Origin of the sequence: Halorhabdus utahensis DSM 12940 (assembly GCF_000023945.1) — an archaeon.
Lineage (GTDB): Archaea > Halobacteriota > Halobacteria > Halobacteriales > Haloarculaceae > Halorhabdus > Halorhabdus utahensis.
Window position 1 is genome coordinate 2597907 of record NC_013158.1, and the last position, 55777, is coordinate 2653683.

Sequence of the window (55777 nt, forward strand, 5' to 3'; positions counted from 1 at the left end):
TTGAACTTAATGGGAGGGATTTTTGAATAAAGTCAATATTCGGATCGTCAGCCTTCCCAGCCATACTACGTAATATCATAATAGTTATAAGAAATGCTGGAGAAAGTTGAAATATCCAGAAATATTTCCAGTCTGCTGGATATAGTCCTAATATTAGACTAATAAGAGTAACCACCAAGATTTCTACCGCAATAGCATCCGAACCGACGATCTCGTCATTTCTGTCCGAAGGCATTTACTTTGATTTAGATGTATCCCCATATTAGTGTTTAGCCAAGCATCTACCGCGAGCTTATTGTGAATATAAACAGAAGTATATTACCTTACAGCCGCCGGTGATTGAATATTTGACCCTCACAGTACCCGAGTGAACGCCTGAATTCGGTCCGCCACCGTTCGCATTGTCCCCGTATCGACCTGCGCAACGCGTTTCACGATGTCTTGCTCAGGGAAGACGTGTAGCGACCACGGACTGACGTAACTCGGATAGGTCTTGAGTTCGCCCTCCGTCAGCGAGCGTTCCGCAATCGGGACTGCGTCATCGCGTTCAGTCGACGTGATAACAGCCACAGTGTATCGGTCGCCGAAGAACGGTCGATCGGCGTTCGAGACGACGAGATACGGTCGTTGTCCGCGCTTGAACGTCGCCGGTGCGATGACCACGCTTCCCTGGGCGTAGGCCATTGCTACGCGTTGTCCCCGAGATCGGGGGCGTCCGCTACCCATTCATCGTCACCGTAGGCGTCGTCGCCGTACGTTTCCTGAATACTCTGGAGACTAACGGCGGAGGCAACTTCCGAAGCTGCCACGTCGTCGGCGACCGCCCAGTATGAGTCGATCTTCCGGACGAGTCCACGTTCTCGCATCCGCGAAAGTGTCTTGTGGACGCTTGTGTGTGGGACGTCCGTGAGTTCCGAGAGTTCCTTCGGGGTGAATCCCATGTCCGGGTGATCGAGAAGGGCGGCCAGGAGTGCCTGTGCGTTCGTCCCCGGCTTGACCCGTGGTGTCTCTGTATCGTCGTCCGGATCGAGCTGAATCGGCATGTGATGTCCGTCACTGTCAGCGTATGTCCGCAATCGTCATAAACATACTCCTCACGCGACCGACTGTGGGCTCGGCTACGGGTCTGCGGAGTTGAGTTGGCCCGTCACGTTTTATCCGAGAAGAAAGATATGACTGGTCACCGGCGAAACGCGGTAGAACCGAGGATCAGCTACGCGACGTTGAAGCCCTTATCACGGAGGAAATCCTCGACGCGGCCGGTGTGGTTGCCTTGGAGCTCGATCTGGCCGTCTTCGACGGTCCCCCCACACGCAAACTTCGATTTGAGGTCCGAAGACAGGCTGTCCATGTCGACGTCTTTCGGATCGAACCCTTCGATGATCGTTACCTCTTTCCCGTAACGGCGCTCGTCGATGCGGATGTTGATTTCCTGGGATTCTTTGGCGACGTCTTCACAGACGCAGAGCTCCTCAGGCAACCCGCACGTCGAGCAGACTTCCGACATTACAATCTGCTGTTGGGAATCTTGGTACAAAACACTGTCGGGATTTACCACGCAATCCGGCGTGAAACCGCGACTGACCGGACATTCAATCACGATTCGCCGACGAGCTCGTCGACCAGTTCGATCGCCTCGTCGGCCGCCTCGCGGTCGACGGTGCCGGCGTACCGCGAGCGTTCCCGGATCGTTGCGACGCGCCAGGCGCGCTCGTCGGCGTCTACCGCCTCGAAGTAGTCCCGAACGGTTTCGCCGGGCTGGCGGTTGCGGTGACGCCGTTCGAGGAGCCATTCCAGCCGCTCGAAGGCGCGTTCGATGTCCGTCGCGGGGTCCTCGCGGGGTTGCCATCGGAGCCAGACTGCCCGATAGGTTCGGCGGGTCAGCCCGGTTCGTCGGGCGACGCCGGCGAACCCGAGCATCGCGAGTGCGCCGAGTGTGAACTGTTCGACACTTGGAATCGGCAGCCCCGAGTCGTCTTCGCGATCCTGGCTGTCGTTGGCAGTGCCAAAGCCCGGTGCGTTCCCGGGACGAGCGAACTCGGTGACTGTGCCACTGGAGACGTTGCTTCCGTTGAGTTCTACCTCGTCCGGAGCGTAGTATTCGGGGATCGAGATGTCGCTCTCGTCGAAGGTTTGTTGTTGACTGTCCCCGCTCTGGGTTTCTGTTTCGGTCGGTGTGGGCGTCCACTCGCCGTCCTGGCTTCGGTTGGTGTCGACGTTAGACTCGTTGGCTTCACGAGCTGCGTCGAGATCCTGCTGGGCAGTCGATTCCCGCGGGCCGGCCGGTGTCGGATCGAACCGGATCCACCCGACCTCGGGGAAGTACACTTCGACCCAGGCGTGGGAATTGTGGCCGCGGACGACCCATTCGTCTTCGGCCACGCGCTGGCCCGACGTGTACCCGACCACGAACCGTGCGGGAATGCCCTGCGTTCTGAGCATGGTGGTCATCGTCGTCGCGTAATACGTACAGTACCCCCGTTCCATCTCGAAGAGGAACGAGTCGGCGATCGACCCGGACGGCTTCGAGACGTCGAGTGAGTACTCACGGTTGGTTTCCAGCCACCGTTCGATGACACGGGCCGTATCGTAGGGATTGTCGGCGTTCGATGTCAGGCGTTGTGTTCGCTCACCGATTCGATCCGGCGTACTGTCGGGTAGCTGGAGGTACTGGTTCGCGATGGAATCGGGATACGCTGTCCCCGCTTCCCGGAGGTCCGCCCCCGCAGCAATCGGCATTTCGCTGGTCACTCGATACGTGTCGTTGGCGGCGAGCATCTGACTGGGTCGCAGGCCACCCAGCCGGGTGCCACGGGCGAGATCGGCTGCCGGTCCCGCGATATCGCTCGGCCGCCAGACGGCCGGCATCGTCCCGATCTTGGTGATCGCCCGGTAGGTTTGCTCGACAGTCCGGGACCGTCCCGGCGGCGAGCCGAGCCGTCGGTCGACCGGACCGGTTTCACCACGCCTGACCCAGCCGTCACCGGTGTAGAGGTCGTAGGCACCGACTCGCCAGTACGTTTCCTCGTCGCTTCTGACGGCGTACCTGAGTTTGGACGTCAGGTCCAGGCTCCCCTGGATCGACAGCTCCTCGGACGTACTGATGAGACTTCCTTCGAGGGTGTCGGCGGAACTGCCGCCGCCGGAACCGCCCGCGGCCGAACCGCTCAGACCGCTGTCCGGCGAGAACGCGAAGACGGCACCGGCGGGAACGATGGTGATCGTCGCGGAGACGACGATGGCGACGGCGACGACTGTCGCGACGACGTCCGCTTCGCTGATAGGGGCATCCAGCCGATCAAGTTCGCCCGCGCCAACGAGCGAGACGACGCCCACGACGCCAAGCAGTGTCAGATCTGCCCCCGCGTCGCCCGTGAGGACGAAAAACAACATCGTTGCCCCGCCGACGATGGCGCCCGCGACGTGACAGCGCCGGACGGCGAGATACCACGTCAGAAATATCGGGGCTGGCGTCACGGCCATCACCCACGCTTCCAGATTGACGATCCCGAGGATCGAGTTGCCGGTCATGAGCGCGAGCGTGTACCTGATGTGTGGCCATGGCCACAGCGACGCCCCGGAGAGTCCCATGAGGTACCACCCGAGACCGCCAGACAGCAACACGAATGCGACGATGATCGCGTTCCGAACGGTGAGATATCGTGCGGCGATCGTCGAACCGACGAACGTCAGTACCACCACGAACTGTAGCGCAGTCGGATCGCTGATCACGTCGACGATGTCGTGGACGACGCCGACGAACGAGCCGATCACCAGGAGTGCCCCACCGAGCGCGAGCACCCGGAACAAGCCGATGTCCGGGTTGCGGTCAGTGATATTCATGTGGCTGTCACCGCTGCGGTCTCGGGTCCCTCGTGGTCGGAGGGTGATTGGTCGCTGTCGTCCGCTCCGCGCATGTCTTCGAAGGTCGTCACCCGGCCGTTGACGTCAACGGTGACCGATCCGTCTTCGCCGACCATGCGAACGTCGGCCTCTGCCCAGTCGTGCTCCCCGATCGTGCCTGGCCCCGTTTCGGCCAGCAATAGCAACAGTTCATCCTGGTGGGTCTCTCCCAGTGCTGGGTCGAGTTCCCCGTCAGGCAGGGTCACGCCCACCTCGAGTCCAGCTCTGGCGAAAAACAGGCCGACGCTGCCGACTGCACTGGTCGCCGCTTCGACGGTGTCACGGTCGGTGCTGACGGCGATTTTGATCGTTCCCGTGGTTTCCCGGCCGATGAACTCTTTGACGACGAGGTCGGGGAGACGCTTCGCGGAGGACTTCCAGTCGATGTCGCGTAACGGGTCGCCAGGGACGTACTCGCGCAACTGGTCGATCTCCTGGCGTTCCGGTTGGCGATTGCGTTGCAGTTCGGCCGTGAGGATAGTCGAGCCAGTGACATCGTATATCTCCGGATAGACGATAACCCTCGTCGAATCACCGATCTCGAGTTCCTGGGTGACCAGTCCGAACACGTCCCGGAGGTGAACCGAAAGTGGACCGATCGACTGCACTCCACGCTCGGCCAACGTCACCTCGTAGGTGACCGTCGACGGAATGCTTGCCGAAAACGTGTTTCCAGCACTCGAGAGACCTGAATCCAGTGGATCGCTGGCTTCGACGATGGTTCCCTGGGTACCGGTGACCGACACGGTGACGTCACGAGTGTCCCCCGGGAAGCCAGCCGGTGGGTTCGAGTGCTCTGCGGATGGGCGATCGGCCAGTCGGACCTGGGCGACCGCGGCGATGACAGCGACTAGCGCCGTGACGGCCACGGCGTTCAACGATCGAGCACCGAACAGCCACGCCATGACGATGGCTGCGACGACGATGCCAGCCGCCATTCGACCGCGCGTTGTCAATTTCATCTCACTCGACGGGGACGTTCTCGAGTGCGTCCGCGACCAGATCCGCCGCAGTTCTCTCGGCCGCTCCGCTCCGGATCCGGTGTGGCAATACGACTGTCGCCTCGGTCTGGACGTCATCCGGAACGACGTAGTCCCGGCCGTTCAACACAGCCCGCCCTTGGGCTGCCCGGAGCAACAGTACCGAGGCACGCGGACTCGCCCCGAGTTCGGCGTGATTGCGTGTGAAGCGGGCCAACCGCGTGACGTAGGTCCGAACCGGCTCTTCGACGGTGACGTCCGCAGTCACTGCCCGGATGTCTTCGAGGTCAGCGAGTGACGCAACGGGCTCGACAGCCTCGATCGGGTGGGTGCCGACGACGTTTTCGAGCATCTCGGACTCGTCGCCGGCAGTCGGGTAGCCCAGCTCCAACTTCTTCATGAACCGATCGAGTTCGGCCATCGGCAGGTCGTAGGTCCGGTCGCGTTCGACCGTGTTCTGGGTGGCGATGACGGCGAACGGATCGGGGACGGAATGGGTCTCGCCGTCGATGGTCACCTGGCCCTCCTCCATGGCTTCAAGGAGTGCGCTCTGGGTCTTGGGGGGTGCGCGATTGATCTCGTCACCCAGGACAACGTTGGCAAAGATCGGCCCGGACCGGAACTCGAAGGTCTGGGTCTTCTGGTTGTAGACGTTTGCCCCCGTCACGTCCGATGGGAGCAAGTCCGGGGTGAACTGGACGCGCTTGAACGAGCAGTCGAACGACGCCGCGATCGCACGCGACAGCATCGTCTTGCCGACGCCGGGAACGTCCTCGAGCAAGACGTGTCCGCGTGCAAACAGCGCGGTGAGAATATGCTCGATGGCGTCTGGATGCCCCACGATGACGCGTTCGACGTTTTCGATGACGTCGTCGGCGATCCCGCCGACGTCGTCGACGTCGAGATCCCGCTGTGTCTCAGTCGGTGTCGATTCGATATCAGTCATTGATAGGGTTCGACGGTTCTGGCTGCAGGGCTGTCTCCGGCCCCGTCCGAACTGGGCGTGTATTGATTCCGTCCTGCCATGGTCTCTACACCTTGCAGGGATGACGTCGTGGCGAAACAGCACCCGGGCACTCGCCGGCTGTGAGCACGTCCCATGATTGTACGTGATTGTCTAGGTGGGTTGTCTACTTGTGGGTCACGGTCGGAGCGAACTGTGTGTCGATCCGTCGGGACGGCCGCGTTGACGCCTCTCGATGTCCCGTTCCGGATCGCGTCCCAGAAGCGTCACTGGAGGGTCGGTACGTCTCCAGACTACCGAACGGCTGCCGTCGCCGCACTCATCACGTCGATCGCTTCTTTGAGCTGTTCCATGTCGGTCGCGTAGGAGATGCGCGCGTATCCCTCGCCGCCATCGCCGAAGGCCGCTCCGGGCACGACGACGACGCCGCGGTCGATCACTTCCTCGACCCACCCCTCGGGAACTTCCGGCATCGCGTAGAACGCACCCTTTGGCGTCGGTGTCTGGAGTCCCATGTCTTCGAGGCCATCGAGCAGGACGTTTCGCCGTTCTTCGAAGGCGTCGACCATCTCCCCCACGCGGTCCTGTGGTCCTGAGAGGGCCGCTTCGGCGGCGTACTGAGCCGGGGCGCTCGCACACGCCTGGCCGTACTGATGGACCCGGAGCATGCGCTCGATGCGCTCGTCGCTACCCGTAACCCACCCGAGTCGCCAGCCGGTCATCGAGTAAGCCTTCGAGGCGGCGTTGATCACGACGACGTTGTCGCTCTCGGCGAACTCGGCCGGCGATCGGTGCTCGCCCTCGAAGACGATGTGTTCGTAGACCTCGTCGGAGATACAGAGCACGTCGTGTTCGTCGGCGATCCGGGCGAACTCACGCATGTCTGCAGGCGACTGGACCGCGCCGGTCGGATTGGCGGGGCTGTTGACCACAAAGGCGGCAGTGTCGTCGGTGATTGCTGCCTCGACGTCGGCGGGGTCGAGCGTCAGATCGTCGCGCAGTTCGACTGGTCTGGGCGTTCCCCCGGCGAGGTGGGTCAGTGCCTCGTAGGAGACAAAGCCCGGATCGGGATAGATGACTTCCTCGTCGGCATCTACGTGGGCTTCTAGGGCGATGTGGAGGGCTTCGCTGCCGCCCGAGGTGGCGATGACGTTGCCGGGATCGACGTCGAGGTCGTTGTCACGGGCGTGTTTTGCGGCGATGGCCTCCCGAAGTTCCAGCGTGCCCTTGTTGGATGTATAACCGTCAGCGTCACCGGCGCGGATGGCTTCGACGGCTGCCTCGCGGGCGTGTTCCGGCGCGGGGAAATCCGGTTGGCCAAGCCCGAGGTTGATCGCGTCCTCGCTGGCTGCCTCGAAGACTTCGCGGATACCTGAAATCGAAACCTGCTCGACGCGATGAGAGAAATCGGGCATACACGGTTTCCGGACCGCGGGGGCGATAATCCTTGCTATGATTGGTCCGTCTTCGAAGCCAACTCCGCTGGGGGCAACCGCGAGTCGCCCACAGTTTTACCCCCCGGGCCAGTAGAGGCGGGCAATGAGTGACGAGGAGATACACCGCGGACTGGCGGACGTGACGGTCACCGAAACGCGGCTGAGCGACATCGACGGCGAGGCCGGCCAGCTGTGGATCGCGGGGTACCCAGTCGCAGACCTGGCGGCGAACGCGACCTACCCCGAGACAGTCTATCTGCTGTTGCACGATCGCCTGCCGGACGCCGAGGAACTGCAATCCTTCGAGGATCGGCTGTGTTCGTACCGGACGCTGCCGGAACCCTGCCACGATGCCGTCGTCGCGGCCGCCCAGCGCGGGGCCGGGCCGATGGCCGCCCTCCGGATGGGCGCGGCGACAGCCACGGCGGTCGAGCCGAACGATCCCGAGGCCGACGCCCTCCGGTTGATCGCCCGGCTGCCGACGATCACGGCGACCTACTGGCGCGTGCTCCAGGGCCAGGAACCGCTCGAACCACGGCTCGATCTCGGCCACGCCGCCAACTATCTCTACATGCTGACCGGCGAGGAGCCGACCGATGCCCAGGTCGCGGGCCTGGAGACGTACCTCTCTACCGTCGTCGATCACGGCCTCAACGCTTCGACGTTCACCGCGCGAACGATCGTCTCGACGGAGTCCGAGCTGGTCTCGGCGATCACCGGGGCGATCGGCGCGCTGCGGGGGGACCTCCACGGCGGTGCGCCGGACCTGGTTCTGGAGATGCTCGAATCGCTAGAGGAGAGCGAGGATGTCCGCGGCGAACTCGGGGCGCGGCTCGAAGCCGGGGAACGACTGATGGGCTTTGGCCACCGGGTGTACGGCGCGCGCGACCCGCGAGCGGCAGTCTTAGAGGACGCCGCCGCGTCATTTTACGAGGGTGAGGACGATTTCTTCGCCGCGGCCAAAGCAATCGAGGACGTCGCGACCGACCTCCTGGCCGAGCACCGCCCCGACCTGGACCTGGAGACGAACGTCGAGTTCTACACCGCCGTCCTGCTCCACGGTGTCGGGATTCCGCCGGAACTGTTCACGCCGACGTTCGCGATCTCGCGGGTCGCCGGCTGGAGCGCGCACTGTCTCGAACAACTCGAGGACAACCGGCTGATCCGCCCGCGGAGCGAATTCGTCGGCGAGCACGACCGCGGGTGGGTGCCGCTCGACGAGCGATAACCGCGAGCGGCTCGCTCCACAAACGCTTACTCGGGTGGCCCCGGAAATTCAGGTATGGTCTCCTCAGACTGGGGCGAGTGGCTGCCGGCTGCCATCGAAAGTACGACTCCGGACGGCGTCGCGATCTGGTATCTGGGTTGCAATGGCTTCGTTCTGAAGGGTGCCGGCGGGACGACGATCTTCATCGACCCGTACCTCGGGACGGGCGATCCACCCCGGACGGTGCGGATGATTCCGGTCCCGTTTGATCCCCGGGACGTCCGCGCGGCCGATGCGGTTCTGGCAACCCACGACCACGTCGATCACGTTCACGGCCGGAGTCAAGCCCCGATTCTCGCCGAGACAGGGGCGGAGTTCTTCGCGCCCGATGCGAGTCTCGCTGTGACGGACGCGGAGGGATGGACCGACGAGTGGGACGTGGCCGACGACCAGCTGTCCTCGGTGTCGATCGGGGACGAAATCGAGGTCGGTGAGTTTACCATCCACGTCGCGGACGCGAACGATCCGGACGCCGAGGAACCCGTTTCCTATGTCATCCAACACGAGGCGGGGACGTTCTTCCATGGCGGGGACGCTCGCCCGGGTGCCTTCGAGTCGGTCGGCGGACGGTTCGACATCGACCTGGGCGTGCTGGCGTTTGGCAGCGTCGGGATGGTGCCCGACGCGATCGGCGAGGAGCCCGTGCGCACGCGATGGTATAACGACGAGAACATGATCGTCGAAGCCGCCAACGAACTCCAGCTTGATGCGCTGTTGCCCAGCCACTGGGACATGTGGAAGGGGATGACGGCAGATCCAACGGCGCTGTACGATCACGTCCGGTCGTTTCCCTACCCGAAACGGCTGGATATCGTCGAGATCGGTGATCGGATCGATATGTAATATGAAGGATAGGTCTTCCCGAGCCGGAAGTAACTTTAATACGGTTGGTTAACCCACATATGGGTATGAGCAACACGCAGGCGTACGAGGCGGTGACGGTGTCGGACGAGGGGGTCACCGTGGTCAAACAGTTCGAAGCCGACGAGTTCCCGGTGCCGGCGATCGCGTTTCGGATCCAGTCTCAACGAATCGAGCCCGTCACGGTGCGGCTGCGGGACGACGTGCCGGAAGACGTGGCCGTCGAGGACCTCGGGTTCCACCCCGAGTACGGGAGCGAATACTGGACGATCGATGATGACGAGATCACCTTCGAACGGGAGATCGACACCGACTCGGAGTACACGACCGTGTACGGGATTCGCGCGACAGGGACCGACGACGTCGAGAAGTTCCTCACCGAACCGGAGATCGAATCCGTCGATCCGCCCCTCGAGGACGAGGGTGATCTGGTCGACGACGCCAGTACCGACGTGGTTCGTGACGTCATCGCCGGCGACAGCGAGAGCGTCCCGGGCCTCGAAGAGACCGACGACGAGGAGATCGAGACGCTCAACCTCGCCGATCCGAACGACTCCGGCGAGACGGCCGATGCGGACTCGACTGACGGCGAGGGCGGCGACGATGAGGTCGGCCAGGTCCAGCCCGGATCGGTCGCCAAGACGCTCGCCGCGGAAATCCGCCAGGATGCTGTCGATGACGCGGCGCTCAGGGTTCTCAAACAGGAGCTCGATCTCGGCGGAGGCGGTGGCGATACCGACGGAAGTGCCGTCGATGCCAGAATTCAGCACCTCCAGAGCGAGATGAGCGACCTCGCCGCCTATACGACAGCTCTCGAGGAGTTCTTGGAGGAGAACGGCCAGGGCGAGGAACTCATCGAGGAGTTCCAGGGCCGACTCGAGGAGTTCCAGGGCGAACTCGACGGCGTGCGCAACGAACTCAATTCGATGTCCGGTGACGTCGACTCGGTCGAACAGACGGCTTCCTCGAACGCCGAAACCGTTTCGGAACTCGACGAGGAGGTCGACTCTATCGACGAGACGGTCGATAGCCTCGACGAGGAGGTCGATGGGTTGCGCGAGGAGGTCGAAGCGATGTCAGACCAACTCGGTGAGGACGGCGACCTGGCCGATCGACTCGACAGCGTCGAAAGCGAGATCGAGGAACTCAACGAGTGGCGCGAACAGCTGTCCTCGGTCATCGGGTGATTTCCGAGAAAACAGTCCAACGCCGCGAACCGCTCGATACTTCGTCGAAACCGCCCCGCCTGCGATCATCCCTCCGTCGATCTCCTTTCCGTTCCTTTCGGCCCCTCGGCCGTTTCCTTCGAGTGTCAACCGTACGTTCCCGACGAACAGCAGCGGTTAGACTGGTTCGCCGAGCATCTCGGCGAGGTCCTCTTCGGGATCGCCGATCGCCTGAAGCCCGAACTCGTCGTTGAGAATCTCGACGACATCCGGTGTCAGCCATTCCGGGATCGTCGGGCCGATGCGCACGTTCTGAATGCCCAGGTCGAACAGCCCGAGCAGGACCGCGACGGCTTTCTGCTCGAACCACGAGAGGACGATGCTGACGGGCAGATCGTTGACGCTACAGTCGAAGGCCTCCGCCAGCGCTGCCGCGATCTTGACCGTCGAGATGGAGTTGTTACACTGCCCCAGATCGATGAAGCGGGGGATCTCCGTGCCGGGCACCGTGCCGTATTCCAGATCGTTGAACCGGAACTTGCCACACCCGGTGGTGAGTACGACGCAGTCGTCGGGCACGCTCTTTGCGAGTTCGCGGTAGTACTCCCGGCCGTCGGTCGGCGCGTCACAGCCCGCGATGACGAAGAAGTGCCGGAGCTTGCCTTCCTCGACGGCCTCGACGATCTGGGGGGCCATGTCGAGGACGGTCTCGTGGTAGAAGCCCGTCGAGAGGGTTTCGTCGCTGTTCCACTCCCCAGCGTCCGGTTCGGGGAGTTCCTTGGCGTGTTCGATGACCGGCGAGAAGTCGCCGTCTTCGAGGTGGGTTGCCTCCTCCAGGCCCGCGACTGTCGTCGTGTAGAACCGATCGGCGTAACTGCCGGACGGCGGCATCAGGCAGTTCGAGGTCCCGACGATCGCCCCGGGGAACTCACGGAAGAGGTCCTGCTGGTCGAACCACGCTTCCCCGACGTTGCCCTTGAGGTGGTCGTACTTCGCAAGTTCGGGGTAGCCGTGGCCGGGCAGCATCTCCGAGTGGGTGTAGACGTTGACGCCTTCGCCCTCGGACTGTTCGAGCAGCTCCTTCAGGGCGTAGAGGTCGTGACCGGTGACGACGATCGACTTGCCCGCAACCTGGTTCTCGGGCACTTCGGCGGGTTCGGGGGTGCCGAGCGTTTCGGTGTGGGCGTCGTCGAGCAACTCCATCGCGTCGATGGCGGCCGACCCCAGGTCCAGGGCCTGGCCGATGGTCTCGTCCATGTCGAAGTTGACGTTTGTCAGTGTGTGGAACAACGTCTCATGGACGGTCGCGTCGACGCTCTCGTCGACGTATCCCATCTCGCGGGCGTGGTGGGCGTACGCGGAGACGCCTTTCGCCCCCAGGATCATCGTCTCCTGTAAACTGTCCAGATTCGGGTCCTTGCCGCACACGCCGGCGGTCGTACACCCGCCGTCTAACGTCTGCTCGCACTGCAGGCAGTCCATCATACACGAACAACTGGCAGTCCCTCGTATAAACACGGTCCAGTAACTCCCCGCTGTCCGGGAACGCGGTCGAAGATGTTCGCACCATTCGTTTATATACGGTGTCCTGTTGTCAACGATTCACGGCAGGAAATCAGCATCCGTCCAGAACCATGGACGTTCTTGTAAAATAATGCTGTTTCTGGGTCGTGGGTCGTTCAGACCAGATCAGCGGGCGGCCCGCCGGGAAGTTCGTCCCGGTCGTGGGGTGCCTCAAAGTCGGGAGCGGGTCCTTTGGGCACGATCCGCTTGGGGCTGACGTCCGGGTGGGTCGTGTAGTAGTGCTCTTTGATGTGGTCGATGTCCACTGTCTCGGCGACGCCATCCGTCGTATAAACATCCCGCAGGTACGGCCAGAGGTTGTCGTATTCGGCGATCAGCTTGTGGTTGCACATGAAGTGCGTGTGATAGACCTCGTCGAAGCGCACCAGCGTGGTGAACATCGCGATATCGGCTTCGGTCAGTCGATCGCCGGCGAGGTAGCGCTGGTCTTCGAGCACCGAGTCCCAGTGATCGAGGGCGTCGAACAGCTCCTCGACCGCCTCGTCGTAGGCGGCCTGGGAGTCGGCGAATCCGGCCTTGTAGACGCCGTTGTTGATCGGCTCGTAGATGGCCTCGATGATTTCGTCGATGTCCTCCTGGTAGCCCTCGGGATAGAGATCGACGTCGTGCTCGGCGACATCGTCGAATTCGGTGTCGAGCATCCGCATGATTTCGGCGGATTCGTTGTTGACGATCGTCTCCTCCTGTTTGTCCCAGAGAACTGGGACAGTCACCCGGCCGGTCATGTCGGGGTCGGCCTCGACGTAGACCTCCCGGAGGTAGTCGCTCCCGTTGACCGTGTCCGGCGTACAGCCGTCCTTCTCGGGGGTGAACTGCCAGCCGTCCTCGCCGCGGTAGGGGTCGACGTAGTCGACCGTGATCGCGTCTTCAAGCCCCTTCAGCGCGCGTGTGACCAGCGTCCGGTGGGCCCAGGGACAGGCCCGGCAAACGTAGAGGTGATACCTGCCGGCCTCGGGCTGGAACCGCGCGTCCGGATCGTCCTCGATACGATCCCGAAAGGAAGTCGTCCCGCGTTCGAACGCGCCATCCTCGTTGGTTGTCTGGTAGGCGTCGGTGCGCCACTCCCCGTCGACGAGCATATTCATCGTAGCCACCGATACGGGGGCGGTACAGAAAAACGTCGCAGTGACGTCGATGTTACCGCTTCGTGGTGAGGCTCCGGCGTCTCCCCGCCGGGCTTCGAAGCCCTTATTTGAACGCTTTCCCTCTCTTCGGCCAAGAGAACTCATGTCCGAGAAACCTGCGTCGATGTACCGTGACATCGACAAGCCGTCGTATACCCGGCGCGAATATATCACCGGCATCCCCGGCTCGAAGATCGCACAGCACCAGATGGGCGACACGAACGCCGACCCCGAGGACTATCCTGTCCAGATCTCACTGGTCGTCGAGGAGACTGTCCAGCTTCGGCACGGCTCGATGGAGGCCTCCCGGCTCTCGGCGAACCGACACCTGATCAAGGAGCTCGGCGAGGGCAACTACACGATGACGCTGCGGAAGTTCCCCCACCAGGTCATCCGGGAGAACAAACAGGCGACCGGTGCGGGGGCCGACCGTGTGTCCGACGGGATGCGACAGTCCTTCGGCAAGATCGTCGGCACGGCCGCCCGCGTCCAGGCCGGCGAACGACTGTTCACCGCCTACTGTGACGTCGAGCAGGCCGAGGCCGTCAAGGAAGCCTTCCGACGTGCGTACAACAAGATCACGCCGCCCTGCCGGATCAAGGTCGAGCGCGGCGAAGAGCTCCTGATCGCCTGAGGCCGGACCGAACAGTTTTCCGGATTGCACCCCCCAGAGAGCGTATGCTCCGGCTCGCGGTCGCGACCCAGGCCGAATCCTACGAACGACTCCGGGGATCACTCGACGCACATGGGATCGAAGTCATCGCCCTCCAGACGAGCGAGCGGACGATCCCACTCGGCGAGGATCCGTTCCCCGATGTCGACGTCGGCTACGTCTTCCCGTCGCGACTCATGGAAGGCGGTGTGGCCGCCGCGGCGCTGTCGGTCCCGTGGCTCAACGGTCGGGAAGCGGTCCTTCGATCCCGAAACAAGGCCGGGACGCTGCAACGACTGGCCGACGCCGGGATTCCGGTTCCCGAGACGGTGCTGATCTCGGACCCGGTCGACCGGGCGGAGCTCGTCGCGGCGTTCGAGCGCTTCGATCCACCGGTCGTCGTCAAGCCGAATTCCACGTCTCGCGGTACCGGAGTTACCCTCGCGCATGATCTCGACTCGTTTCTGGGGATCGCCGACTACCTCGATCTGGTGCACGACTACCGCGCGACGGGTGACCAGTCGTTTCTCCTCCAGGAGTACGTCCCGGACGCCCGCGATTATCGCGTGATGGTTCTGGATGGCGAGTACGTCGGCGCGGTCGAACGGCGCATGCCAGAGACGGCGGGGCGGCACCACTGGAAACACAACGTCCATCACGGCGCGACGCCCACGCGGGTCGACCTGTCCGACGAACACAAAGCGGTGGCCGAACGTGTCGCTACCGTCCTGGGCATTCCGCTGCTCGGGGTCGATCTACTGGTGACGGAGGATCGCACCCTGGTAACCGAAACCAACGCGCGGCCGACGATCGATGCCGAGCACTACGCCGAGGGGTTTTGGGAGCACCTTGCGACGGTGATACGACGCACCGCTCGAACCGACGGACAGCAGTAATTCACGAGAGAGACTCCGTCTCAAGTCATGATAGAAATATTATGGTTAGGTCCCGAATGGGTTGCATGTTATTAACAACCACATCAAGAGGGTAGAGTAATACCTCACGGTACAACTCTATTGTATCCAACAGGTAATGTATCCCTACAAAAATACTATTATTAAACAGGTACAATACGTCAGGTACCATGTCAGCCTTACAGCTACATCGGTGCCCGGCGTGTGGGAGCGAAGATCGGACGAAAGTCGATCAGCAGGCGGTGCCCGGCGGCACGGACTGGCGGTACTACGAGTGCAGTTCCTGTGGCTACGAGTGGCGCGAGTGATCGACTCCCCCCTATTTTCGAAGCGAGTAGCGAACGCGGACCGCGACTGCCGTCCGAGAACGAGACGGTTTGACCGGAATCCCTACGAGAGGTCGATGTCGGCCGAGTGGCCGCTGGTCTCGAAGCTGACCTCGAGAATGCCGTTGTTGTAGCTGGCGTCGGCGGTGTGTTCGTCGACGCGCGCGGGCAGGTCGACCCGATCGTGGTACTCACGCTGGGTGCCGGCCGCGTCGATGGTGAGTTGTTCGCCGTCGCACTTGAGATCGATCGCGTCCTTTTCGACGCCGGGGAGGTCCGCGACGACGCGGAGCTGGTCGTCTTCCTCGTAGACGTCGAAGTGAATCCCGGTCGACTGGCCGGGTGCCTCAGGGTCACGCCGTTCGACGTGCATGTCGAACTCGCCGCTCATCATGTCGTTCATCATCCGCTCTAGCTCTGCGAAGAAATCGTCAAACGGGTCGTCACGATCGTCTCGTCGCATACCGATAGATAGGAGAGAGCGTGTCAAAAGCCTTCTGACAGCCGAAATATCGGCCGGGCTCTCTCCCCGTGAGGCCGATTGCACGTTCGTAGATTTGTTCACGAATATAGTGATATATACATCCTTCACGCCACACAATCGTGAGAGTCTCGTCCTTCACAGCCGTATATCGAAAAACATTTACTCAATACTGACCCATCTTTCGATTGGAGTTAGATAACTATGAGTGCAAGCGATCCGGTCCGCATCGGGATCAACGGTTACGGTCGAATCGGCCGTTGTACCCTTCGTGCAGCCCTGGAGAACGACGACGTCCAGATCGTCGGTATCAACGACGTAATGGACTTCGAGAAGATGGAGTATCTCACGAAATACGACAGCGCGTTGGGCACCCTCCCCTACGATGTCTCCCTCGAGGGGGACTCGCTGGTCGTCGACGGCAACGATATCGATCTACTCAACATCCAGAACCCCGAGGAACTCCCCTGGGACGACCTCGATGTTGACGTCGCGATCGAGTCGACGGGTATCTTCCGAACGAAGGACGAGGCCAGTGCCCACCTCGACGCCGGCGCGGAGAAGGCGCTGATCTCCGCCCCGCCGAAGGGCGACAAGCCCGTCCCGCAGTTCGTCTACGGCGTCAACGACGACGAGTACGACGGCGAGGACGTCGTCTCCGCCGCCTCCTGTACGACCAACAGCGTCTCGCCGCCGATGCACGTCCTGCTGGAGGAGTTCGGCGTCGACGCTGCCGAGATGACCACGATCCACGCCTACACGGGCAGCCAGGCCATCGTCGACGGTCCCAAGTCCAAGACCCGGCGTGGTCGCGCAGCCGCCGAGAACATCGTCCCGACGACGACCGGCGCGTCGACCGCGACGCCCGACATCCTGCCCGAGCTCGAAGGCAAGTTCGAGGCGATGGCGATCCGCGTCCCGGTCCCGAGCGGTTCGATCACCGAGATCGTCGTCGACCTGCCCGGCAACCCGGACGTCGATGAGATCAACGCCGCCTTCGAGGAGTACGCGGCCGGCGAACTCGAAGGCTCGATGGGCGTCACCGACGACCCGATCGTCTCGCGTGACATCGTGGGCCAGCAGTTCGGCTCGGTCGTCGACCTGGGCAAGACCTCGACGGTCCAGGGTGGCAAGCTCGCGAAGATCTTCGCCTGGTACGACAACGAGATGGGCTACACGTCCCAGATGATGCGGCTGGCCGAAGACATCGTCTGATCACCGGATCCCACGTCGTGTACAGGGCCGCAATTTCTTCAGCATACAACACGCACCAATCATGGCTGCATTCAACACACTTGATGACCTTGCAGATGGACAGCGCGTCCTGGTCCGCGTCGACCTCAACTCGCCGGTCGAGGACGGCGTCGTCCAGGACAACCACCGATTCGACCGCTACGCCGAAACGGTTCGCGAACTCGCCGATCGGGACAACAAGGTTGTCCTGATGGCCCACCAGGGCCGGCCCGGCCGCGACGACTTCGTTTCCCTCGACCAGCACGCCGAAATTCTCGAAGAGTACGTCGGCAAGCCGATCAACTTCGTTGAGGACATCTACGGCGACGACGCCATCGCGGCCATCGAGGGCCTCGAAGCGGGCGAGATTCTCCTGCTCGAGAACACCCGGATGGCCGACGACGAACTGCCCGAGAAGGCCCCCGAGGAACACGCAAAGAGCGACTTCGTCCAGACGCTGTCGCCGTATTTCGACGCCTTCGTCAACGACGCCTACTCGGCGGCCCACCGCGCCCACGCCTCGACGGTCGGGTTCGCGCTGGAACTGCCGGCCTACGCGGGCCGCGTGATGGAAGCCGAGTACGAGTACAACACCGGCGTCGCCGAGCGCGCCCGCGAGACCGAGGGCCAGGTCACGATGGTCCTGGGCGGCAACAAAAGCGAGGACGTCATCAGCGTCGTCAACAATCTGGGCGACGCCATCGACACGTTCCTCATCGGCGGCCTGCCGGGTGAACTGTTCCTCCGCGCGGAGGGCCACCCGGTCGGCATGGACGTCGGCGACATGGATCTGCTCGACGGCCAGTGGGAGGAAACCAAGGACACCCTCGAGGACCTCGTCGCGAACCGTCGCGACGAGTTCGAACTGCCCACTGACTTCGCCTACGAGGACGATGACGGCGAACGCGCCGAGATCGCCCTTGAGGACATCGACGAGAAAGACACGGGCTACCTCGACATCGGCCACGACACCATCGAGGCGTACGTGCCGATCATCGAGGAGAGCGAGGCCGTCTTCGTGAAGGGCGCAGTCGGCGTCTTCGAGGACGAGCGCTTCGCCGACGGCACGGTCGAACTCATCGAGGCCATCGGCCGCACCGACTGCTTCTCGGTGGTCGGCGGCGGCGACACCGCCCGGACGCTCTCGATGTACGGACTCAGCGAGGACGACTACGATCACATCTCGATCGCCGGCGGCGCGTACTTGAACGCGCTCACCGGCCAGGAACTCGAAGCCGCCGAAGTGCTGATCGAGCAGGCGACGTAACCCACCTGCTCCTGACGGAGCGAGCGTTCGAACGCGATTTCGAGAAGCGGGCTGTCGCCTGCTTTCGTCGTGGGTGCCGATCGTACCGTGTCATAGAAACAGCTACTCCCGATCGACTGCGGTGCCACCAGGCGTGAAAATACCAGTTTAGAAATACTTACAGAAGGCTGTGAGAGATATAGAGGATGTAGTTAGCAGTCGACTATTGTTGATATCACACCGATCTTGATGAACCAGCTGCTCTGTGTGCCTGCGCACTTAGCTCGCTCCTATCACCGAAATTCAGCGAGGATCGCGTTATGGACTCGGTTCTTGAAGTGATCAGGCACCGTCTCCAGATACGTTCGCCGGGGCGCTGCCATCACTGGAATTACTCCTGAGTGCCGATGGCGAATAGTCTCTCGAAACAAACACTAATTGGATACTATCGATGGCTGTTGCTCCCAAAACTTCCTCTTTGATCTGGTCATCAGCGAACTCTGCTGGATTGGTTGTCGCTAGCTCTGTTTCTCCCGGCATGTTTGCGGCGACATCGTGAGCGTCGATTACAATCCAGAAATCTTCCTCGTCTTGAGCCCGGAGCTGAGTCAATTCGTCCTGTACCGATTCGTGCGAACTAATCCTCAGCCAGCCTTGGAACGTTGCGTAGAGCGTCTCCTTTCGCGCCTCGGCTCGCTGTTCCATCTCACGAATCACCTCCCGCAATTCATCAGTGACCTCGTAGACACCTCTTCCGGCTTTATCGTCGTAGAAATCCTCTAAATACCTCCATGCCGAATTTTCATCCCGGTCAATTTCCGACTGAATCTCCTCGATATCACTCTCACTTAGTTCCCCCTGGTAATTGACCTTCACCTGTTGGATGTTCCGGAGAACCTGGCTCCGGTGCTCATCGATAATTGAGTCCTTCGCATTTCGGAAGATATTCTCAACCTGTTCCGTAACGAAATACTCTGTGTCGCCATTAAACAAGTACCTCCTACATTCTCTGTGGTGGGGATCAGTAAAGAAACAGAAACCGAGGATGACTCCCTTGTCAAGGAAGGCGTTGTCCGCCATTCTATAGTTCGTCTAGCTCCTCAGAAATAGTCATATTGTACGAATCAGCGACGCTGTCCAAAGCCGAGGTGGACTGTCTTTCTGAGAGGGCTCTCTTCCGCTTCTGTGTTACCCGGCTTTGGAGATCTCTGCGCACTTTTTCCTTCTCTTCACGCCAGTCTTCGAGCGCCTCTGAATCAATATTCGAGTGTTCCTCGAATCGGAGAATGATTCGTGTGGCCCCTTCGATGAAGGCCTCTGTGAAGTCATGGAGTTCTCTCGGGCTTCGCCCGATATCGACCAACAGGCGTATCGTGTCGTCCCAATCAAGGTAGATTTCGTGGATTTCCGAGTAACGCTCCGCGTCGAAATTCGCCAGCATCTCATCCAGGAGCTCTTCGATGTGGGTCTTCTCATCGGGGGTGACGAATTGACTCAGCCTGTGCTGATCTTCGTCTTGGGAAACCGTGTTTAAGTACCACCGCAAATCAGCATATGCGATAACGAAATCGTCGGGCGCAAAGTTCTGATACTGATACTCTTCCAGTTCCTCAGCTGTTTTGTCGCCGTGTTCAGTGACTACAGATTGAACCGCGTTGTATATGTCGTCTTTGAGGTCTTCCGACAGGTGGTCGAAGTCGGATTCATTGACTTGCTCGGCCGGATAGTACGCCTGTCCACCGAAGTGATTCGCGTTGGGCCTGTACGTGACCGCTGAATTCAGATGAGCTTCGGAGATGGTCCGGCCGTACTTGTACCAGTACTTCGGCAGACCGACTTCCCGGTCGTATTCCTGCGCTAACAGCCGATCAGCTAAACAGCAAAGTTTGTGGATGCGGGTCCGCCCCGTCTCACGGCCGTCCTGCTCGTGACGTTCCGCAGCCACCCGATACAGAAGATACTCCGGCGGCCCCAAGTCACCGAACTCATCATCCGCCGGTGGCGACTCGGACATTCGTCTTGTTTGGCTTATAGAATCCGGGTACAAAATAACTGACGCTGTGATTACTTCCTGAATTCAGACTGGCCACCCCTAAGAAACCATCATGAATAGGACCAACCGCTCTACTGACCGATTCGGCAGCCCAACGAATGCCAGAGAGTCACTGCTGAATATGCGCGTTGTATCTTGCACGGAAGTCTTGACAAGGCCTGGATAGGGAGAGCGCGCGAAACTTGCTATGACACGCGGTGCCGATCGTACAGCCGTCGCGACGGAGCTACTGCCGCTCTCTCCCGGACTCCATCCCCGATCGCATGAACTCGGCGAGGATGCGGCCGATACGTGAGTTGCCGGTCCACATCGCCTCCTCGCCGAGCGGCCCCTCGTCGGTCTCGACGGCGAGCAGGACGCTCCGGTCGTCGACCATCAGCGCACGACCGGCGAAGTCGGCGGGGTTGTCCTCGGACATGACGAACACGGAGACGGCGTCCGGGAATCGTGCACGGAGCGCGGGATCGGCCGTGACGACGGTGACCGAGACGCCGCTGGCAGCCTTCTCCGCGAGTGCGGTCACGATATCGTCGGTCAGCGAGTCGGCCGTGGGGGCGACGAAGACGACCGCCCCCGCCGCGCGCTCGACGAGGGCGGCGACGCGGTCGTCGATCGACTGCCGGCCCCGAAGCGTCGAGACGTCCCCGCTCGCATCGCGTTCGTCGTCCTGCGTGCGGATCGACTCGAGGTGTTCGAAGGCACGCGTTCGCTCGCGTTCCAGGCGCTCGGTGAGAACGTCGCGGGCGGTCGCCAGCGTGACCGAGCGATAGGCTTTCGGCGAGGCTTCGACCACTTCGACCAGCCCCTTCTCGGCCAAGTCCTCGGCGGCCCCGTAGACCTGCGACCGCGGCACGTCCGAGACGTCGCTGACGTCTTGGGCCGTCCCGGTGCCGAGTCGCTGCAACGCGAGGAACACCTGGGCCTCGTAGTTCGACAGTCCGAGCGTCTCCAGGGAGTCGAGGACGTCCTGTTCAGTCATGGTTCGTGGCCGTCGTGTGTGCTCGCTATAACCGATGGGGTCATATCCCCGTTGCCTTCTCCGTTCGCTCTATCAGTAAATATAGTAGGATTCTACAAACACTTAAGCCATAGTCCCGATACCCCATCCTATGGACCCAGCCGGTGTGCTCGACGCGGATCGACCGGCGCGCAGCCGAACACGGAACTACCCACGATGACAGGGAAGCTATCTCGCCGGTACGCGGATTGGATCGCCACTCACAGCAAACTCGTCGTCCTCGCCGTCCTGGCACTGACGATCCTCGTCGCGGCTGGGACGACGGTCGGCGAAACGGGGAGTGCCGGCGTCGGCCAGTTCCAGGTCGACACCGCAGAGACCGACGCCGCCGCGTTCGTCCGGGAGAACTACGGGGGCAACGAGGGGATCGCCGCACAGCTCGTCGTTCGCGACGAGGGCGGGGACGTTCTCACGAGAGACTCGTTGCTCGAGGGACTTCGATTGCAGCAGACCGTCAGAACCGACGACTCGATCAGCGAAACGCTCGCCGAGCCAGGACTGATCGGCATCGAGAACCTCGTCGGGACGGCTGCCGTCTACGCCGACGCGACCGCCGACGGTGGACCGCCGCCCGCCAAGCCGCCGTCGCTGTCCGAACAGATCGCGGCTCTCGAAGATCGGACCGACACACAAGTCAAACAGCTGCTCGCCCGGGTGCTCGATCCCGAGGGATCGTCGCTGACGGAACGCGATCCCTACGCGTTCCTGCCTCGCGACTACGAACCGGGCGAGACCCGGGCCGAGGCTCGACTGACCTTGATCAGCCAGGTCGACGCGAGTGGCGAGAATAGCGATCCGCAGGTGGCCTACGACGCCCAGGTGGCGATCGACAGAATGGTCGAGGACCGCTTCGCCGACGCGTTCGTCTTCGGCCAGGGCATCCAGGACGACGCCTCCACGCGGGCCACGGGCGACAGCTTCACGATCATCACCCCCTTTGCGCTCGCCCTGATCGTGCTGGTGCTGGGGATCACCTACCGCGATGTCCTCGACATCCTGCTTGCGTTCGTCGGGATCGGGATCGTCCTGGCGTGGCTCGTGGGGCTGATGGGCTGGCTCGCGATCCCGATGAACGTCATCCTGATCGCCGTTCCCTTCCTGTTGATCGGGCTGAGTATCGACTACGCCCTCCACGTCGTGATGCGCTACCGGGAGGCCCGCGCGGGGACGCTTGAGGCCGGTTCGTCGAGCGAGACGACCGAAATCGGGAACCGATCCATCCGGACCGCGATGGCGGTCGGCCTCGGCAGCGTCGTCCTAGCGCTCGCGGCGGCGACTGTCTCGACCGGTGTCGGCTTCCTTTCGAACGTCGTCAGTCCACTGCCGGCGATACGAGACTTTGCAGTGCTGAGTGCCGGCGGGATATTCGCCACATTCGTCGCCTTCGGCGTCTTCCTGCCCGCGCTCAAGATCGAAGTCGATTCGATCGTCGAGAACCGGCTCGGTCGGAGCCGGGCCAAACCAGCCTTCGGCGTCGGTGGCGGGAGTGCGAACGCGGTCCTCGCGAAACTCGGCTCGGTCACCATGCGCGCCCCCGTGGTGATCGTCGTCGTGGCGCTCCTGCTGGGGACCGTCGGGGCCTACGGCGCGACGACCATCGACACGGAGTTCAACGAGGCCGACTTCCTGCCGACCGACGCGCCGGAGTGGGCCAAGTCGCTTCCTGGGCCACTCGCTCCCGACACCTACACTATCGCCGATGACTTCGCGTACCTCAGCGACAACTTCCAGCTCCGCGGGGAGGGCGGCCAGTCACAGGTGTTGATACGTGGGGACGGACTGGCCGAGGGGACACTCCTGTCGACACTCGACGATGCGGCCGGGTCAGTCCCCGAAGACAGCTCCATCCAGCTCCGGCCGGACGGCCGGGCAGCACTCGACGGTCCCCACACCGCGATCCGTGCAGTCGCAAGCGACAATGCGACGTTCGCGTCGCTTGTCGAGCGCAACGACGCGAACGACGACGGCCTGCCCGACGAGAACGTCAATACGGTCTACGCCGCGCTGTTCGACGCCGACGAGGCGGCCGCCTCGCAGGTCCTGAGTCGGTCCGATGACGGCAAGATCACGTCGGCGCGACTCGTGCTCTCGGTTCGCTCCAGCGAATCGGCCCAGACCATCGCCGACGACACGCGGACGTTCGCCGAGGGGATCGAAGCCGAGACGACCGAGATCACTGCCGTCGCGACGGGCGCGCCGGTCTCGACCGCCGTGATTCAGGACGCACTGCTGGAGACCCTGGTCGAAGCTTTCGCGGTGACGCTGGTGGTTATCCTGGTGTTCGCCACCGGGCTGTTCGGCCTGCGCTATGGGTCGTGGTCGCTCGGCGCGCTGGTGCTCGCGCCCGTCGTGGTCTCGCTGGCGTGGCTGCTCGGCGCGATGGCCGCGCTGGAAATCTCCTTCAACAGCGAGACGGCCGTCATCACGAGCCTCGCGATCGGGCTGGGCGTGGACTACAGCATCCACGCTGGCGAGCGCTTCATGGCCGAACGGGCGGAACGCGACACCCTCACTGAGGCGCTCCGGCGGACGATCACCGGCACCGGCGGGACCTTGCTCGCGAGCGCGGCGACGACGGCTGCGGCCTTCGGCGTCCTGGCATTCGCGCTGTCGCCACCGCTCCGGCGCTTCGGCATCGTGACCGGGCTGGCGATCATTTTCGCGTTCGTTGCCGTCGTCACGATGTTGCCCGGCCTGCTCGTCCTCCGGGAACGAGTGGTTGCTAGCGGGCTGCGTTCGGACTGAGTTCGTCAGTCGGTTTCGTCGCCCCCTTCGAAACAACTAGTCGAAAGATTCGTATATATTGTGTGCAAAGTAAACGGCATGGGAACGATTTCGGCGCGCGTCCCCGACGATCTCGAGGACGAACTGGAGATGTACCTCGAGGAGGAGCGTCTCGACCGGAGTACGGCCGTTCGGAAGCTCCTTGCGGAGGGGCTCGAAGACTGGCGACGCGATCGGGCGATCGAACGATTCGAGGCCGGTGATATCTCCTTCTCGCGGGCGGCCGAACTCGCGGACATGTCGGTGTGGGACTTCACCCGTCTGCTCGAGGAACGGGACGTGACCTGGGTCGCCGACGATCACCTAGCGGACGATATCGACTCTCTCTGAGATGTACGTCTTCGATGCGACGCCGTTGATCTATCTCGCGACTGTCGATCGACTCGGGATGCTCACCGAGTTCGAAGACGATCGATTGGTTCCAGAACGCGTCTACGACGAGGTCGTCACGGTCGGCCTCGACGCGGGTCACGCCGACGCCAGGCGCGTCGAGCGCGCCGTCGAGGACGACGTACTGACTGTCGCGACGGTGGAACGAACGGCCTCCTTCGAACGCCTGGCAGCGAACGACAGTCTCAGCGAGGCGGACGCCGCAGTCCTCGCGCTGGCAGCAGCCCGGGACGGGACCGGTGTCATGGACGAACAGTACGGTCGCGACGTGGCCGCCGCCGAGGGGATCGAGACGCGGGGGACGGCATACCTCGTGCTTCGATCACTCAAGCGAGACGCGATCACTGCCGAGGAGGCACGCGAGACCATCGACGCGATGGTCGATGCCGGCTGGTACTGCGCGCCGGACTTATATGCGAAACTCCTTCGCCGCATCGAGGATCTCGCCTGAGCCCGGTCCGGCGTCGACAGTGAGATCATGGTCGCCAACCGTTTTCACCACCCCATCCGTACCGCCATCTACCATGAAAATCGGCGTCATCGCGGACACGCACGACGCAAGCGACGTGATCGAGCGAGCAGTCGAGCGCTTCATCGTCGAGGATGTCGAAGCCGTGATCCACTGCGGCGACATCGTCGCGCCGTTTTCGGCGACGCCCTTCGACGCGGACTTCGATTTCTACGCCGTCCGCGGCAACAACGACGGCGAGTGGGCACTCGCCGACACGGTCGAGGCGTTCGGGACCTACCTGGAGGAGATGGGTGAGTTGACGTTTGACGGGGTTGATTTTGCGGTCTATCATGGGACCAGCGACGCCATCGTCGACGCGCTGGTCGAGTCAGGGAGCTACGACTACGTCCTCCACGGCCACACCCACGAACGAGTCAGCGAGGAACGCGACGGGACGGTCCGGCTCAATCCCGGCGGGGTTCCGATCCCGCAGGCCCCGAACCCGCCGGCTGCGCTCGTCGTCGACACCGAGACGGGTGGGATCGAGGCGTTCGAACTCGATTGAAACCCGATCGTGGAGACCCGCGGACGAAACACACTATTCTCCCCCCGCCGTATCGGGTGCTATGAGCGATACAGGACTACGTGGCCCGGCCGAGACCGCAGTGTTGCAGTGTCTGGCCCTCGAAAGCGGGGAGTCGTGTCTGATCGTGACCGACGACGAGCGCCGGCCGATCGGCGAGGCGCTGTATGCGGTCGCCAGCGAGACGACAGACGACGCGATGATCATCCAGTACCCGCCGGGCGATCAGCACGGCGAGGAACCGCCGGAACCGGTGGCGACGGCGATGGCGAGTGCCGATGTCGTGCTCGCGCCGACGACCAAGAGTCTCACCCACACCCGGGCGCGGACCGACGCGACCGACGCCGGCGCACGGGTTGCGACGCTGCCAGGGATCACTGAGGAGGTCTTCACGACCGGTCTGGACGTCGATTATACGGAGATCCACGCGGCGAGTGAGCGACTGCTCGACGCCGTCGAAGACGCCGCGGAACTCCGCGTTACGTCGCCACAGGGTACCGACATCACAGTCACCCCCGGCGACAGGGAGTGGCAACTCGACACCGGGATCGTCCACGAACCCGGCCAGCTGTCGAACCTTCCCGCGGGCGAGATATTTCTGAGCCCGGAGACTGCCGACGGGACAATCGTGGTCACGGGGACGATGGCACCCCATGGGCTGCTCGATAAGGCACAGTCGATCCGCCTCGAAGTCGAGGACGGGTACGTTACGTCGATCGACGACGACACGATCCGCGAGCAGGTCGAAACCGCCGCCGAGGAGGTCGGCCGGGATGCGTACAACCTCGCGGAACTCGGTATCGGAACCAACGTCGGGGTCGTCCAGCTCGTCGGCTCGGTCCTCTTAGACGAGAAAGCCGGCGGCACTGTCCACTTCGCAGTCGGTGACGACGCCGGCATCGGCGGGGACACCGACGCGCCGATTCACCTCGACGGGATCCTCCGGAATCCGACAGTGTACGCCGACGGCGAGGAGATCGACTTGCCGACGCCGTAGCTCCGAGGGGTGATCGGGGCTCGCGACGCGGATCGCCGGCCCGGCGCGCTGACGGCGACCTTTTACGTTCCCACCGAGTACCAACGACCATGAGCGAATCTTCACAGCGAGTGGGGCTCCCCTGTCCGGCGTGCTCGCCGGATCTGGAGACGGTCCACGAGGTGCTTTCGACTGGCGGGCAGGCAACGGTCCGATGTACGGAGTGCGATCACGTCCACAAGACGTCCCTCCCCGAGGAGCAGACGGTCCAGCGCGACGTTGTCGTCTCCCAGGACGGCGAATCATTCAAATCGACGACGGAGCCGCCGGCCGAGGAGACCCTGGCCGTCGGCGAGGAGTTCCTCTTAGAGACCGAGGAGGCGATCATGACCGTCCGGATCACGAGTCTCGAACTCGCGGAGGGTCGCGTCGAGGAGGCTCAGACCGAAGACGTCGAGACGATCTGGACGCGTGCGGTCGGCAACGTCGCCGTCAACGCGACCGTCCACCCCAAGTCGGGTGGCCGCGACGAGACCCGCAGCGAGCAGTTGCACGTCCCCGGCGACTACGAGTTCGTCGTCGGCGCGACCGACGACCTCGGCGACCTTTCCTTCACCGTTGAAGGCATCCACCTCCGGGACGACGCCGTCGGGTACCAACACGAGAAACTCGATCACGACAACGACAAAGCCTTCGCAAAGGACATCAACCGGCTGTATCTCCGCGACGAGACCAGCGACGCCTGGTCGGCGTGGTGAGAGCATGGGCTGGTGGGACTCCGGCGGTGAGGGGTCCGGTGATGGCGAGAGCGGTTTCGAGCGCCAGCGCGACGAGTTGATCGAGCAACTCCGAAAGCGCGAGCGCGTCAGCGAGCGTGCGCTCGATGCCCTGGCTGCCGTCCCTCGCCACGAGTTCGTCCCCGAAAGCAAACGTCGACACGCCTACGCCGACCGGCCGCTGCCGATCGGCGAGGGCCAGACCATCAGTGCGCCGCACATGGTGGCCATCATGGTCGACTGCCTCGAACTCGAACCCGGCCAGGCGGTACTGGAGATCGGTACCGGCTGTGGGTATCATGCGGCCGTCACCGCCGAGGTCGTGGGCGGGGAGAACGTCTACAGCGTCGAGTACCATTCCTCACTGGCCGAGCGCGCGCGTGATCGACTCGCCAAACTCGGCTATGGGGACATCTCGATCACTGTCGGTGACGGCCACGACGGCTGGCCCGAACACGCGCCCTACGACCGGGCGTACCTGACCGCGGCGGCCAGTGCAGTGCCGGACGCGCTTCTCGATCAGCTTCGACCGGGCGGAATCTTCCTCGGGCCGATCGGCGACCGTCGCCAGACGCTCGTCCGGATTCAGAAACGTCCGGATGGCTCGACCGAACGCGAGACCTTCGGCGGTGTGCGCTTCGTTCAGATGCAAGGCGGGACGTAGCCGGGTCGTCGGAGCGGGATTGCCGTCTCGAACCGCCGGCGAGCGCGACGTTCATTAGGGTGCAGTCGCAATCTCGCGTATGGACCGGGCGGTGTTGCGCGAGGACATGGTCGACGGGCTCCGCCACCGGCGTGAGAGCCTCCTCAGCGAGGCAGCCGTGGCAAGTGCGATGGGAACTGTCCCGCGCCACGACTTCTTCGATGACGACCGCACGGCGTACGCCGATCGCGAGACCGAGCGACTCGGAACGCGGGTTCTCGCACCGAGTACCGTCGCCCGACTGTTCGACGCGCTCGCACCCGAACCCGACGATTCGGTCCTGATCGTCGGCGCAGGCATTGGATACACGGCCGCGCTCGCGGCGGAGATCGTGGGCCCCGAGCGCGTCCACGCCGTCGACATCACCCGCCGGGTGGTGTACGAGGCTCGCGAGAATCTCGCCACCGCCGGCTACGACGCCGTCCTCGTCGACTGTCGGGACGGCAGTGAGGGGCTGGCCGAGTACGCACCGTATGATCGGATTCTGCTCGAAGCGGCGGCAGTGAACCCCCCGCGCGCACTCCTTGACCAGCTGGCCCCCGACGGCCGACTGGTCATGCCCCTGGGAGCGCGTGACCAGACGCTCGTGACCGTCGAGGGCGGCGAAGTCTGTCAGCGCCACGGTGGTGTCGCCTTCGCCCCGTTGCTCGTCGAGGGCGAGCAAAGCGGTGCCGTCGAGCGCAACCGGACCCACCGCGAGGACCGCGAGCGCGCCCAGCAAGCCGCCCAATCGAGGACCGGCTGGGAACAGGACTGGATCGACTGGGACGGCTAGTAAACTACCCCACCCTACTTCGCTCGGTCTGACGACCTCGCTTCGTTGAGGGTTCCGTCAGACGAGGTCTGACGACGTGGAGGCTGTGAGCCTCCACTGGAGCTTTCGCGTGGACTCCCGCTCTGGCCGGAATTTCCGGCAGGAGGTTCATATTCTCCGTTCGCGTTCAACGTCCCGCGATTCAAGCGCACGCCTACGGGTGCGCCTCCGCCGTCCCCAGTTTGGTTACGACGGAGATACCGCAGTCCGATATTCTTGGCGGCGTTGTAGTCGGCGTGGTTCTCGTACCCGCATTTCAGGCACTCGAAGTCCTCGCTGTCGCGGTTGTCCGGGTGCGTGAACCCACAGTGTGAACAACGCCGTGAGGTGTTCTCCGGGTCCACCTGCTCTACATCGATACCGTGGAGTTCGGCCTTGTATTCGACGTACTCGTACAACCGCTCAAATGCCCACTTGTGCCCCCACGAGGCACCAGAGAGCCGGCCACGGATGCCGGTCAGCTCCTCAAAGGCGATGACCGTACAACCGTTCTCGGCGGCTTCTTCGATGATACCGTTTGCAATCCGGTGGAGCATCATCTTGAACCGCCCCGTCTCTTTGCGCCCGACCGACTGGATGTTCTCGTGAGCGTGACGGCTTCCGCATTGCTGGAGTGAGGCGCGCCGTTTCTCGTACTCGCGCCGCCAGTGGTCGAACTCGTGACCGCTCCAGAACGTGCCCGTTGAAGTGACGGCGAGTTGGTTTACGCCGAGGTCAATGCCGAGGACTGTGCTGTGCCCGGTCGTTGCCTGTTTCGGCGTGTCAGACTCCACCTCCGCCTTTGTGCGGAGATGAAGGAACCACTCGCCGTCCTTGTTGTGAAGTTCCGCACTCGTCACCTCGTGATCGTCGCTGTCGAGATACCGGCTGTGGGGCGTGTCGCGGTCGTCGTCCGGCAGGACGTACTCGACTTCGATACGTCCGTCTATCGTGGCGAGGGAAACGTGGTCGTCGTGGAAGGTCGCACACCGTTTGTCGTAGACGACAGTCGGCTTCGAGAAGTGTGGTTTGCCAGCGTACTCGCCCTGTTTCCAGCGGGCGACGACGCCCTGTACGGCGTCGGCGGCCTTGTTGCGAGCGTTCTGGACGAGATTCGCGTGCAACCGCGTTTGTTCTCGCACGTCGTCGTAGGTTTCCTCCTGCAACTGTGCCTTACTGGTCGTCTTGTAGTCGCCCTGCCAAGCGTGGTCAACGACGTAGTCGGCGGCCCACAGAAACTCAGCAATTGTCTCGCGGAGAAGTGCGGTGTCGTCACTGTCCACGTCGAGTTTCACGGGGACAGTGCGCCGCACCTCCATACGTCAGATGTATGGCTGGTGATTTATTAGCATTTGGGAGAAAAGCCGACGACGGTACGTGGTTTGTGCCGGAGTTTTCGGCTTCTGCGTGCGGGCTTCGCCCGCTCGCACGGCCCGAGGCGCGTAGCGCCTCGCTGTCGTCGGACTACGTCCGACTGCCTGCGGGACCTTCAGTCCCGCTCTGTCCTCTCCGGCCTACTCGCGTCGTCCTTCCGACTGGCGTCGGAACTCTTCTCTCTCTTCTCACGGACGCGAAGCGTCCGTTCGAATGGTCAGAGGGGGCTCCGGTCCCTCTCGACTTGAGGCCGGAGGCTCCGCCTCGAAACTGCTGAGCTCCGGGACTCGGCGACCGCAGCGGCTGTATCGTAACCTAAGAGTGCCCACTTGGCGAAACCCAGCCAATGGCAGGTGAGAGTCACTCGCTCGCGCGAGTCGAACCGCTGGTGTTGATCGCCGTCGGCGGGTTCGCCGGTGCGATCCTTCGATACGCCTTCGCGATGGGGATGCCGTCGGCGATCCACGGCACGCTCGCTGCCAACGCACTGGGGAGTTTCGGGCTGGGTGTCCTGCTGTACGAGCGTCACCTGGCGAACGCGATCGCGCCCGAAACACGGTTGCTCGCCGGCACCGGCTTTCTGTCGTCGTTTACGACCTACAGCACCTTCGCGGTCGAGACGGCTGCACTCTCGCCGACACTCGCCGCCGGGAACGTTCTGGCGAACTACGGGCTGGGTATCGCGGGTGTCCTGGCCGGCCGCGCGGTCACCCGGGGGCTCGTATGAATCCGGCCATCCTCGTCGGGGTCGGTGGGACACTGGGCGCACTCGCCCGGCACCTGGTCGGCCAGCGCGTCGAAACTGACTACGCCGATACGCTCGCCGTCAACGTCATCGGAAGCTTCCTGTTGGGGACGATCGTGGCCGCGCCGGTCGGTGACCCGGTCGCGCTGGCGTTCGGGACCGGCTTCTGTGGCGCGTTCACGACCTTCTCGACGTTCGCCTTCGAGACTGTCCGGCTCTACGAGACCGGGAAACAGCGTCGCGCCCTCGCCAACGCGTCAGTCCACCTCGTCGCCGCACTGGTCGCCGTCGGTTTGGGGTCGCTGCTGGTCGGTATCGTCCTGGGATGAACACTCCCGTCGGTTCAGTGCGCTGTTGTCTGGTGGTGTTCGGTTGCTATGGCATGAATACACAATCCACGCAAAATTTATTATGAACCGCGGACAATCATCAACTGCATTCGAGGTGATCAGCCATGGCACTGCCCACGAGCCCAGCCAGCTCCTGGATGCAGAGCATGGATTTCCCGAGTCGACTGTTCGAAACAAGTAGTAGCGACTACGAACTGTACGAGGAGGACGATGAGTTCGTCCTCAGCGTCGAGTTGCCGGGATTTGACCCGGAAGAGATCTCCGTGACGTGGGACGATGGGGTCCTCAACATTGCAGCCGAACATGAGGACGATGGGCGCGACCAGCGTCGGACCTACCACCGTCGGTTCCGCTTCCCGAAGACCATCGACGACGAGGCGATCGCGGCCGAGTACGACAATGGCATCCTCGAAGTCCGGTTACCGGTGATGGCAGGTGCGACCACCCGCGGCAAGGAGATCGAGGTGCAGGCCTGATACGGCTGATCCGTCGTCCCCGCTTCGTCTCGGGGCATATTTTCCCGAGGTCGTGGCTCCCACCCATTCGAGTTCCTCGAAACGGTGGTCACGGCGAGTCAGCACGATCCCAGTGGAACGACCGCGCCGTCGTCGGTCCGTTCGAATCTGGTGCCGAACGGCTCCGAACGCTCGGCTATCGTCTCGTGCACCCACCGAGAAACGTCCGCATCAGCCAGAGAGACAGCTTTGTTCTCGATCTCGACTGGGACGAGCCGGAGCTCGTCGAGACGACCGTCGGTCACGACCAGCTCGAACAGCGCGCTGCGCTTGTTGTGCAGTCCGTCTTTGTGAATGTAGTCGTCAACGAAGTCGCCGGCGTCGTAGATAATTGGGCGGCCCTGGTACACTTCGACGCCCTGGAGCACGTGAGCGCTATGGCCATGGACCACGTCCACGCCCTGCTCGACGAGCCACCGGGCGAAGGCCTGCTGGGTTGGACTCGGGGACGTCTCCCAGTTGGACCCCCAGTGCAGTGACGCGACGACGAGGTCGGGATCGGCCGTTTCGACGCGCTCGAGGGTGTTTTGAACGATGGCACGCGTCGAACCTGCCGAGCGATCGAGTGGCGTGTGGGCTGTGCCGGGACTGTGCTCACCTGCGGCGTAGGCGGCCCACCGGTCGGTGAGCGAGATCACCGCGATGGTCAGGCTCGGGTCGAAGACGGCGGGTTCGAGCGCAGTACCGCGGTTTGGCCCTGCCCCAGTGTGGGCGATGCCTGCATTATCGAGGTGAGCGAGCGTCCTCTGGAGGCCCGACTCACCGAAGTCAAGCACGTGGTTGTTGGCGAGTGCGGCGACCGAGACGTTCGCTGCTTCGAGTGCTGGTACCGCGAAGTCGGGCTCGGCCCGGAAGTAGTAGGTCTTGCCCGGCCATCGCTCGCCCTTCTCGGGGCTGGCGATACAGCACTCCAGGTTCACCACGAGTCCGTCAAGGGCTTGTAGTCGCTCGATGGTGGATCCCCAGACGCCCGCGGCCTCGTTGTCGGTCCAGCGGTCGTTCACACCCCGTCCAAGCATGGCATCGCCGACGAAGCCGACGGTGGCAGATGCTCTGGACCTGTCCTCGTCACGTCGACTCTGCGTTTCGGTGTCGCTCGCACAGCCTCCCAGGGCCGTCGCCCCTGCCGCCAACAATCCGCGACGAGTCCAGCGCATAAGTGGGCATTACAGCACGATTGCCTTTATGACTCCGTCACCGGCGCGATCCATCTTGGCCAATAGGGTGGCCGTCCGCGTGATAATCATTGTCATTGCCGGAATCCGCATTGTCTGGCCACATTGACTCGCCGAGATCGAGCAGATCCAGATGCCGGCCACTGCCGACAGTCGATCCGTCGCTACCGGTCCAGCTCATTTCCCTTCTTATCAATAAAGAGAGTGCCGGTACGATTCTTAACATCGTCGCCACCCACAAAAACGTGGTCGACAAGAGCAAACAAAATCATCTGTGATAACTGGAAGCCTGTCTATTTATGCGATTCTGTCTTCGGATGAGGTGATGGATCGTACAGTCTTATGCGTCGATACGGACGCTCGGATTTCGACAGTCTCGACAGCAGTTGAGACTGAAGACAATCTCACTGCAATTGAAGCAAGATCTGTCGAGGATGCGTTGGACGTTATCGGCAGCGAACCGGTTGTTGGTGTCGTCACCGCGTACGACCTCGCTGATGGAACCGGGATGGATGTTATACAGGCAGTTCGTGAACAGACTCCACAGACGCCAGTTGTCCTCTTCACGGATGTTTCGCCGGCCGAAATCGATACGAACTCCGTCGAGGAGGTACTCGTCGAGTATCTCAACCGGGATATCCCGGATGCGACTGACCGGCTGGGATTTATCGTCAACGACGTCATCGATCATAGTGCCCAAGTTGGCTTTCTCACCCCCGACAACGAGGACGAACGACTCGACGCACTCGACCAGTATGACATCGACTCATTGCCAATCGAAGAGAGTTTTGAGCGCCTAACGGACCTCATCACGGCACACTTCGATGTCGCAGTCGCGTTCGTTGGCCTCATCGAGGAGGACGAAGAGAACTTCCTCGCCTGTACCGGTGGGGACTGGGACTCGTTGACGCGTGAAGATACGATCTGTACGCACAGTATGCTCCAGGAAGACGTGATGGTTGTCGAAGACATTGCCAACGATAAGCGATTCAACAAAAACGAACAGTTGGAAAACCTCGGCATTGTCTCCTACGCCGGGGCGAACATGACCAGTTCCGATGGCCACGTCATCGGGCAGGTGTGTGCTCTCGGGCACGAGCCACGGCGCTACACTGCGAAAGAAAAGCACGACCTCGAACAGTTCGCCGACACGGCGATGGAAATTCTGGAACTGCGCCAGTCCGTCCTCGACAATCAGGACGTGGAGGTCCACCAATGAGCCTCCGCAACGACGCCTTCGAGACCGCCCAGCTCCCGATCGACGATATCGAAAGCGGACAATCCATCCTGCTGGTCGGCGACGACACCACCGCACTGAAGACGGTGTTTGCCCGGCTCGTCGCTGCCGATGCGGACGAACGCAGTGTCGTGCTTGCGACGAACGCTGGCGGGCGTTCGATCCAGCGACTGCTCGACGACGCACGCGATGGCGCGGGCTCGCGTGCCTCGATACTGACCGCCGAGGGTCCGGGACGCGGTGCGGATGTTTCAACCATCGACGACCTGAAAGACATTACGCAAGTCGGGATGCAGTTTTCGAACCTCGTTGGGACATCCCAACAGTCCACGGCCCGGTTCCGGTCCGGTATCTTTCTCTGCTCGACGATCGTGTCCGAACTTGACGATACACGCTCTGTCTACCGGTTTCTCAATTCGAACTTCCTGACGGAGCTCCGCCGTGGTGACGGAATCGGTGTTGTGGCGATCGATCGAAGCGCCGAGCTCGAAACTGACGTCGACAGCATGGTCACGGGCATGGAGACGTCGTTCAATATCCGCATCGACGTCGAGCAAACAGGGCCCCAAACGGCGACACTGCACCTCTCTGGCGTCCCGGGAAGCAAGGGGCCTGTCGACATCACACTGTGACAACGCTTGTCGAACGGCCGACACGTGGCCTGGGGAGGCCGGGAGGCCCGCACCACGGTTGTGGCCTCGACACGTCCGCGAACCGCTTTGCAGTCTCCGCCGGACTCGCCAGCCCTGCCGACACCCGACTGTCGCCACCGACGCATCGGATACGGTCGTCGCCTGCCGACCCCCGCTGGCGGTACTCGTCAGTCGTCCCCACTGCCGGCGCTGGCGTCGACGCTGTCGGCTTCGATGCTTCCCATGTGGGGTGTGGCCTGCTCACCCCGGGCCGATTGTACCTTGCCCAGCGCGACGGCACAGACGTAGATGCCCACGGCGACGAGGACAATGACGCCGCCGGCCGTGACGCCGGCGTAGAAGGAGACAGCGATGCCCAGCGACACCGCGATCTCCGCGAGGACGACCGAGACGATGAGCGATTCCGAGAAACTGCGGGAGACCTGGGTCGCGCCCGCGACGGGGACCACGAGCATGGCGGCGACGAGGATGACGCCCATGATCTGCATCGCGCCGACGACGACCATCGCCGTCAGCATGACCGTGATCCGGTTGTACCAGTTGACAGGGATGCCGGAGACGGCGGCCGCCGTCTCGTCGAAGGTCACGTACAGCAGCTGGTTGCGCGTCACCGTCACCGTCGCGACGATGACGACGAACAAGACGAGCAGGATCGCGGCGCTCGTGGGCGACACCGTCGCGAGATTACCGAAGAGATACTGATTGACGCCGACGGCAAGCCCGCCCGCGTTGAGGCTGATGAGCGTCGTCCCGAGCGCAAAGCCCGTCGAGAGCACGATGGCCATCGAGACGTCGTTGTACGCATCCGTGACCTCGGATATGAGTTCGATCAACAGCGCGGCGATCATCGCGACGACGACGGCGGTGAGGTACGGCGACACGCCCAGGTCGATGACGGCGTTCAGGAACAGGCCGACCGCCACGCCGGCGAAGGCAGTGTGAGCTAGCGCGTCACCGATCAGCGCGAGCTGGCGGTGGACGAGGAAGGTCCCGATCAGTGGCGCCATCACGCCGATGCAGAGCCCGACGAGTATCGCCCGGTGCATGTACCGGTAGTCCGGATTCAGCATCTCGATCCCCGTGAAATGATACGCCCACTCCAGCGCCCAGTGCCACTGTTCGAGGACCCACAGGAGGAGACCGAAGACGAACTCGCCGACGGCATCCACTCCGACCTGAAGCGGGAGGACCATCGACGGCTCCGCGACCACGGGCCAGCCTGCCAGGACCGCGCCCGCGACGGCACCGCTCATCCGTCTACCCCCGTGAGGACCCGCGCTTCAGTGCCGAACGCGCGGGCGAGCGCGTCACTCTCGACGAACGCCTCCGTCGGCCCGTCGAAGTAGACCTCGCGGTTCAGACAGACGACGCGGTCGGCATGGTCGACGACCGCCCCGAGGTCGTGTTCGATGAGAACGACGGTGATCCCCTCGTCGTTGAGCGCCCCCAGTAGATCGTAGAAGGCGTCGACCGATTCGGCGTCGACCCCGACAGTCGGCTCGTCCAGCACGAGCAGGTCCGCCTCACTCGCCAGTGCGCGCGCGATGAACGCCCGCTGGCGCTGGCCGCCCGAGAGCTGTGTGATACGGCGGTCGGCGAACGCGCTCATGCCGACCGTTTCGAGGGCTTCGTCGACGATGGCCAGATCGGATCGAGACAGTCGGCCGAAGATCGCGTTGACGATCGCCGGGACCGTGCCCAGCCCCGCTCGAACCGTTTCCAGTGGTGCCTCCCGGAGCGCCCCGATCGTGTCCCGGTTCAGGTCACCGACCCTGTCCAGCGTGAGATGTGCGAACCGCCCCATCTTCACGACTTCGCGCACGGTGATGGGCATCTCCTTGGCCGCGCTGGCGTGCTGGGCGACGTACCCGATGCGCTCGCCGTCGTCGAAGCGGACGGCCGACTCGTCGAACAGCCGGGCCGTCCCCGCGTCCGGCTCCAGCAGACCCAGCATGAGCTGCATCAGCGTCGACTTTCCCGAGCCGTTGGGGCCCACGATGGCGACGTACTCGCCCTGGTCGACCGCAAGCGACACGTCCGTCACCACTGGCGTCGACGTGTAGCCGAACGTGACTCCCGAGAGATCGACGACTGGCTCGGCCGTCGGAGTGTCCGCATCGGACCCAGTGGCCGTTCGCGTTGCCGATTCGGCCGTCGACGCGGCATCGCTATCCTGTGTACTCATATCGGTTTGAAGTTCCGCCACTGATCGAGCCAGTCCGTCGAGGGGGCCGCTTCCTCGGGTGTCTCGTTGCCGAGGACGATCTCGAGGGTGGGCATGTTGATGTTGTATGCGATCTCCTCGTAGCCCCAGTTCTGCTCGACCCACTCCTCGCGGACGCCGGCGTACGGCGTCACGGGGAAGTACGCCTCCACGCCCGTCTCGCGGACGAGTTGCTGGGCGGGTTTCTGGGACTCGAAGACGCCGTTTGCGATGTATTCGATGTCGTTCTCGCGGATGACTGTCGACGCCTCGCGGATGTCGGTGGGTTTGACCGTGCCGCTCGCCGCGAGACTCGTCACCAGCGGTCGCATCCGTACGCCGTAGCGTACACCGATGTACTGGAAGGCGTTGTGGGCGGCCAGCTGAACGATGTCGCGATCAGCCCGGTCGAAGATCGCCTCGTAGTCCGCATCGATGCGGTCGAGTACCGTTGCGGTGTAGGTCTCGGCGTTCTCGCGGAAGGTGTCTGCGTGTTCGGGGACGACCTCGGCGAACCCCTCGGCGATGTTGTCCACGGCGGATTGTGCCCGTCGAGGATCCAGCCAGAAGTGGGGGTCCTTCCCGCGCTGTGCGCCGACGCCCTCCTCCTCACGATCGAGGGACGCAGCGAGATCCACCAGGTCGATGCCCGACCGGGCGTTGATCAGTGCCGTGTCCACGTCGTCGCCCGTGATCGTCTGGATGGCGCGGTCGGCCCATGGCTGGAAGTCCTGTCCCACGTGAACGAACGCGTCCGCCTCGATGATGCGCTGGGTGATACTGGTGTTGGGTTCCCAGCCGTGGCCGTGCAGTCCCGTCGGAACGAGGTTCTCCACTGTCAGTGGGGTCCCGTCGGCGATCTCGCGGCCGAAATCGAAGAAGCTGAAGAACGAGGCCACGGCGACCGGCTCGTCGCTTCTGTCATCGTCGCCCGCCTTTGCCTCTCCCGGTGCACTCGGCAGGGCCGAGCAGCCGGCCAACCCCACGAGCGCCGCGGCTCCACCGGCACTGAGCGCGTCGCGTCGCGTCATCCCCCGTCTGTCGTGGTCCGTGCGTGTCATCGGCCATCACCGACTCCAGTGTTTAGGTACATCTAAGTTTTTGTTTCCTTCTACTACACTTGTAGGTTGTGGTTATGAAATACGATGACGCCCAACCCTCGGACAGGTGGAAGCCACTTCTAGAGTGGCCGGACGCCGTGCCGTCTGCCGTCATTGGACAGGGCGACAGGAACTGTTGTATCTGGGGTTGGCGCCCGTGGTCTGGCTACGCTGTTCGACAGCGATGGCATGGAGCCAGCACCAACGGCGGTCCACTACCAGGAAAGTCATCAGCATCCCGACGGCATCTCCTTACACCGGCGATGCGGACCTCGGCACTCACGACGCACAATCTATCCATAGAGACAGTTGTGACTTGGAGGCGGCCGGCACGACGGTTCCCCGGCCCGCCGCTGACTCGTCCGGTCGGCCGTCTACTCGGCGCCGAGTGTCAGTTCCGGGAAGAAGCGGCCGTGGAAGTCGTAGGGGAGCGCGTGAGGGAGCGGCGCCCGTGCGCGTTCCTCGAAGGACTCTCCGTCGAGGACGACGAGCACCGACCGCTCGGCCACCGGATCCAGCGTCACCATCAATACGACGCCGTCGTCCTCGCTGTTCCCGCCTGGGCGCGGGACGAAGATGGGTTCGCTACATCCGCCCGGCCCCTCCCAGATCTGCTGGTTGTTCGTCGCAGTGTCGAGTTTCACGATTCTCCGGGGCCACGCGGTCACCGGCTGGTCGGTCTGCTGTGCGTAGACGAAGCGGTGTTCCTCGAGCCTGACGGCGGGCGAGACGGTCGGCAGTCCGGTCCCCTCGGCGAACCGCTGGACCCGTTCGACTGTCGGGTTCCCACCCGGATTCGAGACCCGGTAGCGGTCGATTCGCCCCGCGATCGCGTCGAGGTCGCCGCTTCGCAGGGTCGACAGGTCGAGCGTGCTGACCGCCGTCGCATCGGGGAGCGTCTCCACGTCGAACACCACGTCGCCGCCGTCCTCGAAGGCGTTGACGTGATGGAAGCCGAACATGGGGTCGGTCCGTGTCTGTCGGACCGCGCCAGTTTCGCGGTCTATCAGGTGGACCGTCGTGCCCGTATCCGGCCGCCACTCGAAGTGCTCGACGAACGGGCCCTGTCGGCCGGGTTTGAGAAACGCCAGCGGGTCCACGTCGAACGGGAACTCGGTCAGGACGGCGTAGTTCGGCGTCAAGGCGAAACTGTGCATGTAACTGGGCCGCTCGGTCGGGACAGAAGCGACCACCTCGCGCTCGCCGGGCGCCGGTAACTCGAAAATGTGATACTGGTGCTGGCGGCCGAATTCGACCTCGAAGGTGACGTGGACGTCCCGTGCGGGGTCGTACTGGAGATGGGCACAGAACAACTGGCCGTTCGCGGCCGGCCCGTCGTACTCGACGTCCCCGCGGGTCTCCAGGGTGGTCAGGTCGACACTGACTCAGCGTGGCGTCTCCGTGAGTGCCAGGTACTCGTCGCCGATCCGTTCGACGATGATGTTCGTGTTGTCGTAGGTGTCGCCACGTAGGAGGCGCCAGACGCGCTCGCGTAGCGTCGAGTCGCCGGTCGCGAACCCGCCGGAGAACTCGCCCGCCTGGGCGGCCGCGTAGCTGTCCGTCCGCAGGAAGCGATTGGCATACCGGACGCGACCCTCCTCGAAGGTGTACCGCGTGAGCATCGCCAACCCGTCGAACCAGTGCTCAACGGTGTTCTCACCAGCGTCGAACGACCCCGGCCCGTTCCGGACGAGACTCCCAGAGAGCCACGCCGGGAGCGACCCCTCGACCGGCAAGTCCGTCTCGCGTTCGTCGGTAACCGGCAGCGAATGAAATCCCAGCACGCCCGTCCCGGTGGCGTCTGACTCTGCCATCGTCGTCGCTTGGGCGGCCAGCCTCAAAGACCCACCATGTCTACCGTGGCCACGACGAGCTACTCTTCGAATTGTCGTCTATCGGCAAATTAGTGGCCTCGGCACTCATAGGGCTCGTCATCACCGGGGAGTCACCCCGGCTCGGCCCAGTCGCTCGTCATCGGCCGGTCGATGTTACGTCCGGGGTCGGCAAAACCGTTGCTCACCGCAACAGCGACAATACATTCAGGACCCGACCGGCCGAAGAGTCGGCATGCTCGAACTCGACGGCAGCGACGGTGGGGGCCAACTCTTCCGCTCGGCGCTCACGCTGTCGGCACTCACGACTACGGCTTTCGAGATGGAGAACGTGCGCGGCTCCCGACCGGAACCCGGGCTCAAACCACAACACTTGACGGCCCTCCAGACCGTCGCCGCCATCACTAACGCGAGCGTCGAAGGGGCCGAAGTGGGCGAGTCGATTATCACCTTCGAGCCGGCGGAGCCGACGGGCGGCCACTACGAGGCGTCGATCGGAACGGCGGGCAGCGTGACATTGCTTTTCGATGCCGTCATCCCGATCGCGAGTGCGCTGGATCGACCGCTTTCACTCACAGCAACCGGCGGCACCAGCGTCGCGTGGTCGCCGTCGATGCCCTGGTATCGCCGGGGCAAACTCCCGCTCCTTCGTGAGGTCGGCCTCCAGGCCGCGATCGATGTCGAGCAACCGGGCTTTTATCCGCCGGGGGGCGGCAAGGCGACGCTATCGCTGGCTCCATCGACGCCGTCACCCCTCCACCTTCGCGACCGTGGCCAGCCCGAGCGCGCTCGCATCCATTCGACCGCGACGACGGATCTCGAAGACAGCGACGTGGCCGAACGCCAGGCAAAACAGGCACGGCAGCGATTGGAAGCGTCCTCCACCGATGTGGAGGTGACAGACCGAACCACGCGCTACGTCACCGCCGACTCGACGGGAACGGTCGCTCTCGTTGGTCTGGAATACGAGAACGGTGTCATCGGCGCTGACGCGCTCGGCGAACCAGGGAAACCGGCCGAGGATGTCGCCGACGAGGCGGTCGATGCGTTGCTCGCCGACCACGAGACAGGCGCGGCGGTCGACGAACACCTGGCCGACCAGCTCATCCCGTGGCTGGCCATTGCGGGGGGTGAAGTCCGGATTCCCCGAACCACGGACCACGTCGAGACTCACGCCGCGCTCTTCGATGCGTTCGGATTCGACGTGCGGATCGAACAGACTGAGGATGAACCCGTCCTCGTCGGTGAAACCTGAGTCCTCAACGATACCAGCCGTCGTTTCGACCTCTTTGCATCACGCGTTCGTCTTGTAGAGATTGCCGTCCTCGTCGTACCGGGCCGCGAAGATGCGCTGGAACTGTTCGTTCGAGATTGTCACATCGAGAGCGCCGAGATTCTCTTCAAGCTGCTCGACAGTCCGGGCACCGACGATCGGGACGCACGTGAAGTCGGGCTGGTCCATCAGCCACCGCAGGGCGACCTGTGCCGGTGTGGCGTCGACCTCCTCGGCCACATGCCGGACTGCATCGAGGACGTGCCAGCCCCGCTCGGAGACGTACCAGGCCTCGAACATTTCGTCGAGTTGTGCGCGGGTGTCCTCGGGGGCGTCGAGTTCGTAGGTGCCGTCGCCGACGCGCTCGTACTTGCCCGTCAGGAACCCGCCGGCCAGCGGCGAGTACGGGACGACCGCCAGGTCCTGGTCTGCACAGACATCGAGATATTCAGCCACGTCCTCGTAGTAGGCCGCGTGAAAGAGCGGCTGGGTGACGGTGAAGGCCTCGTAGTTGTTGACGTCGGCTTTCCAGAGCCCTTTGGTGAGTTTCCAGGCGTCGGCTGTCGAGAGGCCGACGTGGTGAACTTTCCCCTCGCTAACAAGGTCGTCGACCGTCCGCAGTGTTTTCTCGATTGGTGTCTCGTCGTCGAAGCGGTGGAGATAGAGGATATCGAGGTAGTCGATGTCGAGCCTGTCGAGCGATCCCTCGACCTCCGCGCGGACGTTCTTCCGTGAGAGGTTCTCCTGGAATCGCGACTCCTGGGACCAGAAGCACTTCGAGGCGACGACGTAGTCCTCGCGGTCGCGCTCGGCGAGCCACTCGCCGATCCAGCGCTCGCTGTCACCGCGGCCGTAGCCGTTGGCCGTGTCGATGAAGTTGCCGCCGGCCTCGGCGTACGCGTCGAGCAGTTCATGGGCCTCCTTGCGACCGGTCTCGACGACGCCGCTGTCCTCGTGTTCCTTGCCGAAGCGCCAGGTGCCGAGTGCGATCGGCGATACCTCCAGTCCTGTCTTGCCGAGCCGTCGATAATACATTCCCTCGGCAGTTGGGCCGGCGGCCTTATATAATCGATCGAGCGCTGATCACGCGATCCGCTCGCGAGCGGCCGCCACCAGTAGCGGGAACGTGATCGTCGCGTCGGCGTACACCGACGTGTTCCGGGCGGCCTTCTCCAACTTGCCCCACGATCGCGCTTCGTCCAGCGTGGCTCCGGAGAGCCCGCCAGTCTGCGGTGGGTCCATCGTCAACTGGACGCCGTAGTCGTAGGCGTCCGGGCTGACCAGCATCGTCTGGAGGACGTAGTTTTTCGGGACGCCGCCGCCGACCACCAGCGCGCCTGCCTGCTCCGCCTCGTAGGCGATGTCGGAAATCCCGGTCATGTCCGCCAGCGCGTCGAGCGTGAAGTCGGTCGTCTGGCTGTACATCCAGGCCTGTAGTCCCAGCACGGAATCCTGGACGGCGGGGCAGTAGATCGGCACGTCGTGCTCGTAGGCCGCGGCGGCGATGCCGGGCCCCTCCTCGACGTCCTCGCGCTCGTTGACCGCGGCGTTCGCCCGGCCGAGTTCCTCGGTCAGCCGCTGGATCGAGACGGCGCCCTCTTCCTCCAGCGTCGGGAACACTTCCGTACGGAGGTGCTCTTCGAAGGTCGTGAAGAACTCCTGGGGAAGATAGACGTTGTAGATGCGATCGACGCCCTCGTCGCGCAACTGCTCGTCGTGTTCACGGGGCGTCCGATCCTCGGCGACGGCCTCGCCGTGGTGGTGCTTGCCGCCGATGGCCTCGATGGTGTCGTGGGTGAGATTCGCGCCCGTCGTCACCAGCGCGTCGACGTGGCCGTCCCGGATCAGGTCGGCGACGATCCGGCGCATCCCGGCGGGTACCATCGCGCCAGCCAGTCCGAGGAAGTTCGTCACCTCGTCGTCGAGCATCTCGCTGTAGATGTCGACGGCCTCGTGGAGCGTACTCGCGCCGAAGCCCCCGTTGCCGTACTCGTCGGCGAGTTCGTCGACGGTCATGCCGGCTCGCACCTCGGCGTGGCCGATCGGATCGTGATGGAACGTCTCCCGGTGATCGTCCGCGTGGTCGTCAGTCATGCTCGACTCTCGGCGGGCGAGGCGCTTGAAGCGTACGATCGCGCCCTGAGTCAGAAGCGGCCCCCTCTACTCGGGCTGGCTTCGAACCAGCCCCGCGCCACAACAGTCCGAGCGGTACGCCTCGTACTCGCGAACGAACGCACAATCGCGATATCGCCGGGCGACTTCCGTGCCACAATCGCCACACCGGAACAGCCACTCTGGGGTGGCGAACGCTCGACAGCGAACGTCCGTCTCGACTTCCTGAGCCCGGCGCTTGAATGCCGCGCCGTGGCCAGTGGCCCCATCGCGCTGGAACTGCTCGATGTGGAGGAGTTCGTGCCGGAGCGTCGACCCCCACTCTGCCTGCGAAAATGCTTCGAAAGCGCCCCAGGAAAGCGAGACCGTACAGGGAAGCGGTCGACCGTCGCTGTCCGGGACGCGCTCCCAGTCGATCGGCTCGCCGACCGTCGTGTCCGGCACTTCTGGTCGTTTGACCGCTGCCGCCCGCCGGCGCGCTCGCGTCGAAACCTCCCATTCGACGAGGTCGAACCGGACATCGAGCAGCCACTCGCGACGGGCCTCGCGAGCGTACGTTCGCGACCAGGCGACCAGCTCGTCTTGCTCGGTGATTTCCTCAAACGCCGGCACCGCCGACTCTTCGACGGCCATCGATCACAGGCTGGTCGGATGCTCGACGAACGTCGTCTCCAGATCCCATTCCTCGGCGAGGCCCGCCAGCGCGCGCACGCCGAAGGTTTCGGTCGCGTAGTGACCCGCCAGGAAGACGTGGATGCCGTGCTCGCGCGCCCGGTGGTAGACCTGCTGTTTGCCCTCGCCGGTCACCAGCGCGTCGACGTCCTTCGCCGCTGCCTCGTCGATCCAGTCCGTCCCGCTGCCGGTCACGACTGCCACGTCCCGTATTTCGTCGGGGCCGAAATCCAGCACCTGCACGCTTTCACCGCCGGTGTCGAGTTCGCTCGACAGTAGCTCGCGGAGCTCTCCCACCGTAAACGGCTCCCGTGCCCGGCCGCGCTGGCCGATGTACTCGCCGTCGATCTCGCCGAAGGGGGCTCGATTCCCCAGGTCGAGGACGTCGGCGAGCCCGGCGGCGTTACCGAGATCCTGGTGGCCGTCTAGCGGGAGGTGGACGGCATACAGGGCCATGTCGGCGTCGAGGAGCCGCTCGATGCGACGGTACCGCAGGTCGGTCACCCGGCCGTCGCCACCCCACAGCAGCCCGTGGTGGACGACCAGCAGATCAGCGCCCGCCTCGGCTGCCCCCTCGATCGTCTCGACGGCCGCGTCGACGGCGAACGCGACCCGCTCGACGTCCCGTTCTTCGGGTCCCACCTGGAGGCCGTTCTCGCTGGCGTCGATCCCGGCGTAGGCGGCGACGTCGAGTCGGTCGTCGAAGCGCGAACACAGTTCTTGACAGTCCATACGTCGGCTTCGACGGGCCCGGCCGTAGTGATTGTGGTCGACTCGCCGAGGATCGGGCGACTTGCGACAGTGGCGTTCGGCTCCGCTCCAGCTCGCTTCGCGGCTAGTCGGTGGGACAGCGGGCACTCGCCACCATAAAATCTATCACTGATGGATAAGATATCGAGACGATGCCCTCCCGCCGTTCGTACCTTGCAGGCCTGGGCGCAGCCGCCATTTCGGTCGCGGGATGTGCCTCGCTTCCGTTCGTCTCGCCGGTCAGCGGACGCTGGCGAGCCATGCTCGGGTCCGAATCCACGGCGCTGAACGCACCGTTGGCTGTCGGTAACGGGGCGATTTATGCCACCGACGACGACGGCACCCTATGGGCAATCGACGCCGAGAATGGCGATGTCCGCTGGGCCGAGCGAATCGTTGATCCCGGCAGCCACGTTTCCACTGGCCCGGGTGCCGGTCCGGGTCTCGTCTGTGCGGGTCGGCCACCTGTCGCGTTCGCACCCGACGGCCAGCGGCTGTGGTCCGCGCCGACGGACGCGCTGGCGGAGTCGTTGCACGCGGCCCAGCCGGTCGTCGGTCCGGACGCGGTGTTCGTGCGAACGAGCGGCGGAATTACTGCTGCATTCGATCGGTCTGACGGCAACCAACGCTTTCGTGTCGACCTTGGTGCAGACGAATTCGGTGTCCTGGCAGCGGCGGATGGTCGCGTGTTCACGGATGTGGACGACTCGCTGGTCGCGCTCGATGCGGGCGACGGCGACCGTCTGTGGGAGCAAGCGGTGAATGCCCCCGATGGTCTTGCTGTCACGGACGAGTTGATTCTCGTCGCTGACTCGCAGGACGGTATCCGAGCGTTCGACGTCGCGAGTGGCGAGCAGCGGTGGCAGTACGATCTTCCGGAGGCGAACGCGGTGGCTGTGGCGGATGAAAGGGCCGTTGCGGTGGGCGGTTCTCCTGCCGGTGGTGGATCGTCCGGGCCGACATCCAGCGATGTTTCCGGACCGCTCGTGGCTCTCGACATCGAGTCCGGGGACAAAGAGTGGCAGGTCACGCTCGACCGCTTCGCCTGGTTCCCGCCGGCCATCGGATCGGATCGGGTGTACGTCTCGCGGGTGGCCGGCGGGGTCGTGGCGTACTCGACGTCGGGAGAACACGTCTGGACGCACGAGTTCGGCGAGGACACCAAACCCACTACTGGCCCGGTGATCCACGACGGACGGCTCTACGTCGGAGTGGAGGATAGCAGTGAGGAGTACGTGGCTGCGCTGGCGGTAGCGTAACTCGGTGACGACATCGAGTCGCTCGTCGAAGCGGGAACATTTCCAGTGGCAAAAATACTTACAACGCTATAATTTACATTTTCGCATGAAAAGAAGGTCGCTAATCTGTGGGATTGCAATGGGATTCGGGGGCTGTGTCTCTCTCGGAACGGAGGAGGAAAATCCCACATTAGACTCGGAAATTGCGGTTTTCAATGAATTAGATGAGACGCTTTCCGTTGCAATCAACGCCTTTTCGAATGATGAGCGGATTCTACATAGAACGATCGAAATACAAACAGGGAAGGGAAATGAAACGACCTCGATTACTGAAGTTCCGTCCCAGGTCTCGATTGAATCTCAGCAGATCTCGGAACGTACTATCGATATAGACGTGAAGGACTCGTGTACACGAGTAGATATTGGCATCTGGGTCCGGGGAGGCTGGATTGAACACGACATAACCTGTCTATCATGAAAGATATCGTCTCTTCTAGCTTGTATTCTAAGGACTATCGTTCGAGCGGCGCAGAGAGATCCGATTTTGTCAGTCTTCCGGGCGACGGAGCTGACTCCCGTCGCGGTCGATCACACCGCGATCAACCAGCGCGTCGATGATCGCCTCGGTTTCGCGGCGCTCGATCTCGTAGGCACTGCCGGCGATCGTCGTGATCTCCTCAATTTCGAGCGGGAAGTCCCGGTTCTGGAGCAGTCGGACGACGCGGTTGTACGACGACCGGTCGAAGTCCTGAGCGGGCGTCTCCTCAGTAGCGTCCCCAGTATCTGCAGCGTCTTCGTCATCTGTATCGTCGCTCTCTACCGTATCGGCCGTGTCGGCGTCTCCGCCTTTGCTGTCATCAGCGTCCGGCGTCTCCTCTCGCTGATCCTCGTTGCTCAAGACGTCACCTGCTGTCGGCTCGTCGTCTTCAGGTGTCCCCTCCACCTCGATGAGCGACGGCTCGTCGTCGTGGCCGAAGCCTTCGATCAGCGAGCTATCCGCTGGACGGTCATCAGTCGACTCGATTGCTTCCGTTGGTTGCTCAATATCCTCGGCGGCGTCGGCGCTCTCGGACGTGACGGCATCCGGGCTGTTCCCCGCGAGCGTCGTCTGGTCAGGGTCCGTCGCCGCCGCGGCCACGCTGTCGACGATCGTCGAGAGTTTGCGCCGACACTCCGGGCACAGGACAACTGTCTGCTGGTTTTCGACAGATGGGCGCAGATCGCGGGGCACGACGGGGTACTCTTCGAGCGGTGCGTCGACCGCGACGCCACAGAAGTAACACGACGCCAGTCGATCCATGTGACCTACTCGCGGCCGTGGTGGCAAAAAGCTACGCAGTTTTGACGCTGGTCGAGCACTCACTCACTGTCGCTCGCCGTTGCGTGCTCGTAGACGAACGATCGTAGGAGCTTCGCCGCCAGCGTCGCGGTCTGGCCGTCGTCGCGGTCGTTCACCTCGACCACGTCGAAGGCCTCGGCGTGCGGGGCGACCGACCGAACCACGTCGTGGATCTCCCGTGGCGTCAGTCCGAAGGGCTCCATCGTCCCGGTGCCGGGTGCGAACCCGGGATCGGCGGCGTCGACGTCGACGCTGAGATAGATCGATTCGTCCGCGAAATCGGGTGTCCACGCGCTCACTTCCCCCGGCGGGACGACCGTCACGTCGGCTTCGTCGGCGCGCTCCCACTCGGCTTCGCTGCCGGCTCGTGCCCCGAGGATCACCGCGCGATCGGCAACCTCCAGGGCGTGACGGGTGACCGTCGAGTGACTCAACGGGTTGCCGGCGTAGCCCTCCCGGAGATCCAGATGGGCGTCGAGACAGACGAAGACGTCCGGTTCGACGCTCCGGACGCCCGCGACGGAGACGGTGTGCTCGCCGCCGATCAGCAGGGGCACGATGCCGTCGGCCCGCAGGTCGTCGAGTTCGCCTTCCAGAAAGGTGAGATACTCGGCAGCGTCGTCGATCGCCCCGGCGGCCCCGACGTCGCCGTGATCGCTGACGGCGCAGTCGGTGAAGTGACTGTCAGTGTGGTGGTCGTAGTCCTCGAAGGTGGCCGCGAGTTCCCGGACGCGAGCGGGGCCAAACCGGGTACCGGGCCGGAACGTCGTCGAGACGTCCAGTGGCGCACCGACGACCGCATAGTCGGCACGCTTCCGGTCGACACTCGCGCCGGGGAAGGCCATCTATACGATCTTTCGCTGCTCTTCGAGTTCGAGGTACTCGATCTCGTCGTCGGGCGAGAGACTCTCGTCTTCGGGGACGCGCATCGTGAACGTCTCGTAGGTTTCCAGATCCATGACCTGGGCGTCGTTGCCCGAGACCGAGACGACCTGGCCCTGTTTGCGCTCGATGATCGGGACCCATATCTTCGCGTCGACCGGCTGGGAGAGGCTGCGCTTTTTCCCGTCGAAGACGCCCTTGCCGTCGATGCGGGCCTTCGCACTCCCGTGCTTACCGGGTTTGGCCGTGCTGTAAGCGGTGATCTTACACGGCTCGTCGTCCATCATCACGTAACTCCCCTCGTCGAGTTCCCGAACCTCGGTCTGCTGTTTTGCCATGTGGCGGGATTATCCGGGGACGAGTATAAACGGTTTGGAACGCGTCGGGGTGCGTTTCGGTCGGTTTCGATCGAGTCACGTCCAGCGATCTTCCTCGGCCACTTTCGTGTCTTCCTCCTCGATTGGCCCGTCGGCCCCGATCGGTGGTGACTCTGTCCCTTCATTCGACTCTCGCTGTCGCATCTTCTGGCGGGTGAACTGCGGCGTCGCCCGGATCGACCGGCGCTTGCGGAACGACCGATAGAGCGCAAACAGCGACACCGTCGTCACGAGCGCGGCGAGCAGCGTTGCCCGGACCGTCGAGAGCGAGTACAGCACCGACGTCGAGACGAGCCCGCCGGCCGCGATCATCCCCAGGATCAGCCGAGTCGCCAGAATATCCAGGAGATCGTCCGAGTCCTCGATATCCGCCCGGACGTAGAAGTCGTCGCGCTCGATCCGATCGAGCGTGGTCTCGAGCTTCGGTGGCACCCTGACGGCTGACCGACCGGCGTCCCGAACCTCGGTGACGCGATCGGAGACGAACTGTCGGGCGCTCTCTTCGAGGTACCCCTCCTCGCGCAGGAAGTCAGTCGCGACCGAGATGAAGTCGAAGTCGGGGTCAAGCGTGACGGCGACCCCCTCGACGACAGTTGCGACTCGGAGGACGAGCGCCAGGTTCTCCGGCAGTCGGAGCGGGAACTCGTAGATCGTGTCCTCGACGCTTTGGATGATCTGCTGGACGCGGTACTGTTCGATCTGCTCGCCGCGGGCGTCCGCGATGGCGAGTTCCATCACGTCGGCCATGACCTGGCGGTCGACCTCCGGGGAGAGCGTCCCCATCTCGATGAGGGCATCGAGGATGGCATCGATGTCCTGCTCGGCGACGGCCATGTAGAAGTCGATGATCCGGTCCTGGAGGAACGAATCGACTCTGGCGCTCATCCCGAAGTCATAGAACACGAGCGTCCCGTCGTCCTGGACCGCAAGGTTCCCCGGGTGGGGGTCGGCGTGGTAGACGCCGTCCTCGACGATCATCTGGAAGTACGCGCGTTCGAGCGTCTCCGCGAGTCGCGTCCGGTCGATTCCCTTCTCGTCGAGCTCCGCGACGTCGTTGATCTTCGTCCCCTCGACGTACTCCATCGTGAGCACGCGCTCGGTCGAATGGGACTCGACGACTGGCGGGATTCGGATCGCATCGTCCCCAGCGAAGTTCTCACGGATCTCCGTCAACATCCGTGCTTCGCGTTTGTAGTCCATCTCCTGGCGGATGGTCTGGTCGAATTCGTCGGCCAGCGTCTCCAAGGAGAACGAGCGGGCGTCATCAACGAAGTACAGCAGGACCGGGAGGATCCACCGCAGCACCCGCAGGTCGGCTTGGACCAGGTCCTCGACACCCGGGCGTCGAACTTTCACGGCGACGGGGTCACCGTCGATCTCGGCGTAGTAGACCTGTCCCAGGCTCGCCCCGCTGATCGCTTCTACGTCGAAGTCGCTGAAGCGTTCATCGACAGGCCCGAGTTCGGCTTCGAGGACCACTCGTGCGTCGTCCCAGTCGGCCGGCGGGACACGGTCCTGGAGTTTCGAAAACTCGGTGACGTACTCCGGCGGGAGGATATCCGGCCGGGTCGAGAGCATCTGTCCGAGTTTGATGAATGTGGGGCCGAGCGTCAACAGCGACCCCAGCAGCGTCTCGGCTCGTTCGTGGCGCTGGGCCGACGACACGGACCGGCTCGACCCGAACAGGAGGAACCGGCGGCGGTCGCGGGCGTACGTCAGCGCCAGCGGGAGGAACTCGACGAGGACGGTGAGAAACCGTCGGTAAGAGCGAAGGGACACCGACTCCACACCCGCCTCAGGCGTCCTCGATCGGAATTGACTCGGTTGCGGTCTCGGTCATCTTCGGGAGGGTCAGCTCGAGGACGCCCCGATCGACTGTCCCCGAGATACCGTCGGCCTCGACATCCGGCGGTAGTGGGAGTTCCACGTCGAGGAACAGCGACCGCTCCTCCGAGACGTACTCGAAGTCGGTCGGGACGTCTTTTGCTCGCCGTGCTTCGATGTCGAGACGGTTGCCCTCGGTGCGTGCGTCGACCGTTTCGCCGGTCGCTCCGGGCACGTCGATCACCAGCAAGTAGGCTGACTCCGACTCAAGCAGGTCGGCGAAGACGGCGTCAGGGAGGTCGGAAAGTGCGTCGCGGAGTGCTGACATACACGTCCCTTTGGTCGGTAGGGCCAAAAACACGGTGGTCCGCCCAGCCTCGTCCAGCCGGTCAAATGATATCACAAAGGTTAGAAGTCCTCGCTCGCTACGTCGGGGCAGTTATGACAGCCGACGCTACGGCGGACGTCGAGGCCCTCGTCGAGCGCGCCGAGGAGGACCCGAGGTCCGTGACGGCCGAGGACATCCGTCCGTTCCTGGAAGTCGACGAGGATATCGTCCGCAAGCGGGCCCTGGACGTCTGCCAGGCGGTCGCCTACGTCGACTCCGACCGGGTCTCGCCGCTGATCCCCGATATCCTCACGTTCGTCGAGGACGACTTCCTCGCGGTCAAACACTCGGCACTCGGTGCCATTGGCCACCTCGTCCCGGACGAACCGGACGCCGTCGCCGAGGGGGTCGAGACGCTCACTCAGCAACTCACCGGGGAGACGCCGTTGACACGCTTTCTCGCGGCGAAATCCGTGGCGTTGCTCGCCTTCGAGCGCCCCGTAGTCCTGACAGACCACGTCGACGCACTCGTTGCGACCCTGGGTCAGGAGGGGCCAACACTTCCGGAGTCCGAACGGACGACGTTCGCGGACCCGGACGATCCTGTCCGCGAGGAGGTCGGCAAGAACGTCGCCCAGAACGAGAACGCCCGGGAACTCGCCGCCAAAGCGCTCGTCGCCGTCGCCGAAACCGATCCCGAGGCGATCGCCCCCCACCTCGAGGCGCTTCGGCCGTACGTTGACGATCAAAACACGATCGTTTCCGGTCCCATCCTCGAGGTCGTCTCGAGGCTGGCAGCCGACGACTACGCCATCCCCGATGGGATCGCCGAGCGCGTCGAGGCAACGCTCCCTGACGGCTCGACTGAACTTCGGGCGCGATCACTTCGAGCCCTCGGGTATCTCAGCGCGACTGACGCAGTCGACACCGTTTGGACGGTCGCCGAAGAGGCCGAGGACGAGGAACTCGCCGCGTTCGCCGCGGACACCGCCGAGTGGCTCGAGTCGGCCGACGACGCGCCCTGACTGTTGTCTGCGCCCGTCCGGTCCGAAACAGATTCCTCTAGATCGAAAGCCATGATGTATATTTTATATGTATGGCCGGCCAGCGATCGATCGAGCGTTTCGGCGTCTCTGCCGACGTATTTATGGTAAGGTATACGACAAATAGGTGCATAAAGAAAATCCCCCTTGACATAGTTAGATAACAATATTTATTATGGTGGGCTATCGATTTCTCCCCGGACAATGGCTAGTGAACAGTCTTCAGGGAGTTTCGAGGACGTAGTGAATCGCCGCAACTTCATGCGGCTGGCAGGCGCGACCGGCGCGACCATGCTTGCCGGGTGTCAAGGTGAGGAGACAGACACGGAAACGGAGAGCGGTGGAAACGGTGACACCGAGACGGACAGCGGTGGCGACACCGACGTCTACGACGTCACGGTCGAATCCGCTGCCGCCCGTGGGATGGACCTGCTCGACTGGAACGCCCAGTTCGCCGGGTGGCCGAACATCTGGGGGCGCTGGCTCGCTTACGAGCGCTATGCCCAGTACAACATGACGGAAAACGAGTGGATCCCCCGGCTCATCCAGGACTGGTCGGTCGACGGGACGACTGTCACCCTCAACATCCGTGAGGATCACACCTACGCGAACGGCGACCAGGTGACGGCCGACGACATCAAGGCGAACACCGTGATGAACCTCGCGACGGGGGCCGCGTTCGCGGATGTCTTCGACTCGTTCAACGCACCTGACGACAAGACGCTCGAGATCGAGACCACAAAGGAAGTCAATCCGGATATCCTCGAGTTCACGCTCCTCTCCCAGCTCCAGCAGGCGAAGATGGCCGAGCCCTACGACGAGCTCTATCAGCGCTACTGGGAGGACGAGGAGGAGGGCGTCTCCAGCGACATTCAGGGTCGTGAGCCCAATTCGCCCGACTACGTCTCCGGGATCTTCGGGCAGCAGAGCAAGGACGACGAGCAGTACATGATGAACCGTAACCCCGAGCACCCTGACGCCGGGAACGTCAACTTCGAGCGTTACCGGTTCCCGAACTACCCGGGCAACGAGGGTAATTGGGAAGCCATGATCGGTGACGATATTGACACGATCATGAGCGCGTTTACTCCGTCGAACATCCGGGCGGAGCTTGCCGACCACTGGCAGGAATACAACTTCCCCGGCTACTGGGGTGTCGGCTACGTGTTCAACCACGACGAGGAAGCCGCGCCGCACATCTCGAAGCGATCGGTCCGACAGGCGATCACGCACGCCATCAACCGGGAGGACGTCGTCACGGCCGCGGGCGCAGAGATCAAGGAGGCCTTCCCCACTCCGGCCGCCGTCTCCGCGAACGTCCAGGACGAGTGGCTCGACGTGGGTGGCCAGTTCCCCGCGATGCAGGGTGGCGCAGAGCAGGCCGCCGAGATCATGCAGGACGCCGGCTACGAGAAGAACGGCAACGGCAACTGGGCCATGGACGGCGAGACCGTCACGTTCCAGGTCGTCGTCCCGAGTAGCTGGAGTGACTGGGTCACGGCGACCCAGGCTGTGGTCCCACAGCTCCAGGACGCCGGGTTCGACGCGGAGATGAACCGTGTCGACAACATCAACACGGTCGTCGGAGAAGGGAACTTCAAGATGGCGGCCCGTCCGTGGTCGCCCGGCAACGCCCGCTCCTCGCACCCGTACTTCCCACTGAACTGGGTCTTCGGGCGCGCGTACAACAACGCCCACAGCTACCCGGGTGCCGAGGCTGGCACCGAGATCGAGGTTCCGGCGATGGACGGAGACGGTACCATGTCGGTCGACGTCCAGCAGCGCCTCGACGACCTCTCGACCTCGAGCGGCGAGGAAGCCCAGTCCATCGTTCAGGAGCTCGCGTGGGTCTCCCACCAGGACCTCCCGTACCTGCCGATGATCAACAAGGTAGAGCAGTCGTGGATCAGTACGCGGCGGCTGTCGGCTCCCGAAACTGACGACCCAGCAGGCAACGTCAAGTGGCCGACGTTCTACGCCCCGCGTGTCGGAAAGATGCAGTGGCAGGGCGAGTAAGGCGTAATTCCGGCGCATCGACCTGATCGACCAATTATTTATCAAATTTAGAATACCCGATGGTAAACTACTACGTCAAACGGACGGCGAAGGCGATTGTGACGATCTATGTCGTCATCACCCTGAGCTTCGGCCTCACCCGAATGCTTCCCGGCAATCCAGCGGACAGAATCAGAGGGCGACTCTCATCGATAGGGTATACACAGGAACAGATCGAAATCGTCATATCCAACCTCGGATACAACCCGGATGTACCGCTCCCGCAAAAGTACCTCGACTACCTCGTTGGCTTACACCAGGGAAGCCTGGGTTCGTCGATTCAGGTCGCGGGTGGTGGCACCCCCGTCACAGAGATCATGGCGACCCGCCTCCCGTGGACGATCCTGATCACCTTGGTCTCGATCGTCCTCTTCTTCGCGATCTCGATCACGCTCGGCGCGATCATGGCCTACCGTGAAGGGTCGCGTTTCGACACCGCCAATTCGGCGCTCGCGATCTTCGCCAGTGGGATCCCCTTCTTCGTCATGGCGATCATCCTGGTGTTCATCTTCGCGCAGACTCTCGGGTGGTTCCCGACCGGACGGCGATACTCGCTCAACGTGGACCCAGGCTTCAACCTGGCATTTCTCCACAGCGTGATCTTTCACTCGACGCTTCCGATCGCGTCGATCGTCATTTCGCGATATGGCGTTCGCGCGCTCGCGATGCGTGGAAACAGTATCTCCATTCTCGGGAAGGGCTACGTCGAGGTCGCAAAACTACGAGGTCTCCCCGACCGCATCATCGCGCTCCGGTATGTCGGCCGCAACGCCGTGTTGCCGATGTACACCGGGATGTTGCTGTCGTTCGGGTGGGTCCTCGGCGGGACGATCGTCCTCGAACAGGTGTTCAATTACAAGGGACTCGGCTGGATGTTGTTCCAGGCGTACGACTATCGCGACTACCCCGTTTTGATGGGGGCGTTCCTGGTAATTACCCTGTCGCTAGTGGTCGGCATATTCCTGGCTGACCTCTCGTATGGGTTCGTGGATCCGCGGATCAAGACGGGTGATGAAAGTGAGTCATTCTGATTCGGAGATGTCGACGGACGAACTGCAGTGGACCTACGACGCGGAAGACGCCGTCGAGGTAACTCTCCGCGACAAGGCCCAGGAGTTCTATCGGAACCGCATCTACGAACCGGGCATCGTCGTCCTCGACGACTGGCGGTTCATCGCCGGTGGGCTCATCCTCCTCATGTACGTCCTCGTCGCGACGATCGGCGTCTGGTTGGTTCCCTATCCCGAGATCCATCTCACACCGGAGCTGAATCTGGCACCGGCTTTTAACTGGCATAGTCTAGTCAACATCGGCGGGTTCAACCTCGCGTACCCGACGTTCCACGATCTGTCGTACCCGCTCGGAACGACAAAGACTGGCCGATCCATCTTCGGACTCCTCGTCCACTCGACGCCGAAGATGATGATCATGGTCATCTCGGGCGGTGCCTTCGCGACCATCGTCGCGACGATCCTCGGGACAGTCGCCGGGTACAAGGGCGGCCGCGTCGACGGAGCGATCTCGATGTTCATCGACATCGCGATGACGATCCCGGGCCTCCCGCTCGTGATGGTCCTCGCACTCGCGTTCCAGGATCTGGAGGTCCTGGGGATCGGCATCGGATTCGCCCAGCTCGGTCAGCTTCCGGAGCCGCTGAACGTCCTCAGGCCGGCGACCATCGGGATGATCATCATGATCAACTACTGGGGCGGTCTCGGACGGGCCATCCGCTCGCAGGTGTTGACGCTGCGCCAGGAGAACTACGTCGAGGCGTCCCGGACGATGGGCGTCAGTACCTGGAAGATCATCCTCAAGGACGTGATCCCGAACCTGATGCCGTACATCCTGATCAACTTCGTCAACGCGGCCCGGTTCGTGGTCTTCTCGGCCGTTGGGCTGTACTTCCTCGGCGTCCTGCCGACGGACGTCGCCAACTGGGGCGTCATGATCAGCGACGCTTACGGCCAGGGCGCGATCGCCGGGCTCAGCATCTGGAACTGGCTGTTCCCGCCAGTTTTCGCCATGTTGTTCCTGGC

At 63.2% G+C, this 55777-nt stretch carries 56 protein-coding genes and 1 pseudogene (2 of these 57 only partly in view); 28 read left to right on the forward strand and 29 right to left on the reverse strand.

All coding sequences use genetic code 11. From position 1 onward, the window contains the following. The 8 genes from HUTA_RS15380 to HUTA_RS12465 all read right to left on the reverse strand — a co-directional run. On the reverse strand, window positions 1-235 hold the beginning of the coding sequence (locus HUTA_RS15380) for a hypothetical protein (protein WP_015790259.1). Its footprint begins 578 nt before the window's first position; the window shows 235 of its 813 coding nt (coding positions 1-235); its start codon is at window positions 233-235; its stop codon lies off the left edge, out of view. Window positions 236-354: 119 nt separating this feature from the next. Continuing rightward, the gene (locus HUTA_RS12435; RefSeq protein WP_015790260.1) at window positions 355-684 is read right to left on the reverse strand and encodes a type II toxin-antitoxin system PemK/MazF family toxin; all 330 of its coding nucleotides are present in this window, start codon (window positions 682-684) and stop codon (window positions 355-357) included. Between the two features lie 2 nt (window positions 685-686). Beyond that, a complete protein-coding gene (locus HUTA_RS12440; RefSeq protein ID WP_015790261.1) occupies window positions 687-1043 on the reverse strand; it encodes a MarR family transcriptional regulator in 357 nt (118 codons plus the stop codon). 170 nt (window positions 1044-1213) lie between these two features. Beyond that, complete coding sequence (yciH, locus tag HUTA_RS12445; protein ID WP_004516073.1) at window positions 1214-1507, reverse strand: stress response translation initiation inhibitor YciH; 294 nt, start codon at window positions 1505-1507, stop codon at window positions 1214-1216. Between the two features lie 89 nt (window positions 1508-1596). After that, window positions 1597-3843, reverse strand: a complete 2247-nt coding sequence (locus HUTA_RS12450) for a DUF3488 and transglutaminase-like domain-containing protein (protein ID WP_015790262.1) — start codon at window positions 3841-3843, stop codon at window positions 1597-1599. Then, window positions 3840-4865 carry a DUF58 domain-containing protein gene (locus HUTA_RS12455; RefSeq protein WP_143920380.1) on the reverse strand — a complete coding sequence of 342 codons (1026 nt, stop codon included), beginning with the start codon at window positions 4863-4865 and terminating at the stop codon, window positions 3840-3842. The genes HUTA_RS12450 and HUTA_RS12455 overlap by 4 nt, the downstream gene beginning before the upstream one ends. Window position 4866: 1 nt before the next feature. Then, window positions 4867-5829 carry an AAA family ATPase gene (locus HUTA_RS12460; RefSeq protein WP_015790264.1) on the reverse strand — a complete coding sequence of 321 codons (963 nt, stop codon included), beginning with the start codon at window positions 5827-5829 and terminating at the stop codon, window positions 4867-4869. A gap of 311 nt (window positions 5830-6140) precedes the next feature. Continuing rightward, the gene (locus HUTA_RS12465; protein ID WP_015790265.1) at window positions 6141-7262 is read right to left on the reverse strand and encodes a pyridoxal phosphate-dependent aminotransferase; all 1122 of its coding nucleotides are present in this window, start codon (window positions 7260-7262) and stop codon (window positions 6141-6143) included. 124 nt (window positions 7263-7386) lie between these two features. On the opposite strand from HUTA_RS12465, the gene HUTA_RS12470 reads away from it, so the two are divergent. The 3 genes from HUTA_RS12470 to HUTA_RS12480 all read left to right on the forward strand — a co-directional run bounded on the left by HUTA_RS12470 (window position 7387) and on the right by HUTA_RS12480 (window position 10598). Beyond that, window positions 7387-8511, forward strand: a complete 1125-nt coding sequence (locus HUTA_RS12470; protein ID WP_015790266.1) for a citrate/2-methylcitrate synthase — start codon at window positions 7387-7389, stop codon at window positions 8509-8511. A 54-nt stretch (window positions 8512-8565) separates the two neighbouring features. After that, the gene (locus tag HUTA_RS12475) at window positions 8566-9393 is read left to right on the forward strand and encodes an MBL fold metallo-hydrolase (protein WP_015790267.1); all 828 of its coding nucleotides are present in this window, start codon (window positions 8566-8568) and stop codon (window positions 9391-9393) included. Window positions 9394-9458: 65 nt separating this feature from the next. Then, the gene (locus tag HUTA_RS12480; protein WP_049941345.1) at window positions 9459-10598 is read left to right on the forward strand and encodes a coiled-coil domain-containing protein; all 1140 of its coding nucleotides are present in this window, start codon (window positions 9459-9461) and stop codon (window positions 10596-10598) included. A 156-nt stretch (window positions 10599-10754) separates the two neighbouring features. Here the strand turns inward: HUTA_RS12480 and hcp are convergent, their stop codons facing one another. Both hcp and HUTA_RS12490 read right to left on the reverse strand, forming a co-directional pair. Then, the gene (hcp, locus tag HUTA_RS12485) at window positions 10755-12062 is read right to left on the reverse strand and encodes a hydroxylamine reductase (protein WP_015790269.1); all 1308 of its coding nucleotides are present in this window, start codon (window positions 12060-12062) and stop codon (window positions 10755-10757) included. 194 nt (window positions 12063-12256) lie between these two features. Next, window positions 12257-13246, reverse strand: a complete 990-nt coding sequence (locus HUTA_RS12490) for a glutathione S-transferase family protein (RefSeq protein ID WP_015790270.1) — start codon at window positions 13244-13246, stop codon at window positions 12257-12259. A 142-nt stretch (window positions 13247-13388) separates the two neighbouring features. Here HUTA_RS12490 and HUTA_RS12495 point away from each other — a divergent pair, with 142 nt between their 5' ends. The 3 genes from HUTA_RS12495 (at window position 13389) to HUTA_RS15665 (ending at window position 15159) form a co-directional block, all read left to right on the forward strand. Further along, window positions 13389-13919 carry a 50S ribosomal protein L16 gene (locus tag HUTA_RS12495; RefSeq protein ID WP_015790271.1) on the forward strand — a complete coding sequence of 177 codons (531 nt, stop codon included), beginning with the start codon at window positions 13389-13391 and terminating at the stop codon, window positions 13917-13919. A 44-nt stretch (window positions 13920-13963) separates the two neighbouring features. Continuing rightward, complete coding sequence (locus HUTA_RS12500) at window positions 13964-14833, forward strand: ATP-grasp domain-containing protein (RefSeq protein WP_015790272.1); 870 nt, start codon at window positions 13964-13966, stop codon at window positions 14831-14833. Window positions 14834-15021: 188 nt separating this feature from the next. Continuing rightward, complete coding sequence (locus HUTA_RS15665; RefSeq protein WP_015790273.1) at window positions 15022-15159, forward strand: hypothetical protein; 138 nt, start codon at window positions 15022-15024, stop codon at window positions 15157-15159. A gap of 82 nt (window positions 15160-15241) precedes the next feature. On the opposite strand, the gene HUTA_RS12505 is transcribed toward HUTA_RS15665, so the two are convergent. After that, window positions 15242-15640, reverse strand: a complete 399-nt coding sequence (locus HUTA_RS12505) for an Hsp20/alpha crystallin family protein (protein ID WP_015790274.1) — start codon at window positions 15638-15640, stop codon at window positions 15242-15244. 222 nt (window positions 15641-15862) lie between these two features. Between HUTA_RS12505 and gap the strand changes: the two genes are divergently transcribed. Continuing rightward, window positions 15863-16873 carry a type I glyceraldehyde-3-phosphate dehydrogenase gene (gene gap / locus HUTA_RS12510; protein WP_015790275.1) on the forward strand — a complete coding sequence of 337 codons (1011 nt, stop codon included), beginning with the start codon at window positions 15863-15865 and terminating at the stop codon, window positions 16871-16873. A 61-nt stretch (window positions 16874-16934) separates the two neighbouring features. Further along, window positions 16935-18158 (forward strand): phosphoglycerate kinase, encoded by a 1224-nt coding sequence (locus tag HUTA_RS12515; protein WP_015790276.1) that lies wholly within the window; start codon window positions 16935-16937, stop codon window positions 18156-18158. Between the two features lie 321 nt (window positions 18159-18479). Here HUTA_RS12515 and HUTA_RS12520 read toward each other — a convergent pair whose 3' ends face one another. From HUTA_RS12520 to HUTA_RS12530, 3 genes are all read right to left on the reverse strand, one after another. Continuing rightward, complete coding sequence (locus HUTA_RS12520) at window positions 18480-19217, reverse strand: hypothetical protein (RefSeq protein ID WP_015790277.1); 738 nt, start codon at window positions 19215-19217, stop codon at window positions 18480-18482. Between the two features lies 1 nt (window position 19218). Then, complete coding sequence (locus tag HUTA_RS12525; protein WP_015790278.1) at window positions 19219-20151, reverse strand: hypothetical protein; 933 nt, start codon at window positions 20149-20151, stop codon at window positions 19219-19221. Window positions 20152-20416: 265 nt separating this feature from the next. Then, window positions 20417-21169 (reverse strand): TrmB family transcriptional regulator, encoded by a 753-nt coding sequence (locus tag HUTA_RS12530; RefSeq protein WP_015790279.1) that lies wholly within the window; start codon window positions 21167-21169, stop codon window positions 20417-20419. 195 nt (window positions 21170-21364) lie between these two features. Here HUTA_RS12530 and HUTA_RS12535 point away from each other — a divergent pair, with 195 nt between their 5' ends. The 8 genes from HUTA_RS12535 to HUTA_RS12570 all read left to right on the forward strand — a co-directional run bounded on the left by HUTA_RS12535 (window position 21365) and on the right by HUTA_RS12570 (window position 28646). Beyond that, window positions 21365-23953 carry an efflux RND transporter permease subunit gene (locus HUTA_RS12535; protein WP_015790280.1) on the forward strand — a complete coding sequence of 863 codons (2589 nt, stop codon included), beginning with the start codon at window positions 21365-21367 and terminating at the stop codon, window positions 23951-23953. A gap of 78 nt (window positions 23954-24031) precedes the next feature. Further along, window positions 24032-24322 (forward strand): UPF0175 family protein, encoded by a 291-nt coding sequence (locus tag HUTA_RS12540; RefSeq protein ID WP_015790281.1) that lies wholly within the window; start codon window positions 24032-24034, stop codon window positions 24320-24322. Window position 24323: 1 nt separating this feature from the next. Then, window positions 24324-24833 (forward strand): DUF3368 domain-containing protein, encoded by a 510-nt coding sequence (locus tag HUTA_RS12545; protein WP_015790282.1) that lies wholly within the window; start codon window positions 24324-24326, stop codon window positions 24831-24833. Window positions 24834-24906: 73 nt separating this feature from the next. Beyond that, window positions 24907-25398: a metallophosphoesterase gene (locus HUTA_RS12550; RefSeq protein WP_015790283.1), complete on the forward strand. Its 492-nt coding sequence runs from the start codon at window positions 24907-24909 to the stop codon at window positions 25396-25398. Window positions 25399-25459: 61 nt separating this feature from the next. Then, on the forward strand, window positions 25460-26413 hold the full coding sequence (locus HUTA_RS12555; protein ID WP_015790284.1) for an aminopeptidase: 954 nt from the start codon (window positions 25460-25462) through the stop codon (window positions 26411-26413). A gap of 89 nt (window positions 26414-26502) precedes the next feature. Continuing rightward, window positions 26503-27150, forward strand: a complete 648-nt coding sequence (locus HUTA_RS12560) for an HVO_0476 family zinc finger protein (protein WP_015790285.1) — start codon at window positions 26503-26505, stop codon at window positions 27148-27150. Window positions 27151-27154: 4 nt separating this feature from the next. Further along, a complete protein-coding gene (locus HUTA_RS12565) occupies window positions 27155-27832 on the forward strand; it encodes a protein-L-isoaspartate(D-aspartate) O-methyltransferase (protein ID WP_015790286.1) in 678 nt (225 codons plus the stop codon). A gap of 79 nt (window positions 27833-27911) precedes the next feature. Next, a complete protein-coding gene (locus HUTA_RS12570) occupies window positions 27912-28646 on the forward strand; it encodes a protein-L-isoaspartate O-methyltransferase family protein (protein WP_015790287.1) in 735 nt (244 codons plus the stop codon). 14 nt (window positions 28647-28660) lie between these two features. On the opposite strand, the gene HUTA_RS12575 is transcribed toward HUTA_RS12570, so the two are convergent. Beyond that, window positions 28661-29983: an RNA-guided endonuclease InsQ/TnpB family protein gene (locus HUTA_RS12575; RefSeq protein WP_015790288.1), complete on the reverse strand. Its 1323-nt coding sequence runs from the start codon at window positions 29981-29983 to the stop codon at window positions 28661-28663. Window positions 29984-30384: 401 nt separating this feature from the next. On the opposite strand from HUTA_RS12575, the gene HUTA_RS12580 reads away from it, so the two are divergent. The 3 genes from HUTA_RS12580 (at window position 30385) to HUTA_RS12590 (ending at window position 31609) form a co-directional block, all read left to right on the forward strand. Then, window positions 30385-30765, forward strand: a complete 381-nt coding sequence (locus HUTA_RS12580) for a CrcB family protein (RefSeq protein ID WP_015790289.1) — start codon at window positions 30385-30387, stop codon at window positions 30763-30765. Next, window positions 30762-31112, forward strand: coding sequence for a fluoride efflux transporter FluC (locus HUTA_RS12585; RefSeq protein ID WP_015790290.1), 351 nt, complete (start codon window positions 30762-30764; stop codon window positions 31110-31112). Before HUTA_RS12580 ends, HUTA_RS12585 begins: the two co-directional genes overlap by 4 nt. A 125-nt stretch (window positions 31113-31237) precedes the next feature. Then, entirely contained in the window at window positions 31238-31609 is a 372-nt protein-coding gene (locus HUTA_RS12590) for an Hsp20/alpha crystallin family protein (protein ID WP_015790291.1), read from the forward strand. Between the two features lie 98 nt (window positions 31610-31707). On the opposite strand, the gene HUTA_RS12595 is transcribed toward HUTA_RS12590, so the two are convergent. Beyond that, complete coding sequence (locus tag HUTA_RS12595) at window positions 31708-32805, reverse strand: CapA family protein (protein ID WP_015790292.1); 1098 nt, start codon at window positions 32803-32805, stop codon at window positions 31708-31710. 343 nt (window positions 32806-33148) lie between these two features. On the opposite strand from HUTA_RS12595, the gene HUTA_RS12600 reads away from it, so the two are divergent. Next, complete coding sequence (locus tag HUTA_RS12600) at window positions 33149-34042, forward strand: GAF domain-containing protein (RefSeq protein ID WP_015790293.1); 894 nt, start codon at window positions 33149-33151, stop codon at window positions 34040-34042. Continuing rightward, window positions 34039-34692 (forward strand): DUF7504 family protein, encoded by a 654-nt coding sequence (locus HUTA_RS12605; protein ID WP_015790294.1) that lies wholly within the window; start codon window positions 34039-34041, stop codon window positions 34690-34692. The genes HUTA_RS12600 and HUTA_RS12605 overlap by 4 nt, the downstream gene beginning before the upstream one ends. 188 nt (window positions 34693-34880) lie before the next feature. Here the strand turns inward: HUTA_RS12605 and HUTA_RS12610 are convergent, their stop codons facing one another. From HUTA_RS12610 to HUTA_RS12625, 4 genes and pseudogenes are all read right to left on the reverse strand, one after another. Next, window positions 34881-35966, reverse strand: a complete 1086-nt coding sequence (locus HUTA_RS12610; protein ID WP_015790295.1) for a metal ABC transporter permease — start codon at window positions 35964-35966, stop codon at window positions 34881-34883. Further along, on the reverse strand, window positions 35963-36898 hold the full coding sequence (locus tag HUTA_RS12615) for a metal ABC transporter ATP-binding protein (protein ID WP_015790296.1): 936 nt from the start codon (window positions 36896-36898) through the stop codon (window positions 35963-35965). Before HUTA_RS12615 ends, HUTA_RS12610 begins: the two co-directional genes overlap by 4 nt. After that, on the reverse strand, window positions 36895-37947 hold the full coding sequence (locus tag HUTA_RS12620) for a metal ABC transporter substrate-binding protein (protein ID WP_049941464.1): 1053 nt from the start codon (window positions 37945-37947) through the stop codon (window positions 36895-36897). The genes HUTA_RS12615 and HUTA_RS12620 overlap by 4 nt, the downstream gene beginning before the upstream one ends. A gap of 443 nt (window positions 37948-38390) precedes the next feature. Beyond that, window positions 38391-39830, reverse strand: a pseudogene (locus HUTA_RS12625) (carotenoid oxygenase family protein). Between the two features lie 253 nt (window positions 39831-40083). On the opposite strand from HUTA_RS12625, the gene rtcA reads away from it, so the two are divergent. Next, window positions 40084-41103, forward strand: a complete 1020-nt coding sequence (gene rtcA / locus HUTA_RS12630) for an RNA 3'-terminal phosphate cyclase (RefSeq protein ID WP_015790298.1) — start codon at window positions 40084-40086, stop codon at window positions 41101-41103. Between the two features lie 39 nt (window positions 41104-41142). On the opposite strand, the gene HUTA_RS12635 is transcribed toward rtcA, so the two are convergent. From HUTA_RS12635 to HUTA_RS12650, 4 genes are all read right to left on the reverse strand, one after another. After that, complete coding sequence (locus tag HUTA_RS12635) at window positions 41143-42156, reverse strand: aldo/keto reductase (protein ID WP_015790299.1); 1014 nt, start codon at window positions 42154-42156, stop codon at window positions 41143-41145. Window positions 42157-42204: 48 nt separating this feature from the next. After that, window positions 42205-43215 carry a deoxyhypusine synthase gene (locus tag HUTA_RS12640; RefSeq protein WP_015790300.1) on the reverse strand — a complete coding sequence of 337 codons (1011 nt, stop codon included), beginning with the start codon at window positions 43213-43215 and terminating at the stop codon, window positions 42205-42207. Window positions 43216-43281: 66 nt separating this feature from the next. Continuing rightward, window positions 43282-43866, reverse strand: a complete 585-nt coding sequence (locus HUTA_RS12645; protein ID WP_015790301.1) for a SprT-like domain-containing protein — start codon at window positions 43864-43866, stop codon at window positions 43282-43284. Between the two features lie 3 nt (window positions 43867-43869). Continuing rightward, complete coding sequence (locus HUTA_RS12650; protein ID WP_015790302.1) at window positions 43870-44637, reverse strand: Nif3-like dinuclear metal center hexameric protein; 768 nt, start codon at window positions 44635-44637, stop codon at window positions 43870-43872. A gap of 170 nt (window positions 44638-44807) precedes the next feature. On the opposite strand from HUTA_RS12650, the gene HUTA_RS12655 reads away from it, so the two are divergent. Both HUTA_RS12655 and HUTA_RS15385 read left to right on the forward strand, forming a co-directional pair. Continuing rightward, window positions 44808-45914: an outer membrane protein assembly factor BamB family protein gene (locus HUTA_RS12655; RefSeq protein ID WP_079891712.1), complete on the forward strand. Its 1107-nt coding sequence runs from the start codon at window positions 44808-44810 to the stop codon at window positions 45912-45914. Window positions 45915-45999: 85 nt separating this feature from the next. After that, window positions 46000-46371 carry a hypothetical protein gene (locus tag HUTA_RS15385; protein ID WP_143920381.1) on the forward strand — a complete coding sequence of 124 codons (372 nt, stop codon included), beginning with the start codon at window positions 46000-46002 and terminating at the stop codon, window positions 46369-46371. Window positions 46372-46440: 69 nt separating this feature from the next. Here HUTA_RS15385 and HUTA_RS12660 read toward each other — a convergent pair whose 3' ends face one another. The 5 genes from HUTA_RS12660 to HUTA_RS12680 form a co-directional block, all read right to left on the reverse strand. Next, window positions 46441-47193, reverse strand: coding sequence for a hypothetical protein (locus HUTA_RS12660; RefSeq protein ID WP_015790304.1), 753 nt, complete (start codon window positions 47191-47193; stop codon window positions 46441-46443). Window positions 47194-47252: 59 nt separating this feature from the next. After that, window positions 47253-48077: an arginase family protein gene (locus tag HUTA_RS12665; RefSeq protein WP_015790305.1), complete on the reverse strand. Its 825-nt coding sequence runs from the start codon at window positions 48075-48077 to the stop codon at window positions 47253-47255. Beyond that, on the reverse strand, window positions 48078-48452 hold the full coding sequence (locus HUTA_RS12670) for a translation initiation factor IF-5A (protein WP_015790306.1): 375 nt from the start codon (window positions 48450-48452) through the stop codon (window positions 48078-48080). It abuts the gene before it with no gap. Window positions 48453-48527: 75 nt separating this feature from the next. After that, a complete protein-coding gene (locus HUTA_RS12675) occupies window positions 48528-50270 on the reverse strand; it encodes an ABC1 kinase family protein (protein WP_049941465.1) in 1743 nt (580 codons plus the stop codon). 16 nt (window positions 50271-50286) lie between these two features. Next, window positions 50287-50643 (reverse strand): Hsp20/alpha crystallin family protein, encoded by a 357-nt coding sequence (locus HUTA_RS12680; RefSeq protein ID WP_015790308.1) that lies wholly within the window; start codon window positions 50641-50643, stop codon window positions 50287-50289. A gap of 113 nt (window positions 50644-50756) precedes the next feature. Here HUTA_RS12680 and HUTA_RS12685 point away from each other — a divergent pair, with 113 nt between their 5' ends. The 4 genes from HUTA_RS12685 to HUTA_RS12700 all read left to right on the forward strand — a co-directional run. Beyond that, window positions 50757-51668, forward strand: a complete 912-nt coding sequence (locus HUTA_RS12685) for a hypothetical protein (protein ID WP_143920382.1) — start codon at window positions 50757-50759, stop codon at window positions 51666-51668. A 222-nt stretch (window positions 51669-51890) separates the two neighbouring features. Continuing rightward, window positions 51891-53702, forward strand: a complete 1812-nt coding sequence (locus tag HUTA_RS12690) for an ABC transporter substrate-binding protein (protein ID WP_015790310.1) — start codon at window positions 51891-51893, stop codon at window positions 53700-53702. Between the two features lie 59 nt (window positions 53703-53761). Next, complete coding sequence (locus tag HUTA_RS12695; protein WP_015790311.1) at window positions 53762-54772, forward strand: ABC transporter permease; 1011 nt, start codon at window positions 53762-53764, stop codon at window positions 54770-54772. After that, window positions 54753-55777: the 5' portion of an ABC transporter permease gene (locus HUTA_RS12700; RefSeq protein ID WP_015790312.1), read on the forward strand. 127 nt of this gene lie beyond the right edge of the window; the window shows 1025 of its 1152 coding nt (coding positions 1-1025); the start codon lies at window positions 54753-54755; its stop codon lies off the right edge, out of view. The genes HUTA_RS12695 and HUTA_RS12700 overlap by 20 nt, the downstream gene beginning before the upstream one ends.

Excerpts from the sequence above, each read along its gene's own strand:
- HUTA_RS12435 (WP_015790260.1), bottom strand. The coding sequence starts at position 684 with ATGGCCTACGCCCAGGGAAGCGTGGTCATCGCACCGGCGACGTTCAAG.
- HUTA_RS12440 (WP_015790261.1), bottom strand. The coding sequence starts at position 1,043 with ATGCCGATTCAGCTCGATCCGGACGACGATACAGAGACACCACGGGTC.
- yciH (WP_004516073.1), bottom strand. The coding sequence starts at position 1,507 with ATGTCGGAAGTCTGCTCGACGTGCGGGTTGCCTGAGGAGCTCTGCGTC.
- HUTA_RS12450 (WP_015790262.1), bottom strand. The coding sequence starts at position 3,843 with ATGAATATCACTGACCGCAACCCGGACATCGGCTTGTTCCGGGTGCTC.
- HUTA_RS12455 (WP_143920380.1), bottom strand. The coding sequence starts at position 4,865 with ATGAAATTGACAACGCGCGGTCGAATGGCGGCTGGCATCGTCGTCGCA.
- HUTA_RS12460 (WP_015790264.1), bottom strand. The coding sequence starts at position 5,829 with ATGACTGATATCGAATCGACACCGACTGAGACACAGCGGGATCTCGAC.
- HUTA_RS12465 (WP_015790265.1), bottom strand. The coding sequence starts at position 7,262 with ATGCCCGATTTCTCTCATCGCGTCGAGCAGGTTTCGATTTCAGGTATC.
- HUTA_RS12470 (WP_015790266.1), top strand. The coding sequence starts at position 7,387 with ATGAGTGACGAGGAGATACACCGCGGACTGGCGGACGTGACGGTCACC.
- HUTA_RS12475 (WP_015790267.1), top strand. The coding sequence starts at position 8,566 with ATGGTCTCCTCAGACTGGGGCGAGTGGCTGCCGGCTGCCATCGAAAGT.
- HUTA_RS12480 (WP_049941345.1), top strand. The coding sequence starts at position 9,459 with ATGAGCAACACGCAGGCGTACGAGGCGGTGACGGTGTCGGACGAGGGG.
- hcp (WP_015790269.1), bottom strand. The coding sequence starts at position 12,062 with ATGATGGACTGCCTGCAGTGCGAGCAGACGTTAGACGGCGGGTGTACG.
- HUTA_RS12490 (WP_015790270.1), bottom strand. The coding sequence starts at position 13,246 with ATGAATATGCTCGTCGACGGGGAGTGGCGCACCGACGCCTACCAGACA.
- HUTA_RS12495 (WP_015790271.1), top strand. The coding sequence starts at position 13,389 with ATGTCCGAGAAACCTGCGTCGATGTACCGTGACATCGACAAGCCGTCG.
- HUTA_RS12500 (WP_015790272.1), top strand. The coding sequence starts at position 13,964 with ATGCTCCGGCTCGCGGTCGCGACCCAGGCCGAATCCTACGAACGACTC.
- HUTA_RS15665 (WP_015790273.1), top strand. The coding sequence starts at position 15,022 with ATGTCAGCCTTACAGCTACATCGGTGCCCGGCGTGTGGGAGCGAAGAT.
- HUTA_RS12505 (WP_015790274.1), bottom strand. The coding sequence starts at position 15,640 with ATGCGACGAGACGATCGTGACGACCCGTTTGACGATTTCTTCGCAGAG.
- gap (WP_015790275.1), top strand. The coding sequence starts at position 15,863 with ATGAGTGCAAGCGATCCGGTCCGCATCGGGATCAACGGTTACGGTCGA.
- HUTA_RS12515 (WP_015790276.1), top strand. The coding sequence starts at position 16,935 with ATGGCTGCATTCAACACACTTGATGACCTTGCAGATGGACAGCGCGTC.
- HUTA_RS12520 (WP_015790277.1), bottom strand. The coding sequence starts at position 19,217 with ATGGCGGACAACGCCTTCCTTGACAAGGGAGTCATCCTCGGTTTCTGT.
- HUTA_RS12525 (WP_015790278.1), bottom strand. The coding sequence starts at position 20,151 with ATGTCCGAGTCGCCACCGGCGGATGATGAGTTCGGTGACTTGGGGCCG.
- HUTA_RS12530 (WP_015790279.1), bottom strand. The coding sequence starts at position 21,169 with ATGACTGAACAGGACGTCCTCGACTCCCTGGAGACGCTCGGACTGTCG.
- HUTA_RS12535 (WP_015790280.1), top strand. The coding sequence starts at position 21,365 with ATGACAGGGAAGCTATCTCGCCGGTACGCGGATTGGATCGCCACTCAC.
- HUTA_RS12540 (WP_015790281.1), top strand. The coding sequence starts at position 24,032 with ATGGGAACGATTTCGGCGCGCGTCCCCGACGATCTCGAGGACGAACTG.
- HUTA_RS12545 (WP_015790282.1), top strand. The coding sequence starts at position 24,324 with ATGTACGTCTTCGATGCGACGCCGTTGATCTATCTCGCGACTGTCGAT.
- HUTA_RS12550 (WP_015790283.1), top strand. The coding sequence starts at position 24,907 with ATGAAAATCGGCGTCATCGCGGACACGCACGACGCAAGCGACGTGATC.
- HUTA_RS12555 (WP_015790284.1), top strand. The coding sequence starts at position 25,460 with ATGAGCGATACAGGACTACGTGGCCCGGCCGAGACCGCAGTGTTGCAG.
- HUTA_RS12560 (WP_015790285.1), top strand. The coding sequence starts at position 26,503 with ATGAGCGAATCTTCACAGCGAGTGGGGCTCCCCTGTCCGGCGTGCTCG.
- HUTA_RS12565 (WP_015790286.1), top strand. The coding sequence starts at position 27,155 with ATGGGCTGGTGGGACTCCGGCGGTGAGGGGTCCGGTGATGGCGAGAGC.
- HUTA_RS12570 (WP_015790287.1), top strand. The coding sequence starts at position 27,912 with ATGGACCGGGCGGTGTTGCGCGAGGACATGGTCGACGGGCTCCGCCAC.
- HUTA_RS12575 (WP_015790288.1), bottom strand. The coding sequence starts at position 29,983 with ATGGAGGTGCGGCGCACTGTCCCCGTGAAACTCGACGTGGACAGTGAC.
- HUTA_RS12580 (WP_015790289.1), top strand. The coding sequence starts at position 30,385 with ATGGCAGGTGAGAGTCACTCGCTCGCGCGAGTCGAACCGCTGGTGTTG.
- HUTA_RS12585 (WP_015790290.1), top strand. The coding sequence starts at position 30,762 with ATGAATCCGGCCATCCTCGTCGGGGTCGGTGGGACACTGGGCGCACTC.
- HUTA_RS12590 (WP_015790291.1), top strand. The coding sequence starts at position 31,238 with ATGGCACTGCCCACGAGCCCAGCCAGCTCCTGGATGCAGAGCATGGAT.
- HUTA_RS12595 (WP_015790292.1), bottom strand. The coding sequence starts at position 32,805 with ATGCGCTGGACTCGTCGCGGATTGTTGGCGGCAGGGGCGACGGCCCTG.
- HUTA_RS12600 (WP_015790293.1), top strand. The coding sequence starts at position 33,149 with ATGGATCGTACAGTCTTATGCGTCGATACGGACGCTCGGATTTCGACA.
- HUTA_RS12605 (WP_015790294.1), top strand. The coding sequence starts at position 34,039 with ATGAGCCTCCGCAACGACGCCTTCGAGACCGCCCAGCTCCCGATCGAC.
- HUTA_RS12610 (WP_015790295.1), bottom strand. The coding sequence starts at position 35,966 with ATGAGCGGTGCCGTCGCGGGCGCGGTCCTGGCAGGCTGGCCCGTGGTC.
- HUTA_RS12615 (WP_015790296.1), bottom strand. The coding sequence starts at position 36,898 with ATGAGTACACAGGATAGCGATGCCGCGTCGACGGCCGAATCGGCAACG.
- HUTA_RS12620 (WP_049941464.1), bottom strand. The coding sequence starts at position 37,947 with ATGACGCGACGCGACGCGCTCAGTGCCGGTGGAGCCGCGGCGCTCGTG.
- rtcA (WP_015790298.1), top strand. The coding sequence starts at position 40,084 with ATGCTCGAACTCGACGGCAGCGACGGTGGGGGCCAACTCTTCCGCTCG.
- HUTA_RS12635 (WP_015790299.1), bottom strand. The coding sequence starts at position 42,156 with ATGTATTATCGACGGCTCGGCAAGACAGGACTGGAGGTATCGCCGATC.
- HUTA_RS12640 (WP_015790300.1), bottom strand. The coding sequence starts at position 43,215 with ATGACTGACGACCACGCGGACGATCACCGGGAGACGTTCCATCACGAT.
- HUTA_RS12645 (WP_015790301.1), bottom strand. The coding sequence starts at position 43,866 with ATGGCCGTCGAAGAGTCGGCGGTGCCGGCGTTTGAGGAAATCACCGAG.
- HUTA_RS12650 (WP_015790302.1), bottom strand. The coding sequence starts at position 44,637 with ATGGACTGTCAAGAACTGTGTTCGCGCTTCGACGACCGACTCGACGTC.
- HUTA_RS12655 (WP_079891712.1), top strand. The coding sequence starts at position 44,808 with ATGCCCTCCCGCCGTTCGTACCTTGCAGGCCTGGGCGCAGCCGCCATT.
- HUTA_RS15385 (WP_143920381.1), top strand. The coding sequence starts at position 46,000 with ATGAAAAGAAGGTCGCTAATCTGTGGGATTGCAATGGGATTCGGGGGC.
- HUTA_RS12660 (WP_015790304.1), bottom strand. The coding sequence starts at position 47,193 with ATGGATCGACTGGCGTCGTGTTACTTCTGTGGCGTCGCGGTCGACGCA.
- HUTA_RS12665 (WP_015790305.1), bottom strand. The coding sequence starts at position 48,077 with ATGGCCTTCCCCGGCGCGAGTGTCGACCGGAAGCGTGCCGACTATGCG.
- HUTA_RS12670 (WP_015790306.1), bottom strand. The coding sequence starts at position 48,452 with ATGGCAAAACAGCAGACCGAGGTTCGGGAACTCGACGAGGGGAGTTAC.
- HUTA_RS12680 (WP_015790308.1), bottom strand. The coding sequence starts at position 50,643 with ATGTCAGCACTCCGCGACGCACTTTCCGACCTCCCTGACGCCGTCTTC.
- HUTA_RS12685 (WP_143920382.1), top strand. The coding sequence starts at position 50,757 with ATGACAGCCGACGCTACGGCGGACGTCGAGGCCCTCGTCGAGCGCGCC.
- HUTA_RS12690 (WP_015790310.1), top strand. The coding sequence starts at position 51,891 with ATGGCTAGTGAACAGTCTTCAGGGAGTTTCGAGGACGTAGTGAATCGC.
- HUTA_RS12695 (WP_015790311.1), top strand. The coding sequence starts at position 53,762 with ATGGTAAACTACTACGTCAAACGGACGGCGAAGGCGATTGTGACGATC.